The following is a 56,031-nucleotide window of genomic DNA, read 5'->3' on the forward strand; positions in this document are numbered from 1 at the left end:
CCTGAAAGATGATCAGGTTGATAGGTCAGAGGTGGAAGCATGGTGACATGTGGAGCTGACTGATACTAATAGATCGAGGACTTAACCAACGCTTTAAAAAAATGAAATACCTTCTTCTTATTATCTAGTTTTGAAGGAATGAATTCTTCAAAAATGAATATAGTCTGGCAATGATGGCGAAGAGGTCACACCCGTTCCCATTCCGAACACGGAAGTTAAGTTCTTCAGCGCCGATGGTAGTTGGGGGTTTCCCCCTGTGAGAGTAGGACGTTGCCAGGCTGTTCATTTAAATCTTTAATGGGTTTTAGGAAACATTATATTATTCCGCAGTAGCTCAGTGGTAGAGCATTCGGCTGTTAACCGAACGGTCGTAGGTTCGAGTCCTACCTGCGGAGCCATATGCTTCCATAGCTCAGTAGGTAGAGCACTTCCATGGTAAGGAAGAGGTCAGCGGTTCGAATCCGCTTGGGAGCTTCCCGATCTATCTATGAACAAAAAAACAGTTCGGCCCGTTGGTCAAGCGGTTAAGACACCGCCCTTTCACGGCGGTAACACGGGTTCGAATCCCGTACGGGTCACCATTTTAAATCATTAATCCGGAGGATTAGCTCAGCTGGGAGAGCATCTGCCTTACAAGCAGAGGGTCGGCGGTTCGATCCCGTCATCCTCCACCATTTTATTCTTTACTTGCCGGTGTAGCTCAACTGGTAGAGCAACTGACTTGTAATCAGTAGGTTGGGGGTTCAAGTCCTCTTGCCGGCACCATTTACAACCATATATTGCGGAGGGGTAGCGAAGTGGCTAAACGCGGCGGACTGTAAATCCGCTCCTTCGGGTTCGGCAGTTCGAATCTGCCCCCCTCCACCATTTTAATAAAATCCTGTGGATCAGTTATATATTCTCTGTATTGGGGAAATATATGATTACCACCTTTTTATTTTGTTGTACATTAATCATTGCAATTGCATATTATATATTGGGCTATAGCCAAGCGGTAAGGCAACGGATTTTGATTCCGTCATGCGAAGGTTCGATCCCTTCTAGCCCAGCCATTTGCGGAAGTAGTTCAGTGGTAGAATACAACCTTGCCAAGGTTGGGGTCGCGGGTTCGAATCCCGTCTTCCGCTTAATATATTTTAAATTCCTTAGGGGCCTTAGCTCAGCTGGGAGAGCGCCTGCCTTGCACGCAGGAGGTCAGCGGTTCGATCCCGCTAGGCTCCACCATCAACTACATACACCAAAACTTACGTCTTAAGCCAAAAATGGTTTAAGACTTTTTTTTGTTTAAGGCATAGTTGGGTAAACTAATCCCCAGAAAGATATTTTTTCACAAAAAACATATGTTATCGAAAACGTGCATCTTTATACATGGAAATGTCGAGTTGAACCAATTGGCATATACGATATAAAATGGTGGAAAGGGGGAATTGTATGTCTATTCAGAAAATTTCCGTCATCGGATTGCCTATGGACCTTGGTCAAGCAAGGCGAGGGGTGGATATGGGACCTAGTGCCATCCGCTGCGCAGAGATTGTCGAGCGTCTTGAAAAGTTGAATATAGAAGTAGAGGATTTAGGGGATATAATTGTAGGGCGTCCTGAAAATGCAGATGAGCCCGGGACAAATTTAAAAAACTTACAGCTTGTAGCAAAAGGTAACACCCAGTTAGCTACAAGAGTTGATGAAATAATAGAAGAAGGTTCCTTTCCGCTTGTATTGGGAGGAGACCATTCAATAGCGATAGGCACACTGGCAGGAGTCGCAAAGCACTATGAGAATCTAGGTGTGATTTGGTACGATGCACATGGCGATTTAAATACGGAAGATACTTCACCATCAGGAAATATACACGGGATGCCCTTGGCTGTCAGTATTGGGATTGGACATCCGGACCTGATCAATATACATGGTTTTGCTCCAAAAGTGAAACCGGAAAACATCGTAATCATCGGAGCGAGGTCATTGGATGAAGGGGAAAAGGAACTTATCCGTGAGAAAGGGATTAAAGTCTTCACGATGCATGAGATCGACCGGTTGGGAATGACACGGGTCATGGAAGAATGCATTGATTATTTAAGGGAAAGAACGGATGGCGTCCACCTTTCACTGGATTTGGATGGAGTGGACCCAGCAGATGCACCCGGAGTCGGGACACCGGTAATTGGTGGTATAAGTTATCGGGAAAGTCATTTGGCCATGGAAATGCTTGCGGAATCCAACTTGATTACATCCGCTGAATTCGTTGAAGTGAATCCCATTTTAGATGAGCGAAATAAAACGGCAATCGTTGCCGTGGCCTTAATGGGTTCGCTATTTGGAGAAAAATTATTATAACTAATAATTAAAAGAAACAGTAACCGGCTTGTAATGGGTTACTGTTTTTTATATGCTAGAAGACATAGGTTTATTTACCAGGGTGTATGTAACAGAAACATATCTATAGATAAATGGTTGCAATTTTCTATCCATATTCACTTGAGAGCACGTCTGTCCATGAGATCTTCATTTTTAGTTAAATGGATGTATTGAATGATTAAAGAATCCAGTTTGCTGCTAACTTCAATAACTTCATTATCCACCATCGAAGAACGGGAAGCCAAAAACATCATTTTCTGTCTGCATTGTTCAATATGGTCTAAAATTTGTTCAGTACTCATATAGAGAATCACTCCTTTGAATTTTACAATTTCTTACTATATAGCCCTGTTTTTTTTTTCTTAAACATAAAATGTAAAACTTTGTTAAAATTAATGTATTAAATTTTTGAAACCTTTCAGCTTACGATTCGTAGTAATCGTATAGCCGCATGAGCGGGGGTAATACCGGAAAATGGATGCACTCATTAAAGAGAGAATTAATCAAGTATTAAAAGGAGACCATAATGCCTTTGGGGAAATTGTCGAAATTTACAAGGACAAAGTTTTCCAAATATGTTTCAGAATGCTCGGAAACAGGCAAGAAGCAGAAGATTTGGCTCAAGAGGCCTTTGTAAGGGCCTACGTGAACATTCGAAGTTTCAATATAACAATGAAATTTTCTACATGGTTATATCGGATTGCGACCAATCTTTGTATTGACCGGCTTCGCAAGAAAAAACCGGACTACTATCTGGATGCAGAGGTGGCAGGAACAGAGGGATTGAATATGTATTCCCAAATTGCATCGGATATGGCGAAACCCGAGGAAGAGGTTGAATCATTAGAACTGCAGGAAACCATTCAAGTGGAAATAATGAAATTGCCCGAGAAATACCGATCGGTAATCGTATTGAAGTATATTGAAGAGTTATCTCTAAAGGAAATCAGTGAGATACTCGATTTGCCGGTCGGTACGGTTAAGACGAGGATACATCGCGGTCGCGAAGCCTTGCGTAAACAACTACGCCATTTATAAAAAGAAGGTGAGAAAAATGAACTGCCATGAGGAAATCATTGAATATATGCATGATTATTTAGATGAGGACATCAAACCGGAGCATAAAGAAGTTTTACGGGAGCACTTGCATGACTGTGCTGAATGCCGGGATTACTTTCATGAAATGAAAAAGGCGGTCGCTCTTGTACAAAGCACTTCCCATATAAAGGCCCCGGATGACTTTACAGCGAAGGTTATGGCTCAATTGCCAAAGGAAACGAAAACAACAGGTGCTAAACGTTGGTTCAAAAGCCATCCTTTCATGACAGCGGCAGCGATGTTCATCATATTGATGACAGGATCTGTTTTTTCCACTTATAATCAGGACGAACATTTTTCAGTATCAAAGCAGCCTAACTTAGTGGTCGAAGGTGAAACGGTTATTGTGCCTGAGGGTGAGACAATCAAGGGAAATGTGGTAGTTCAAAATGGTAATATTCAAATAGATGGTGAAGTAGAGGGAGATGTGACAGTCATAAATGGGCATAAGTATATGTCTAAAGCAGGTAATGTGACCGGAAGCATCCATGTTATTGACCAAGCTTTTGAGTGGATGTGGTATAAAGTGAAGGACACTGCAACCTCGTTGGTTCCTGCTAAAGAGGAGAAAAAGGAATAAGGAATAGAAGCTGGGCAGGGGCATCGTTTTTGATTTACGATGACTTCGCCCAGCTTTATTTTTTTAAGGAAGGGGAACCATTTTTAATGGTTCTTTTTTCCTGTGTAAATTTCTCACACTAGTTTTTAGATGAATCATTTAAAAAATGGTATACTATTAAGGTTATTGTAAATAAAGATTGTAATTGGTATTTGGAGTAATACTGACTGGAGGAAACAACATGTCTTTAACCAATTTGACTGTTTGGGACTATGTAGTAAATTTCATTGATATTCTCCTTGTATGGTTTGTGATATATAAATTGTTAACTATTATTCGAGGCACGAAGGCTATTCAGCTGCTAAAAGGAATTTTTGTAATTGTCATTGTAAAAAGCTTAAGCAACCTGTTTGGTTTCAATACACTCGGATGGTTAATGGCACAAGTCATGAATTGGGGAGTATTGGCAATTCTCGTCATTTTTCAACCTGAACTGAGAAGGGCACTTGAACAATTAGGACGCGGGAAGCTCTTTGCAAGGGGCACCGTTCCAGAAGAGAATCAGCAAGAGCGTTTAGTCGAGGAAATCCTAAAGGCGTCCACCTATATGGCAAAAAGGCGGATTGGTGCCTTGATTACGATAGAAAAAGGTACGGAGCTGGGGGATTATGTTGAAACGGGGATACCTCTGAAATCCTATATTTCTTCAGAACTGCTCATTAATATCTTCATCCCTAATACGCCGCTCCATGATGGCGCAGTTATTTTACAAAATAACCAGGTGGCAGCTGCAGCTTGCTATTTGCCATTATCAGAGAGTCCATTCATATCAAAGGAACTTGGCACACGGCATAGGGCAGCCATAGGCATGAGTGAAGTTACGGATAGTCTGACGATCGTCGTATCAGAAGAAACGGGAGGAATATCCGTCACTAAAAACGGGGAACTTTACCGGGATTTGAATCAAGAATCATTTAGGGCCATGCTTACAAGTGAACTGGTAGTGGAAAATATCAAATCAACTTCCTCAAGCATCTTTAACTGGAGGGGGAAAAAGAATGGATAAATTCACCAATAGCGCTTGGTTTATGAGAATCGTAGCTTTTGCCTTGGCAGCACTTTTGTTCATTTCCATTAACTTTGAGATGGAGTCGGATAAAAAATCCCTTGGTTTATCGACTGCCCCTGAAATCAGTACGGAGACCATCGAAAATGTACCGGTTGAAGTGTACTATGACCGCGAGAATCTAGTGGTGAGCGGGGTGCCTGAGACAGTTGATGTTACTCTAAAGGGAGCAAAAAGCCTATTGATTAATGCGAAAAACCAAAGGGATTTTAAAGTGTATGTAGACCTTTCTGATCCTGCAATCTCAATGGGGGACAGAACTGTCACATTTAAAATAAGTGAGTTGAATGAAAAGTTAGTGGCGACGATCGATCCGGAATATGCGGAAGTCAACGTTCAGGAACGGGTGACGAAGGAATTCTCCGTTGAAGCCGAGTATAACAGCTCTTTACTTGAAGAGGGGTATACAGCTGGTCAGCCAACAGTCAGCCCGAAAACTGTTAAAATAACGGGCGCTAAAGATGCAATTGAACAAATTTCCTATGTAAAGGCAAACCTTGAAATAAGTAAGGGACTTAACGAAACGGTGAACAGTAAGGCAACCGTTAAAGCCTTGGACAGGGATTTGAATAAGCTGGATGTGACGATCGAGCCATCTTCTGTTGCCGTTTCCTTAAAAGTGAGCATTCCTTCCAAGACGGTGTCGATAGCACCGAAGCAAACTGGCAAGGCAAAGGATGGCATCAGGATCACGAGTATAAGTGTCGATCCAAAAGAGGTCACCTTATTTGGTTCGGAAACGAGCCTGGAGAAAATAGATGAAATAAATCTTCCTGTAAATATCTCGAAAATTGATGGTGATACAGAACTGGAACTCGATCTTAATAAACCGGATAGTGTACAAAAAATGTCCTTGGGTAAGGCACAGGTCAAGATTCGTACAGAAAAAGTTGATGTAGATGAAGAGAATGCAGAGCCAGTCGTGAAAGAGGAAGAACCAGAAACCGAACAAAAACAAGAAGAACAAGTAGTCGAAGAAAAACCAGAACCAGAAGAAGAAGATGAAGCGGCTGCCATTGAGTCCAAAACTTTCAACGATATACAAATAGTTCCTGTGGGCATACGGGATGACCAAGATGCCGAATTGGAATCCGATGTAACCAGCATCACTTTGCTTGGTGAGGCGGATGATTTGAAGAAAATAACTAAAGACGACATTAATCTTACAGTAGATGTGAGTAATTTAGATGAAGGTACGCATGATGTGGATCTGGCGGTAACAGTGCCTGAGGGAGTGGAATGGGAACTGGATTCTAAAACGGTTTCGGTCACCATCACACAAAAAGACGAAGAGACATGACCTTCCTTTAACATCATCATTAAATTCAGTAACGATTCGAAGAAGGAGCGATAAAGATGGGTAAATATTTTGGAACAGACGGAGTAAGGGGTATAGCGAATAGCGAGTTAACACCGGAGTTGGCATTTAAACTAGGCCGTTTTGGTGGCTACGTCCTTACTAGAAATACAGAAAAACCCAAAGTGCTTATAGGGCGCGATACTCGTATTTCAGGTGAAATGCTGGAAGGTGCGCTTGTTGCAGGTCTTTTATCCATTGGGGCTGAAGTGATGCGCCTGGGTGTCATTTCGACTCCGGGAGTAGCCTATTTAACAAAGGCCTTAAGTGCTGAAGCAGGTGTCATGATTTCCGCTTCGCATAATCCGGTAGCGGATAATGGCATTAAATTCTTTGGACCGGATGGGTTTAAGTTATCCGATGATCAAGAAGCGGAAATTGAAGCACTATTAGATAAGGAAAAGGATGAGCTTCCACGCCCGGTTGGCGGAGATTTAGGCCATTTGAACGATTATTTCGAAGGAGGGCAAAAGTATCTCCAATATTTGAAACAATCAGTGGATGAAGATTTTACAGGCATTCATGTTGCTCTTGATTGTGCACATGGGGCTACATCTGCCTTGGCCATGCATTTGTTTGCAGATCTTGATGCAGACATCTCTACAATGGGGGCATCGCCCAATGGCTTGAACATTAATGATAAGGTAGGTTCCACCCACCCTGAGGCACTTGCTGAATTCTTAAAAGAAAAAGGTGCGGATGTTGGGCTTGCATTTGACGGCGACGGAGACCGCGTCATTGCAATAGATGAAAAAGGAAATATAGTGGACGGCGACCAAATCATGTATATCTGTGCGAAATACTTGAAAGATAATAACCGTTTGAAACAGGGAACAGTGGTTTCTACGATCATGAGTAACCTTGGTTTTTATAAAGGTCTTGAAGAGCATGGTATACAAAGCGCCCAGACGGCAGTGGGGGATCGTTATGTGGTCGAGGAGATGCGTAAAGGCGGCTATAACCTTGGCGGAGAGCAATCCGGACATATCATCTTCCTGGACTATAACACGACAGGAGATGGCTTATTGACGGGCTTGCAGCTTGTGAACATCATGAGCGACACCCAAAAAACCTTATCCGAGCTCGCTGGAGAGATGAAGAAATATCCACAAACGCTGATCAATGTCAGAGTTACCGATAAACACGCTGTAACAGATAATGAAAAGGTACAGGAAGTCATCAAGGCAGTCGAAGGGGAAATGAACGGAAACGGTCGCATTTTGGTGAGACCATCCGGTACTGAACCTCTAGTCCGTGTTATGGCTGAAGCACCGACAGCTGAGGAATGCACCAATTATGTAGATCGCATCGTCGCAGTTGTAAGAGCGGAAATGGGAATGAACGAATAACTAATCCTATGCATAAAAGGAACGAAATTTCCTTTTATGCATATTTTTATAAAGAAGTCTTTTTTGTTGGTAAAGGTAATTAAGAATTGACCTATGTCCCTTGTTTAAGGTATGATTATCCTGATTTACAACTCATTTTCTAAAAATGGTTGTTCTAAAAAGGAGGGTAGGCAAGGAGAGAATGGATTCACAAAAGCGCCTGAACTAAGTCTGGACGAGAAATGACTTAGTTGACGAGGAGGAGGTTTATCGAATGATCGGCGGATACCTCCCGGCTGAAGTGCACAGCCGCAGTAATTCCAATCTTAAAACAGTAGGGCAACTTACTGCACAAAGGGTCGGAAATGCACAATGGGAAAAAGTGCTTTAGGGCATTTCCTTTATAAAAATATATATCAGAGATGAGGGGGCAGGGATGCCCCCGTGCATTCCTGTTCCCTCGAATCGGTTGGAGGAACAGAAATTATGTGTGGAATTGTTGGATATATTGGACTTAACGATGCAAAGGAAATTTTATTAAAAGGTCTTGAAAAACTTGAATACCGCGGTTATGACTCTTCAGGGATTGCTGTGCGAAATGAAGCAGGAGTGACAATCTTTAAGGAAAAGGGAAGAATCGCGGACTTACGAGCAGCCGTGGATGAAAATACTATGGCGCATACCGGAATAGGACATACGCGCTGGGCTACACATGGTGTGCCAAGCCGTGAAAATGCCCATCCTCACCAAAGTAATTCAGGTCGATTGACATTAGTTCATAATGGGGTCATTGAAAACTATGCGATTCTAAAACGTGAATATTTGAAGGATGTTGCCTTTAAAAGTGAAACGGATACGGAAGTCATCGTTCAACTCATAGAGAAGTTCGTGAACGAGGGCATGGAAGTGGAAGAGGCGTTCCGTCAAACACTCACTCTATTAGAGGGTTCGTATGCCATTGCCCTATTGGATGCTGAAAATGAAGAAACCATCTTAGTCGCCAAAAATAAAAGCCCGCTGCTGATCGGTGTCGGAAAAGACTTTAACGTTGTCGCTTCGGATGCAATGGCGATGCTGCAAGTCACAGATCAATTCCTTGAACTGATGGATAAGGAAATGGTTATCGTGACAAATGAAGAGGTAACGATCAAGAACCTTTCCAACGAAGAAGTCATGCGTGCTCCTTACACGGCTGAACTGGATGCAAGTGATATTGAAAAAGGTACGTATCCTCACTATATGCTCAAGGAAGTCGACGAGCAGCCAGCCGTAATACGTAAAATCATTCAAGCATACCAAAATGAAGAAGGTAAACTTGCAATCGACTATAACATTACTGAAGCCGTAAGTGAGGCTGACCGTATTTATATCATCGCTTGCGGAACCAGCTATCATGCAGGGTTGATTGGTAAGCAATTCATCGAAAAAATGACTGAAATTCCGGTTGAGGTCCATGTGGCATCGGAATTCACTTACAATATGCCGTTATTATCGAAAAAACCGCTATTCATCTTCATTTCACAAAGTGGTGAAACTGCAGATAGCCGTGCCGTGTTAGTGTCCATCAAAGCGCTTGGTCATAAAGCCCTGACCATCACGAACGTACCTGGCTCTACATTGTCACGTGAGGCGGATTATACGCTCTTGCTGCATGCTGGTCCTGAAATTGCCGTAGCCTCTACAAAGGCCTACACAGCCCAAGTGGCAGTCTTATCCATCTTGGCGAATGTAACTGGCCAATTCCGTAACATGGAGTACGGTTTCGACCTTGTAAAAGAGCTTGGAATCGTTGCGACGGCTATGGAAGCCCTATGTGATTCGAAAGAAGAGATGGAAGACATCGCCCGTGAATATTTGTCCGTTACAAGAAACTGCTTCTTCATTGGCCGTTCCCTTGACTACTATGTTGTGCTTGAAGGGGCCCTTAAGCTGAAGGAGATTTCATACATCCAGGCGGAAGGCTTTGCTGGCGGAGAGCTTAAACATGGAACGATCGCCTTGATTGAAGAAGGAACGCCTGTTATAGCCCTTGCTACGCAAGCGGGTGTCAACCTAAGCATCCGTGGTAATGTTAAGGAAGTGGTTGCCCGTGGCGCCAACCCTTGCATCATTTCCATGAAGGGGCTTGAAGAAGAGGATGACCGTTTCGTCATCCCGGAAGTGAATGAACTATTAACACCCCTTATCTCTGTTATCCCGCTGCAGCTCATTGCTTACTACGCAGCCTTGCACCGCGAATGTGACGTGGATAAACCGCGTAATCTTGCGAAAAGTGTAACGGTTGAGTAAGTTGGAATGAATGCAATGTAGATTATAAAAAGTTGCGAAGCTTTACCCCTTTGGCTATGATTAGCCAAAGGGGTATTTTTTATGTTTAAAACAACGAGAACCTCTCAAGTTGACAAGTGGATTAAAGAAGGCCGAGGAATCGGTGTGCAGTGTAAATAAAGTCGTTTAATACATATTGATGATATACGGATGAGGGGAAAATGACATTATTCAAAAAAAAATTCAATTTTAGGAGCGAATGACATGGAAGTTTTTGCAGAATTTTTAGAGAAGATTGATAACCCGCAACATCGGGACCGAACGGAAGAAGTTTTGGCTTGGGTAATTAACAAATATCCAAAATTAATTCCGAAAATCGCGTGGAATCAGCCTATGTTTACCGATCATGGCACATATATCATTGGCTTTAGCGTAGCCAAACATCATTTGGCTGTTGCTCCTGAAATAGCAGGGATTAATCATTTCTCTGATGAAATCGTACAGGCTGGCTATGATCACACCAAGCAGTTGGTGCGTATCAAGTGGGATCGTCCGGTCGATTACTCATTACTTGAGAGAATGATCGAGTTTAATATTTTGGATAAGGCTGACTGTTCAACTTTTTGGCGGAAATAAAAAAATCGGATTATTTAGAGTGAAATTAATTTTAATCAAACTTTAGCTAAACCAACAAATAGATTTTAAAAACAGCTGCCATTGCAGCTGTTTTTATCGAATCACGAATCTCTTCATGAAATAGGAAGCAGGATGCTAAAAGTCTTTCCCTTTGCGAGTTCACGGATATATTTCCATCATGCATATCAATGATCTTTTTCACGATGGATAGACTAATTAAGCACGCCCATGCCAGGTCAGCTTTATAAAATCGCTCGAATATGTGAAATTGGTCTTTCTCGGAAATGCCAATTCCATTATTGGAAATCTTTATGGATGCTGGATCATCAATCTGATGTAACTGAATCGTGATTTTCCTCTGATGGCGGGTGAATGTAATACTATTGTGTATTAAAAGTTGTCCATACTGATATTAATGGAGTTAATTGCAATTGAAGGACATAGTCTTCCAAGGCAAGACAGTGTTTCAGTGTAGATTACGAGTTTCTTTCTCTGTACTCCTGATTATTCCGGTGCATGATTGTGCGGATTTCCTCTCTTTAATTATAAAAGCTTGAAAAAACCGATAGTTATGGTGATTTATTCAAGCGCATTTTCTCAATACAGTCTCTAAGTCTCTCAAAATCAATTCTTTTTGGAACGGAACTCCACACAAATACTTTTGCATCATATTTTTCAATAGACATATATAAGCGATCAGTGATTATTAAATCAGGATTTTCACCTTCGTTACAGAGTTGAATATGACTGGATATCCTTTTTATTTGATTAATGATATATTCGCTTGGATTTCCTTCCAGGATTGAAAAGATTTTAATCTTGATTGGCTTGTTGTCCACTTTAAAATTAATTGTGCGCTTCAGTAATCCATGATACCTACCCAATAATCTCTCCCGATGTTTCAATATTCTCGAAAGCGTCTTTTTCTTGGCAAGTTGATCATAGAAACGATTCATTAATTCCACTTGATTAGGGGAATCCTGTTCAAAAGCTATCTTATATGGATCCTCTTTAAATAGAAAGGTAGGCCCAGCAAAAATCTGAGTATAGTAATGAAGGTATAATAGATTGGCAAACAAGGCACCATATTCTTCCGCGTCAATTTCCATCGAAAAGAATTCCATGAAAGTTTCCAACCAGTGTATGGTCGTTTGTACAAAAAGATCTTGGTTATGATGCTGGGCAAAATTCATGATTAAACTGATTTGGGGATTTTTTTTATCATAAAATTCAAAACAACTAATTACAGTAAAGGAAAACATCATTTCTATAGTGATTTGCTCTTCCGTTAAAGTTGTTAACTCTTTAAATAGAGGTTCTGCCAATCTTGAAAATGATTTAAATAAATGATGATGTTTCGTGAATGATTCATAGGTGGGATCTTCTTCAATGATAAACCCCAACTTAGCTCTAGTAATGGATATGGCCAGCCAATACAACACATGCTCAGGGATGTTTTCCCTGTCTCCTTTTAGCATCCCAAGGATTTGCTCCCTGTTGACAGATGAGAATGGCCAAACCTCGCCCCAGCATGAATTCCAATAAAACAAGTAGAAGAAATATCGAAATTGCTTTTCCGTACCATTGAAAGTCGCCATATGCTGTGTTGTATACTGTAATTTGAACTGATCTAAAAGCGGTTTAATTTTATTGATTCGTCTGTACATGGATGCATAGCTTGTATAATTCTTTTTTGAGAAGGCATGTATGTCACCAAACTTGTTATAGAATATCTGATCACACGCCTTATACGTTAAAGAATGTTCTAAATACCGTCTCTCGACCGATTTGATTGAGAAATTATCCTCTGTCTTTAAATAAAAGTTTTTATGCTCACGTTCAATGATTTCTGCTTTTGGTCCAATTTCTTTCAAGTCATGTTTTAGTTCGTCAATAAATTTTAGGATTGTCCTATCTGATGCATTTAAGCTTTTTGCGATATCAGAAATGGAACAAAATTGATTTATTGAGTGCAAGTAGATTAAAATCCGTACTTTTTGATAAACTGAACGATCTAAAAAGTTATACATCCAATCACTTCCCCTCACTCTAAAACGTTATAAAAACTCCAATCGCCTTTATGATTCTTATTACCCACTCCTTTTATACTAGAAACATCATCTTCTACAATGGCAAAATAATATAAATTTATCAATGAAACTACCTTTCATTCTTTTCATTCTTTTCATTCTTTTCATTTATTGCCACAAAAATGGAAACACCCCACTTTTTAATGACATTAAAACCATATAAAAAGCAATGAACCGTTATCTAATTTATCGGTTTTTTTTAATGTTTTCGGAAAATATGAAATGAGATTATGGTACATGGTGTAACACTTGAACTTACATATTTAGGAAATCAAACCTTCAGATCAAAGATCATGTACTGCACAATCATGCTTTTTAATCGGTTCCATTGGCTAATAGAGAAATAAAGTGCCGTACCTGATTAATGGTATCGGGATAAAAATGGTGAGTATCGTAATGTGAAGGCTTAAAAAGTGAATATTGTGCTGTAGGAAGAATTGAGTATGAACTTGAAAGGTACTCCGCCCATGGTAAGCGGTATCTTTTTTACTTGCTTGATACAGTGTTCATATATTGTACTTAACAATAACCGAATTTGAAAAAATCCGATTATTCATTCGAATATTAACGATTGAATAGTTGGCATTTTTCGAAAAATGCTTAATTAAGGTACTAAATATGAACACTTCATTCTCTTGTATATCGCGATGAACTGTAATTATTATGGGTTGTAGAAACCCTGCGGCATCATGAAAAATTTCTATAGGATAAGAGGTGGAAAATAACGGGAAGCCAAACAAACGGATAGAAGGTGGAACAACAACGGAGGATCAATAATGGGAGTTTTCTACAGGATTAGAGGTGAAAAATAAAAAATAATGGGAAGCCAAACAAACGGACAGAAGGTAGAACAACGATGGGGATCAATAATGGGAGTAAAGGTCTTATTCTTAAACAGGGTCGATAGTGGATTTTAATAACCGGCAAATCTCAGGTTTTTCCGCGATAGTCTTTTAGGACCATCTTATTTTTCAATCTAAATGGCATCATTTTTATGGAAATGGAAGAAAGCCCACCAAATGATTGAAGGAGGGTGGAATGGTGAAAAAATCAATTATATATAAGTATATTAATAGTTTTACTTGGAACAAATTTTTCAAATGTACATGCCGAATCAAGCAGTTCATATGGTTCTGACTCAAATGTAGGGTTTTATGGAGAATATATTCATAAAAAAGATTCTGACAGTAATAAATCCTCCGAATCAGGTGTATCTGAAAATGGGGCATCAAATGATGCAGGGCTTGAAAAATTACCCCAAACGGGTGATCAATCGAGCACTCAAAATATGTTTTTGGGAGCTCTAGTAATTTTGTTAGCTTTCTTTCTCTTACAAAGAAAGTCATTAAGAGTCATAGACAAATAAAAGTCATGGAGGGAAATACATTGAAAAAACGGTTGAAAGTACTTACAGGCTCGGCTTTAGCAACATCACTAATTTTAGGCGGTTCAATTGCGGCATTTGCGGCAGATGGAGGGGAGTATAATTCCTCTAGTACAGTGAAGTTCAAACCGTATACAGGAATCACGAAGCCGGTTGACCCGAATGATCCAGATAAAGAGGTTAAACCTGAAAATCCGGATGGTACGGATCCAAATCCAGGAACGAATGGTCCATTAAGTATCGACTTCGCTTCAAGTTTAGACTTTGGCGAAAATGAAATTTCAAACGTGGATCAAGTATATTATGCAGCGCCCCAGAAAGTTAACGTCACAGATGATCTAGGTGCAGTCACTCAGGAAAATAGAGCCAATTATGTTCAGATTTCGGATAATCGCGGGAGCAATGCAGGCTGGACTTTAAAAGTGAAACAGGAAGGCCAATTTGAAAACGACGCTACACTGAACCCTGTTCTGACAGGAGCTGAAATAAAATTCACTGATGGTGTGCCAGTAACAAATATGGAAAATGTAACTGCGCCTACCGTTTCCGATATCAGCTTAGATCCCTCAGGAGCCGAATCATTAGTGATGACAGCGGCTGAGAATGCTGGTGCAGGAAAATGGCTTGATGTTTTTGGGACAGTGGGAAATGTGGACGGTGAGGCTAAAAATACTGCGATTACATTATCCGTACCTGGGAGCACTCCTAAGGATGCAGTCGAATACAGTACAAAACTAACATGGGTTTTAACGGATTCACCGGCAAATAACTAAACTAATAAAAGGGGGAGTTCACTATGAAAATTGCAAAATATCTTGTTGCTTCAACGTTATTGGTCACAGGTTTCGGAATCGCAGTACAAGGAGCCTCAGCAGAAGGCGGAGAATATGAATCTGGCGGTACCATTACATTTGCGCCATATACAGGTATCACACCTCCAGTTGACCCAGAAAATCCAGGTGAAGAGGCTAACCCGGAACCTACCCCAAATCCAGGGACAAGTGGTCCATTAAGCATTGATTTCGCTTCATCATTTGATTTTGGCATTCAGGAAATCACAACACAAGACATGGTTTATAATTCTGCTGCACAAAAAGTCAATATTACGGATGATCAAGGAGGGACCACGCAGGAGTTAAGGCCTAATTATGTACAAGTCAGTGATAATAGAGGTACTGAAACAGGCTGGACACTACAAGTACGACAAGATCCACAGTTCGAAACCACTGATAATGATGTATTGGATGGTGCAGCCATAAAAATCTTGAATAATGATGTAAACACATCTTCGACTTCTCCAGTACCAAGTACAGTCCCTGCTGAAATCGACTTAGTACCAGGGACACCGTCAATAGTGGTGGCAGCAAAAGATGCTGAAGGGGCCGGTACTTACGTTTCTCGTTTTGGTAAAGCAGATGATGGCAACATGGATAAAAGTGTTCAATTATCAGTTCCAGGCAGTACGACAAAATATGCAAAAGAGTATAATACGACACTTACCTGGATTCTGACTGACACACCGGCAAATTAAAGTGACCGTGGTGCATTCATAGAGAAGATGATACATCGTATGAATTAAATACGGTGTATCACTATTTTATGACTTGTAGGATATTTCACTAGATTAAACTGGAATATTATTGAGCGGAAGATCATGAACAACACTTTTTCAATGGGAATAGAGGTGGAAACATAGGTATGAGAAAAGGACGTCTAACATATAAACGGAGATCCAGAAGGGCTTTAAAGGATTATTCATATATAGGGGTATGGGGCATCATATTGGTTATTATGCTGCAGCAAATGAATATAAATGGTTTTTTCAATCTTGAATCCGCAGCCGCCGTAGCTACTGTAAGGCTATCATCGGAACAAAGTACTGTAAGTCTAGGTGACCAAATAAGGCTAGAAGTGAACTCGACCATAGAAGAAGCTGGAATTATTTCAGTAAAAGTTCCTGAAGGGTTGGCATATGACCAAGATGCTACAAGGCAATCATTACAAAAAAATGGTAGTCCACCCATGGTGGATTATGAATCTGCTAAAAAAGAAATCACTATAGCGTATAGTGAACAACAAATAGGTGAAAATGAAGTTCATTTATTCTTTCAGGCCAAAAATACCGGAAACTTTGTGGTAGTTGCGACATCTGATGGGAACCAATCAAATGAGATCAGCATAAATATAGAGGCCATGGAAAAGGATGTACCAGATATAGAGGGGGGAACGATAAAAGAAGATGAGGCAAAGGCTGATGATCAAGAAATAAAGGAAGAGCCTGAAGAATCCAGTCAATTTGTTGGAGAAAAAGAAGAACCTGGGGAATCGGTCCAAGTTGAGGAAGAAAAGGAAGAGCCTGAAGAATCCGGCCAAGTTGTGGGGGAAAACGAAAAAATGGATGGTGAAAATGTAGATGCCGATCAAGGGGATGCATCAATTGATCAGAGTGATCAAGAGAAGGAACAGGATAATGAAGCTATAGCCAAAGAGGAAGAAGATCTTCCAGAAGTGGATCCTTCCAATAGTGTTGAAGGCAATATTATGGCTGCTGCTTTATCCGCTGACGAAATAGACGTTGATAGTTGGAATACTTTTGTAGCTGCGGTGAAAAACACTTCCATATCTAAAATAAATTTAACTAAAGATATTGAAAATCCAAGTGCTCTTGGAGATACTCAAGGATTATCGACTTACCAGGTAACCAGAGACTTGGAGATTAACGGAAATGGACATAGGCTTTCCTTTAGAGACTCATCCATTTATTTAGGGAATCCAACCAATGGTATGGGTAACTTCCATATGCACGATATCGTATTGGCTCAATCCTATTTAAGTGGACATTCAGAAGATATAGTCGGCTCAAGGCTTTATGCCTCATACACAGGAAAATGGAAATACCGATTTGGAAATATTACTACAGAGCCCTCCGTACAAAGACTAGCTAGGGCTAAATATGCCGAAGTAACGGTTTATGGAGAAATGAATATTGATACACGCGCCGAAAATTTCTATCTGGGTAGCTTCAAAATGGAAAATGGCACGAAGTACATCGGGAATGTAAATTATTATGATTTTTCGACATTTTATTACGAGTCCGCTGCAAGATCAGGGGATACTGGGGAATCCAGGGAATTTACAATCGGTGATGATTGTATTGTTCAGCTAACTCAGTCTCAAAAATTAGGGAAAACCTATCCCGCAGTCTATCTGTATTACAAAGATATCACGGTAGGGGAAAACGCTAAGCTAGATATCAACATGCCCGGAAATGCTGTTAGATTCAATTATGGAGATGGTTCATTTACTGTAAAAGGCGGTGCTTACGTTAATTTAACAAGCAAGCAAACTTCTGGATCTGTAGTTGAATATTATTCAAGCAATAATTCTTTCCATGTTGCTCCAGATGCGGAATTGTATGTTATTGGGAATAGTTCAACGCCATTAATTAATTTAGGACCTCTTACCAGCCATAGGGGAAATAGCTTCACATTGGATAATCCGAAACAATATGATTTGCGGAATATAGGAAATAATACCGCGGTTGGTTTGGGGGCAAATACCTCTGCAACAGGATATGCGAATACTTTTGAAATCAATGAATCCGATATCGATTTATGGAAAACTGGCAGTAACGTTTTGGGGCCATCCGACTTTTCATATGCGGCAGTCGAAAACTTTACTGCTACCGGCCGTCATTCTAGTACTGCCGGACGTCAAACGGTAGTCTCCTCTGAACCGGCATTACAATCTGGGTTCAATACAACGTACTATAGGCGAATTGCGGGAATGAATACAAGACCTATATTAGAGTTTGAACCAGTGACAGATGCTGATTTAACCATTAAGGCAAGGGTGAAAATCGGGGAAACACCTGATAATGATGGCCTGGATGAGAACGGCGTCGTTCGTTATATGGATGTATATGCTTCCGAGAATCAGACCAGTGTTGATATCACTGATACACATGGTATAGTTCATCGGGATTTAAAAACGGATGCAAATGGCTATGTGCAGTATATGGATTCGATTTTTAATGTCGGCGGCCAAAAGATGTCTGGAGTATCAACAAGAGGGCCTTGGGTACAAGATGGCCAATCCGAAACGACGGTATTTGATGTAACCCCCCCAACACCGGCAGAGGTATCACTTCTAGAAATTGAAGAAGGAACATATCAGATAACTGGAACTGCTGATGAGGTGGGAGCAACTGTCCTTGTTGAAGTGGATGGGGCAGGTCCATTATTTACAGTGGCGGAATACTCAGGAAGTTTAACATTGCTTGCCCCTGACTCTTTATCATTTGGTAGTGATGTTCAAATATCTCCACAATCTAAACGCTATCAAATTGAATCGATGAATCAGAAACTTGGTGTACAGGATGATCGGAAACATAAATCCACTTGGAAGCTGAAAGCAGCCTTAGTGGATGAACTTTACAACTCTGCTTATGATAGTACATTAACTCTGGTTTATTCAAATAATGGTAGTGACACAGTTCTTTCAAATACAGGATCGCTAATTTATGAACATCTTAGTACCGATGATGAACCACTATATATAAATGACTTATGGTACGGAGACACAAAAAATGGTTTGTTTGTCGAGGCGAAGGCTGGAAAAGCTAGAGTCGGGGAATATGAGGCAAAGATTAAATGGTCATTGGAAGATACTCCAGCAAATGAATGAAAATGGATGAAGATAGTCAAAGAACCTTATCAAATTAACCTTAATAGAACTTGATATTTTAATAATACTGCTAACAGATGCCCCTGCAAATGGTGTTACAAGTTGGTGTTTGTATAATAAATGAAGATGATACATTGTAAAGTAAGCCGCGCATCAACTTGGAGGTGCTGTCATATGAAAAAGAAATCCATTTTCATTTTATTACTAGTAAGTTGCCTATCCATCATTTTCACTTTTTCTATCCTTAAGGCTTCGGCTGCGGAATTCAATTTTGCCGTGGAGACAGTCATTCCAAAAAATCAAGTGGATAAAAAAAAGACATATTTTGATTTGATGATGAAGCCAGGACAAAAACAAGTACTGGAAATCAACTTGCGTAATGATACAGAGAATGATGTTAAAATAAACCCGCTTATCCATAGTGCAACGACAAACCTTAATGGTGTAGTTGAATATGGAGAGAATGATATAGAATCGGATTCAACTTTGCTGTACAAGATGGAAGACATAGTGAAGACGGAAGAGGAAATTATCATTCCAGCTAAAGGAAACTACAAATTAAAAATGGATGTAGTGATGCCAAAAGAAGATTTTGATGGTGTATTAGCTGGTGGAATAATCCTTCAGGAGAAAACTGAAGGTACTGGTGATAAAGAGAATGAGAATAATAAAGGTTTGTCCATTGAAAACGAGTTTGCCTATGTCGTGGCCATTTTATTAAGGGAAAATGAAAATGAAATCAAACCGGAAATTCAATTGAATGATGTGTTCCCAGATCAAATAAATGCAAGAAACGTAATCAATGCTAATATCCAAAATATCATGCCCATGTATATGAATCAAATGACCGTGAAAGCGAAAGTGACCAAAAAGGGAGATAGCCAAGTCATGTACGAGTCTAATAAAGAGGGCATGCAGATGGCCCCAAACTCTAATTTTGATTATCCGATCTCACTGCAGAGTGAAAGGCTTCAGGCAGGTGAATATACATTGGAAATGACCGTTGCCTCCATGGGAGAAGAATGGCATTGGAAACGTAATTTTAAGATTGATGGGGGTCTAGCAAAGAAGCTTAATGATAGTGATGTGTCCATTCAAAAGGATTATACGTGGCTTTATGTAATAATAGGGGGCATCGTCATATTATTAGCCTTAATATTATGTGTTATTTTTATGCGAAGAAAGAAAAAAGAGAATGATGAGAATAAAGAACAAATAGCCAATGTAGAAGAATAGATCGAATGATGTTATATGATTCCATATTTGAGATGCTAAAAAAAAAGAAAGTTATAATATGTGATGTTTTAACAATCATTTCATTCTTTTTTCTTTTATTAATAGGATTTTTGTTGGTTCTTTCACCTTGGGTACAAGAAGCGATGATCAAAAAGGAAATCACAAAGTACAATATAGTTAGTTTTTCTGAAGAGGAAATCCAAGATAATATTAACAATAAAAAGCCTTTTCCTGAGAATGCGAGTATAGAAGCTCCTGATTTTCTAAAAATATTGGCGAATATTTCTTCAGTGAAACGAGAAGACGTGATAGGTGCAATAGTAATTGAGGGTGATACAGTATCTTTACCGATCTTACATGGTACGAATACACGAAATTTACTTGTAGGTGCCACGACAGTTAAAAACGGTCAAGTAATGGGTAAAGGAAATTATGTGCTGGCTGGGCATCATATGAGAGATGACCGCCTGTTGTTTGGGCCTTTATTAAAGATCGAAAAAGGCGCATATATCCATATATCGGATAAACGGAAAATATTCACCTATAAAGTGAAAGAAAAGAAGATTGTCCATGAGACGGACGTTAGTGTTCTTGCAGATACACGAAGTCCTGAACTTACTCTGATCACTTGTGATGTTACGGGGATCGATACGGACAAACGTGTCATCGTTAAAGCGGAATTAGTAGATACGAATGATAATTCCAATCAGGCTGAATTCGAGGGAAAGTATGGATACGGAATGGGTACAGAGCCGACTTTGCATTCAAATGTAACTTATTTCCTTTGGGTTTTATTAGTGGTAGGCTTACCGTGTGTTCTGATGTTCATCATGTTAATCAATAAGAGACGAAAAGATGAGGCGAGATAGTGATATCTCGCCTTTTTCCTTTGTTCACAAATAATCTTCAAGCTAGAGTGGATGGGTAAAAAGACATATTTAAATTTCACTTTTCACTATGAATATAATAATAAAAGCCTATATAAGCTAAATACTTACCGCTTTAAACCGATTAAATATGGAGATACAAAAAACAGTATAAGTTAGGTGGAAAAAATGATTATTTTGAATGAGTCCATTGTGTCGCCAATTCTTCTAAAGGTGTTGGAGGAACAGCAAATTCCAGTGCTGGAACAGGGGCAATGGGGAGACACATTAACATCAGAAAAGCTAAACATTCAAAAGGATACCGAATTTTTCAAGTCCATGGAAATGGACAAAAGAATTCTTACAAACTCTGAAAATGGCCTAACACTATTAGGGCATTTTCAACCGAATAGCAATGAATACATTTGGTCAAAGTTATTGAAGGATAAGAGTCAGGTGCGAAATTTGACGAAATCTTTATATCCTGATTTCTATTTCCAAGATATCGATTTATCCATGATAAGTGAGCTGGATATAAATCAAATACCGTTTCCGGTAGTTATCAAACCCAATATTGGCTATTCCAGTGTAGGTGTGCACAAAGTCAAGAATGAACAGGATTGGGATATAGCCGTGAACCAGCTTAAAGCGGATTTACTTCATTCGGATGGATTATATGATTCAGAAGTGGTCGGTTCCCAGACCGTTTTAATAGAAGAGTGGATTCAGGGTGAAGAGTATGCCATTGATGGTTATTACAATCAAGATGGTGAACCGGTCATTTTGAATGTCTTCAAACGATTATTCAAGGATGATTACGATACTTCCGATCGAATTTATTATACTGCGAAGTTGGCCATTGATGAAATCTATCATGATGCACTGAAGTTCATGAAGAATATACAAACGGTCCTTCCGCTTAGGAATTATCCTGTACACTTTGAAATCCGCAAAAAGGGAAACCGGGTGATACCCATCGAAATCAATCCCCTGCGTTTTGCTGGGGCGGGTACAACAGATCTAGGTTACCATGCCTATGGAATGAATATGTATGAACACTATTTTTCAGGAACGAAACCCGATTGGAATCGGATATTGGAAGAGATGGACGATCGAATATATAGCTTTTTCTTTGCAGAGGTTCCGCTTGAAATAAATCCGGAAGATGTTGCACGTATTGATCATGATGGACTTCGTCATGAATTCGAACATGTTTTGGAATATAGGCAGCTTCCTTTTCAAAATGACCGGAGCATGGCCATCATCTTTTATAGAAGTGAGGATTTGAATGAAAATCTCCAATTGCTTCATTTGGATTTAATACCATATTTGACTATAAAACACCTGGTTTTCAACTAAGGGGGGCATGGAAATGAGATTTTCAAAGCTGAATCCTAAAAAATCTCTATTGGCAAAACTATTCTTGTTTTATATTATTCCTTTCGTGATTTTCGCAGGGGCCATGGGCCTTTGCTTTTCCTATATTACTAATAAAATGATCAATGAGAATGTCCTTCCGCAATTCGATGATCGCCTTTCTGAAAATGCCCACAGTTTAGCAGCGAGCCTCAATCCCACTTTGATAAACAAGGCTTCCGAACGGGGCGAAGAGATTAAGCGGAAACTGGATGCCTTTGTTGAAGATAAAAAGGGAATTGAATATGTTTATGTTTTGAAGCGGGAGAATGATGCCGACATGATTGTAGCCTTGAGCGGCAGCGATGACTATATGGTGGAATCCCCCTTCACACCGGAACAGGCAAAATCGATAAATGGAAGCGAAGACGTCTTGAGTGAAATATATAAAGATAAGTGGGGAACACACAAGTCGTACTTTACGCCGATCGAAGGAACGGACGCGATTGTCGGAATCGATATGGATGCAAGCTTCATTGATGAATTGAAAAGCACAATGATATTCTATAATATCTTATTTCTTGCAAGTGCCGTTATATTGGGTGTGCTATGCGCCGTTGTCATCGGGAAAAAGATCTCGGGACCCGTCAATGAACTTGTTGGTTACACGAATGAAATGGCAAAAGGGGACTTAAGTAAATCGATTCCCATTGGCAGAGAGGATGAGATTGGCGATCTGTCAAATGGATTTGAAGATATGAGATTAAGTTTGTCCCATATTATCCAGAATGTCCGTGAACACGCCCAAACGATGAATCAAACGACAGTTTCCATTCAGCAATCCTTTGAAGAGATGGTGGAATCCTATGGCCAGATAGTGACGGGGACAACGGAAGAAGCAAAGGCTTCGGAAGAACGTGCCCATCATATTGACCGGATTTCCAATATGATCAGTGACTTAACGGATACGATCCGTTTAATGAACGAGCAAACGAATGAAATGAATGAATTTACGATGCATGCAAATACACTTGCTGAACAAGGGAGTAAACAAGTGCAAGATGTAACGAGCCAGATGGATAAAATCATGGAAAACGGCCAAGCGAATAAAGCCAATTTGGTGAGCCTGGAAGAGGATGTAGTGAAGATAAATGAAGTGATTGGCCTAATAAGGGTGATTGCTTCCCAAACGAACCTGCTGTCCCTGAATGCGTCCATAGAAGCGGCACGGGCGGGTGATGCTGGCAGAGGTTTTGCCGTAGTCGCTCAAGAGGTGCAAAAATTGGCTGTGCAAACCGATGAATCCATCGATATCATTTCAGAATCGATTATGCGGATTAATGAACAAACAGCCAAAGTCATCCAAAATAATGATGAGAGTTTTCTGGATATACTAAATGGTGTTTCCTTAGTGGAAAACAATGGCGAGATTTTCAATAAGATATTCGAATCCGTAGAGAAATTGCTGAAAGGCACAGAACAATTGGCCGCCCATTCGAAAAAAATCAATGAGTCTTCGGATGAAAGCCTGGCATCCATACAGGAAATTGCAGCGATTTCCGAAGAAGGAGTCGCAACAACGGAGCAAATCTCGGCAGCTGCCATTCAACAAAGTACCATAATGGCTGGATTGAAGGAACAAAATGAAGATTTAGCAAAAGAATCGGCGATTTTAGAAGAAATGGTAGAAAAGTTCATTACGGAAAAATAAATATTTGAAGTAAACATCTACAAAAACCTTTCTTAATTTTGTTTACGGGAGGTTTTTGTAGATAAAATGGGTTCTATCTGAGTTTTTAAACATAGCTGATTGGAACGGAAGGTACGAGACTCCTGCGGGAAAGCGGGTCCAAGGGAGACCCCACAGGCGCTAAGCGCGCCGAGGGCGGACCGCCCGCGGAAAGCGAGTGCCTGGAGAGGAAATCAACGTTCCGTTTTACAATCCTTCAAAAAAATGTAGACAATCATAAATAATATCGAGTTTATCTACAGTTTGAAACCTCTTTAAACGAGAGGTTTTTGTTTGGAGTAATGCATGTAAGAGTTCATGTGTAATAGATAGAGTCACTTTCGTTGCTGCTTATTTTTTAATCGAATTGAGAGAGTATTAAAAATTGCTGGAAAAAAGTTTCCCCAAACTATTTGCAATCGCTACCATTTAATGTTATGCTTAGTCTTAATTATTTTTGTTCGGTACTAAGGATACTAAAAGTACTACTTTTCGTTTTCGATGATGACTTAGAGCAAGGATAGTAATACATTGTGCTTAGATGCACTAGGAGGCAACAACAATGGAACAAGGTAAAGTAAAATGGTTTAACGCAGAAAAAGGTTTTGGATTCATCGAACGCGAAAACGGAGACGACGTATTCGTACATTTCTCAGCTATCCAAAGCGAAGGTTTCAAATCTTTAGACGAAGGCCAAGAAGTTACTTTTGAAGTAGAACAAGGTCAACGCGGACCTCAAGCTTCTAACGTTCAAAAAGCATAATTTCAATAACAAAAAAGACGGATCCTTTTTAAAGGGTCCGTCTTTTTTGTTTTGTGAAAATACATAACAAAAAACCCTGCTAAACGATAAGCAGGGTAAATGGTACAAGTAAAGTAAAACGCTTAAAAAGGTTTGACTAAGTATATCATAGTTTTTCTAAAAAATACTAAATTAAATATATTATACGTATCAAGGTAACGATAGGTAATTACTGAAATCATTGATTGAAGGGGCGTAAAGGAATTTATGTCCCTTCTTTTTTTCGCCTGAAGATCATGGAAGAGGGCAGCATGACCTTTTTGTTAGCAAAAAGGGAAACAAAAAAACGATGGCCCACATATAAAAACATATGGGCACTTTCATTAATTTCTTTGGGAAGTGGAAAAGATTCTTATACATTCAAATATGGATTTGAATATTCAGGGAATTATGTTATATTATAATCAAACGAAGATTTGAATGAGAGGTGTGAGAAGATGACGGAACTGAAAGATATATGTGATGTTCACCTGCATGATGAAGTGAAGGTCAATCGCATTCAAGAGGAAATGGGCCAGGTGGATATATCCAGCATGTCGAAGCTGTTTAAGGTTATAGGCGATGAAAATAGGGCGAAGATAGCTTATGCGCTCTGTACGGACGAGGAATTGTGTGTGTGCGATCTGGCCAATATCATTGGTGCTTCGATGGCGACGACGTCACATCATCTTCGTACCCTTTATAAACATGCAATCGTAAAATATCGAAAAGAAGGTAAGTTGGCTTTTTATTCTTTGGATGATCACCATATTAAGCAATTGATTCTCATTGCATTAGAACATCAGCAGGAGGTAAGGGCCGATGGCTGAGTCCCCAATGAAAACATATCGTATCCAGGGTCTATCCTGCACGAATTGTGCGGCTAAATTCGAGAACAATGTCCGTGAACTAGAGGGTGTGAAGGATGCCAAAATCAACTTTGGCGCCTCGAAGATATCGGTACAGGGCAGCGCGACCATTGAACAGATTGAAAAGGCGGGAGCTTTCGATAACCTGAAGATCCGCGGTGAACAGGAACAGGCAACTCAAAAGGAACCATTTTGGAAGCAAAGGGAAAATATTAAAGTGGTGTTTTCGGTTATCTTATTGCTGGTAAGCTGGATATTGGATAACCGATATGCTGATGGAAGCATCATGCCGGTAATCGGTTATGCGGCTGCAATCATAGTTGGAGGATATTCATTATTTGTCAGTGGTTTGAAAAACCTTGTAAGGCTTCGCTTTGATATGCACACCCTTATGACGGTTGCCATTTTCGGGGCGGCCGTGCTTGGTGAATGGGGCGAGGGCGCGACCGTCGTCATTCTATTTGCGATAAGTGAAGCATTGGAAAAATATTCGATGGATAAGGCACGTAATTCCATCGAATCATTAATGAACATCGCACCTAAAGAAGCTTTGATCCGCAGAGGGCATCATGAAATGATGGTTGCTGTTGATGAGATTGAAGTGGGCGACATCATGATCGTTAAACCTGGTCAAAAGCTTGCAATGGATGGCCGGATCATGAAGGGCGCCTCGACACTTAATCAAGCAGCCATTACTGGTGAATCCGAGCCGGTTTTTAAAACGGTTGAGGGTGAAGTATTTGCCGGAACCCTAAATGGTGAAGGGCTGCTCGAAGTGGAGGTCACGAAGCGGGTCGAGGATACGACGATTGCAAAAATCATCCACCTTGTTGAAGAAGCACAGGCCGAAAAGGCTCCTTCCCAAGCCTTCGTGGATAAATTCGCAAAATTTTATACGCCGGCCATCATGCTCATTGCCCTGGCCATTGCGGTATTACCCCCGATCGTGATGAATGGGGATTGGAGTGAATGGATTTATCGGGGATTGGCTGTACTGGTTGTCGGCTGTCCTTGTGCTTTGGTCATTTCTACGCCCATCGCCATCGTGACAGCAATCGGAAATGCTGCGAAACATGGTGTGCTGATTAAAGGCGGGGTCCATTTGGAGGAAGCGGGAGCCTTAAAGGCAATCGCGTTTGATAAAACGGGTACTTTAACAAAGGGCGTACCTGAGGTGACCGATTTCAAAATGTTATCTGATGTGTTGTATGAACAGGACGTGCTGGCTATCGCCGCTGCTTTAGAAAGCAGATCACAGCATCCCCTTGCCACGGCCATTCTTCAAAAGGCGGAAACCTACGATGTGGACTATCATTCTTTATTGGTAGAGGATTTTACTGCAATCACCGGTAAAGGGATAAAAGGGAAAATCAATCAAGAAATCTATTACATTGGTAAACCCCACCTTTTTGTGGAAGAGGCAGGTTTCGTTTTCTCTGATGATGTGCTTAAATTAATCAGCGGCTATCAAAATACAGGGAAAACGGTGATGGTGCTTGGCGATCAAGTGAAGCTCCTGGCACTCATCGCGGTGTCTGATGAAATAAGGGAAAGCAGTAAGGAAGCCATTCGGAAACTGCATGCTTTGGGCATTGAAAAAACGATCATGCTGACTGGCGATAATATCGGAACGGCAAAAGCGATTGGAGCGGCAGCTGGCGTTCATGAGATTGAGGCGGAGCTATTGCCGCAGGATAAATTGACCATCATCAAACGATGGAAACAAAAATACGATCGAGTGGCCATGGTAGGAGATGGTGTCAATGATGCTCCGGCCTTGGCAGCTTCCACGGTAGGAATCGCAATGGGCGGGGCTGGCACGGATACGGCCCTGGAAACAGCCGATATTGCCTTAATGGGTGATGACTTATCGAAGCTGCCTTATACAATCCGCTTAAGCCGCAAAACATTAAAAATCATTAAGCAGAACATCACGTTTTCATTGGTGATTAAAGTCCTGGCCTTATTATTGATAGCGCCGGGCTGGTTAACACTTTGGATGGCGATTTTTGCCGACATGGGTGCGACGCTATTAGTTACATTGAACAGTCTTAGGTTATTGAGAATAAAAGAATAGAATAATATGGGCTCCCTGGTGCATCTTAAGGTGCACCAGGGAGCTTTTATTTTGAGCTTTCCAATTGTTTCATGTGAAACTTTGAAAAAAGTAGTCGGTCGTCATATTTTTTTGTAGAAAGTAAAAGGAAGTCCAATAAAAACGCTTTGCTAAGGGCAGCAACCGTTATGCAAGCGATGCCTGGTATGCTACAATGTGGCTCGCTTTTAGGCAGCATGACAGTTTGTTTAAGTATAATATAGGGAGCAAGGTATGTACGGAAGGGATTTGAAATGATGGAATTACAGCAGAGGGCAATTTTGGTTGGAGTCAATCTCAACGGTTCAAAGGATTTTGAGTATTCGATGGAGGAATTGGCCAATTTAACGGAAGCATGTGAGGTAGAGGTTGCAGGGACCATCTCACAAAATTTGCATCGGGTGAACTCATCACATTTTATCGGTACCGGGAAGATCGAGGAAGTGAAAAATCTCGTTGAGCATAAAGAAGCTAATGTCGTCATTTTTAATGACCAGCTCTCCCCTTCGCAACTTCGTAATCTGGAGAGGGACATGGATTGCAAGGTGATTGACCGGACAATCTTGATTCTGGATATTTTTGCGCATCGGGCGAAAACGAAGGAAGCACAGCTTCAGGTAGAAGTGGCAAAGCTGCAGTATATGCTCCCGCGTCTCGTTGGTTTAAGGGAGTCACTAGGGCGTCAGAGCGGCGGGGTTGGTACAAACAAAGGAGCAGGTGAAAAGCAGTTAGAGCTTGACCGCAGGAGGATCGAGGAAAATATAAGTGTTTTGAATAAAGAACTGGAAGACCTTGTTGCACACAGGCAAACGCAGAGGAAACAGCGGAAAAAGAATGCCATCCCTGTCGTATCCTTAGTCGGTTATACCAATGCAGGTAAATCTTCGATCATGAATGCACTGATTGAGATGTTCCATCCAACTGCAGAGAAGCAGGTGTTGGAGAAGGATATGCTGTTCGCTACGCTTGAGACGTCCGTCCGAAACATTCCGCTGCCGGATAAAAAGGAATTCTTATTGACGGATACGGTGGGATTTGTGTCTAAATTGCCGCATCATCTAGTGAAGGCATTCCGATCCACATTGGAAGAAGTGGTAGAAGCGGATCTGTTGATCCATGTTGTCGATTTTTCCAATCCTAATCATGAGCAGCAAATAGAGATAACGGAAAAGACTTTAAACGATATAGGCATTAAAGGGATTCCGACGATCTTTGCGTATAATAAATCGGACCTTACCGATTTGGATATCCCTCAGGTGAATCGTGGCTCTGTATATATGTCAGCAAAAAACAAAGTTGGCATCGAGGAATTGATAAATCAAATTCGCAAGCATATTTTTGTCGACTATACTCACTGTGAAATGCTGATTCCATTTGATCAAGGGCAGCTGGTTTCTTATTTCAATGAAAATGGCCACATAACGGAAACAGAATATGAGGCAATCGGATATCGAATAAAGCTTGAGTGCAAGAAAACGGATTATGAGAAATATAAACGATACGTTATACATCCGGAATGAACCTGCCTGTTGATAAATTGTTAATGGGTTGTTGATAAGTGGAAAAGTCGATTCGTTAATGTGGATAACTTTTGGTGTAGTGCCTCTGTTCTGCAAAAACAAAGAGAATAACGCCATATAACATGTGAATAAGTTGTGGATAAAAGTGAAAAGACCCAGGAAACCAAGAATTTTCGTTTCTGGGCTTTTTTTATGTGGACAAAGTGTTGATAAGCAGGTAATCGGAACAAATCAGCCAAAAATATCAGTAAGTATGATGAAAAGTAAGTTTGGATGTAGAAAAATGACGAGGTTTATCACTTATTGTTAGGAAATATAACATGAATATTACATATTGCAAATTTAGTGCCTGGAAATACTTTACACTTTGTATAATGTAACTTGCTTTTCAACATTATAAAATAAAGAATACTCAATTCTCTGATTTATCATCAGAGTTTGAGTTTTTAAGATTAGTAGGGGGGGCTTTTTGTGTTAGAAGGAAACAGGGACCGGGGCGTGACCAGTGAGAGAATGAGAGAGAAAATAATAAACAAAATGAGAGATTTTTGGCTGGGAAATCGCCACGACTTGTTAGGTGATTAAATTGATGGAAACCATGTTGGCAATGCTTTCAATCGTTTAAATATGAGGACAGTAGAGAGAATGCACGCAATTCCTCCCTTTTTATTTTTCAAAAATAAATGTTTGGAAGGAGAAATAGTGGATGAGTATGACGAGCCCGATAAAAGGTGGTCTAGAGATTAACTTTCAGGAAGCGGAGAGGGGATTATCCCCAAGGGAAGCTTTGGAAGAATCGAATCGATGTTTATACTGCTATGATGCCCCATGTATCCAAGCCTGTCCGACCGGAATAGATATTCCCAGTTTTATCAAGAAGATAGCATCAGGTAATTTTAAAGGGTCGGCCAAGACAATCATGACGGCCAATCCTGTCGGTGCCAGCTGTGCGCGGGTATGTCCGACTGAAGAGTTATGTGAGGGGGCATGTGTCCTGAACCATTCTACAAAGCCGATCATGATCGGCAATCTCCAGCGTTATTCCACAGATTGGGCCATCCAAAATAAACAAGCCCTATTCAAGGCCGGGAAGAAGAATGGCAAAAAAGTTGCCATTGTAGGAAGCGGTCCGGCGGGTTTGTCTGCAGCAAGGGAGCTAGCCTTGCTTGGCTACAGTGTAACCATTTTCGAAGCTGAAAAGAATCCAGGCGGATTAAATACTTACGGAATTGTATCGTTCCGTTTACCTCAGAGCATTTCTTATTGGGAAGTCGAACAAGTAAAGAGTTTGGATGTTGATATTAAAACGAATACACGGGTCGGGGTGGATGTTTCCGCAAATCAGCTGACTGCCGACCATGATGCGGTCATTTTAGCGATAGGCATGTCCGATGTTCCTAAGCTTGGGATTGAAGGGGAGGATTTAGCTGAAGTTTATGATGCAATCGATTTCGTAAAGGCAACGAAAACAGGGACAATCACTGATAAATTCATTGGGAAGAAGATGGCGGTGATTGGGGCTGGAAACACGGCGATCGATGCCGCGACCTGTTCTATTCGCCTGGGTGCCGAACAGGTGAGCATTATTTATCGTCGTACCCAAAAGGAAATGACTGCCTATGATTTTGAATATGAGTTTGCCAAACAAGAAGGTGTCGGTTTTCACTGGTTGACTGCCCCCTCCAGGATCCTATCGGATGAAAGCGGTCAGGTAACGGGTATCGAGTGCGTAAAAATGGTGCTTAGCGAGGCAGGTGAAGATGGCCGGCGCCGTCCAGTCCAAATTACCGGATCAGAGTTCGTCATTCCGGTCGATGGCGTCATTCGTGCCATAGGCCAATCAAGGTATGTAGGATTGATTGAACAGTTCGGCATTCAACATGATGATGGCGTCGTAACATTGGAGGGTGATTCCTACAGGACATCGAATGAAAAGATCTTTGCGTGCGGTGACGTGATCTTCGGAAAAGGCCAAGGTGAGGCAATGGTTGTTTCAGCTGCCCAGCAAGGGAAAAAGACAGCCTATGAAATTGACTCGATTTTGATGGGCGAAGCGGTGGATATTGCTTAAATAACTATGAAAAATAGGAGGCTTATCATGGCTGATTTATCAATTGATCTTGCAGGTATTAAATCTCCCAATCCTTTTTGGCTTGCTTCAGCACCACCTACTAATTCGGGTTATCAAGTTCAGCGTGCATTTGAAGCAGGCTGGGGAGGAGCTGTTTGGAAGACATTGGGTGACCCCATCCTGAATGTCTCATCACGTTTTGCAGCGGTCAGTTTTAATGGACAAAGAGTTGCCGGGTTCAACAATATAGAATTGATAACGGACCGTCCGCTGGAAGTGAATCTGAAGGAAATATATGAAACGAAGAAGAGGTTCCCTGATCATGCAATCATTGCATCGGTGATGGTGGAGCCACAACAGGAAAAGTGGCATGAGATCATCAAGCGCATAGAAGATGTAGGGGTCGATGGTTACGAGTTGAACTTTGGCTGCCCGCACGGTATGGCAGAGCGTGGGATGGGAGCTGCTTCGGGACAGGTTCCAGAACTGGTTGAAAAGCAAACATACTGGGCGAAGGAAGCTGCATCCAAACCAGTCATCGTCAAGCTTACACCCAATATAACCGACATTACGGTTACGGCTGAAGCGGCGGTGCGCGGCGGTGCGGATGCAATAAGCATGATCAATACGATCAACAGCCTGGCAGGAGTGGATATCCATTCATGGAATACGATTCCCCATGTAGGCGGCAAGGGTGCTCACGGAGGGTATTGCGGTCCCGCTGTGAAGCCGATTGCTTTGAATATGGTGGCAGAGTGTGCAAGGAATAAAATGATCAATGTTCCCATTTCGGGAATTGGCGGCATTTCAAATTGGCAGGATACGGTGGAATTTTTGCTGATGGGTTCGACTGGAGTGCAAATTTGCACGGCTGCCATGCATCACGGTTTTAGAATAGTTGAAGACTTGATCGATGGACTGTCCAATTATCTTGATGAAAAAGGGATATCCTCCGTGATGGATATTGTCGGTAAGTCCGTACCGCGCTATTCCGACTGGGGGAACTTAGATCTTAATTATAAGGTCGTTGCGCGCATTAATAATGATGTGTGCATTAACTGCAATAAATGCCATATAGCGTGTGAAGATACATCTCATCAATGTATAGATATGTTAAAGGACACGTCAGGCAGCTCATTCTTGAGAGTGCGCGAAGAAGATTGCGTAGGCTGTAATCTTTGCTCGATCGTCTGTCCGGCAGATGGGGCGATCGATATGATCGAATTGACAAATGAATTACCGCCAATGACGTGGAATGAACGCCAATCGTTCCTTGGGGGCATAAGCAGTGAAAGTGTTGATTTCGTAAAATGATGGAGGGGTCGAATATGAAGAAAATCATTAAAAATGGAACGATTGCAACGGCTGCAGATACGTATCAAGCGGATATATTGATTGAAAATGAGAAGATTGCAATGATTGGCAAGGACCTGTCGGCTGAGGGGGCTGAAATCATTGATGCAAAAGGCGCATATATTTTTCCGGGGGGCATTGATCCGCATACCCATCTCGATATGCCGTTTGGCGGGACAACGACAAAGGATGATTATGAAACAGGTACAATCGCTGCTGCATATGGAGGCACGACAACGATTATCGATTTTTGCCTGACCGAAAAAGGGGTGCCTTTAAAGAAAGCAATTGAAACATGGCATGAAAAGGCCAATGAAAAAGCGGCCATAGATTATGGTTTTCATTTAATGATCAGTGAGATTAATGATGAAGTATTGGCTGAGTTGCCAAGTATCATCGATAATGAAGGGATTTCGTCCTTTAAAGTGTTCATGGCTTACAAGAATGTTTTTCAAGCGGATGATGCCACGCTATACCGCACTTTGTTGCATGCAAAGGAACTTGGCGCACTTGTCATGGTTCATGCTGAGAATGGTGATGTCATCGATTATCTTACGAAGCAGGCGCTTGCCGAAGGGAACACCGATCCAATTTACCATGCATTAACAAGGCCTCCGGAGCTTGAAGGGGAAGCAACTGGACGTGCAGCTAAACTGACGGAAATGGCAAATGGCCAGCTCTATGTCGTTCATGTCACCTGTGAAGATGCGGTTGAAAAGATCACTGAGGCAAGGAATAAAGGGGTGGATATTTGGGGTGAGACTTGTCCGCAATATTTGGTTCTTGACCAGTCTTATCTTGAAAAGCCCCATTTTGAAGGATCTAAGTATGTATGGTCCCCGCCGTTAAGGGAGAAGAAAAACCAGGAAGTGCTATGGAATGCTTTGAAAATGGGGCAGCTGCAAACGATTGGCTCCGATCAATGCTCTTTTGATTTTAAGGGACAGAAGGAACTTGGACGTGAAGATTTCACGAAAATACCGAACGGCGGCCCAACGATCGAGGACCGCATGAGTATCCTCTTTTCTGAAGGGGTCATGAAAGAGCGCATTACTTTGAATCAATTCGTCGACATGACCTCTACGCGTGCTGCCAAACTATTTGGGTTATTCCCTAAGAAAGGGACGATTGCCGTAGGCTCGGATGCTGATATTGTCATTTTTGACCCGAAAGTTGAAAGGGCCATTTCTGCAGATACTCATCACATGGCGGTGGATTATAATGCGTTTGAGGGTATGGAAATTACGGGTGAGCCGGTTTCCGTTTTATCGAGAGGTCAATTCGTCATTAAAGACAAACAATTTGTAGGCGAAGCTGGAAAAGGACAATTCTTGAAACGGGCAAAATATAATTCGGCGCTGAAGCCGGATACCGGGAAAAAGCTTACAGTTTAACTTCGGTAAGGAATCTTGCAAATTAAATTAGGGGGATTTTTATGAATGAGAAGAAAGATTATTTAAAGTCTCCCGATTTGCTGCCTATACCTCATAGTGAGAAAAACATAAGTGCAGCCGGATTTGGTTTCATTTGGGTGGGCATGGCTGTAGTATTGGCTGCCTTCGCGATCGGTGGGAACGGTGTTCAAAGTTTATCCTTAGGCTGGGTCGTTCTTGCAACGGTCATTGCCTGTGTGGTTCTCGGCTTTTTGATGACAATGACAGGGGATATTGGTGTTGAACATGGAATATCATTTCCAGTCTATATGAGGGCGCCGTTCGGTACGATTGGCACCCACATCCCTTCGGTTGTACGCGGTTTTGTAGCGTCATGCTGGTTCGGCCTCAATACTTACTTTGGAGCCACTGCAATGAACGCTATCTTTACAACTCTTTTTGACTTTGATAATTGGTTTATCTGCTTCCTCATTTTTGCCGTTTTACAATTAGTCAACACGGCAATGGGAATAAAGTCGATTGAACGATTCGCCGACTTGGCGGCGCCCGTCATCATTCTAATTTCTGGATGGATGTATTTCACCCTATCCGATCAGGCTGTGGCCCAAGGAAGGGAGGTATGGTCCTGGATTGAAAGTCCGGTCACTGGCGGGGCCGCCGCAACGGCTTTCATGGTCGTCATTATGGCAAATATGGGATTTTGGGGCACATTGACTGCAGATATGCCGACGCTTTCCCGCTATATAAAGGCACCAAAAAATGAAAAAAATTGGTTCAAGCGCAATAAGGGGCAAATAATTGGGAATATTATCACCTATCCCATCACCCAGACGTTCATGGTGATTATAGGAGCGGTTTCTTATATGGCTGTTTCCAATTATGACCCTGTAGTTGCCATACAGGGATCAGCAAATGGAATTGCTCTCGGCGTCCTTTTGATCATGATCGTATTTGCTCAATGGTCGACGAATACTACGGCCAATGTCATTCCCGCAGCTACCATTTTCTCCAATGTCATGGGTCCTAAAATGCCATTTTGGGCGGGAGTCGTTGTAGCGGGGGTTATTGGGATAGTAGTTCAGCCATGGAGCCTGTTCGGCATCATCATAGAAGTTTTATTAATAATAGGTGGAATCCTGGCATCCATTGTCGGCATCCTGGTAGCGGATTACTATTTCCTTCGTAAACGGAGAGTGAATGTAGAAGAACTCTATGAAAGTGAAGGCCAGTATAAGTACTTGAATGGAGTGAATTGGGCAGGAATCATTTCTTGGGTGATTGGAGGAATCGGTGCCACGATTTTTTCAAATTATTCGTTTATTATCGGTTTCCTTCTCGGCGGTGCTAGTTATTTTATATTAGCTAAGTATTGGTGGTTCAAGCGATATGAACAAGCTGAAATCATCGATCCGAGCGATGAGAAATATTTAGGCATTTCAGTTGGAAGGGATTGGATAATTGGGGAAGGTCCAGAACTTGAGGAAGAGTTGGTTTTTACGGCTTCGACCGGCAAGGAGAACGTTTGAAAAAGGGGGAATGGAAATGTCCGAATATCAAGAGTATCGCTTAGAAAGGGAACAAATCGATTTTTTGCTTGAAAGAGGATATCGAATCACCCGGGTTTCCGAAAGTTTAAGTGGAGCCTTTCTCGATTTTGAACTGATTGAAGGAACGAAGCAGGAATGGAAGCAATTGAACATCAAAACCCCGGAAGGAAGGAAATACTTCTCTACATTGCTTTTCAAAAAAAAATTGAATTGAAATAGTTGCGAACCGGGCCTATTCCTCACGAATGGGTCCTTTTTGTTCGAGTTTTTTGTAGAATTTTGACGTTAGATTTTCTGACAAGTGGCTGGAGATTTAAGGGTTGTCCGTTTATAATAGATTTTAAAGCAGTTTTATAAAAGGATGTGGCTGGATGAATACATCGATTACAATCGAGGAAATTCTAACACGCAAGCATTTTAATCTGACGGATATAATTGCAGGCAGCAGTGGGATAAAGCGTCAAGTGAAGTGGGTCCACTGCATGGAAGTCACCCAAATCAGCCATTTGTTAAATGGAAACGAACTGATACTGACTACCGGTTTAGGGTGGAAAGACTGCGATGACACATTTCTATCCTGCTTAAGACAATTAATAGAATGCGATGCAGCTGGACTCTGTATAGAGATTGGCGCCAACACCATGGCAGTGCCGCAATGTGCCATCGATCTCGCTAATGAACGGCAATTCCCTATCATCCTATTTCATGAAGAAGTCCCTTTCGTGGAAATCACGCAGGATATACATTCCCTTATCATCAATAAACAATATCAGATGATCTCCAACTTAGAAAACTACTCACAGCAGTTAAATAAAAATCTCCTCGAAATTGACCATTATGAACCAATCCTAAAATTTCTCCACAGCTATTTAAATGTACAGGTTATTCTTATCTTTAATGAAAATGATATAGCCAGCATTCCAAAAATAAAGAAAAAAACAACCTATCAAATGGTAGCGGACATATATGAAGAGAAGCGGAAATTGGATAAAACCGTTCTTGGACAGCCGATTCAAGTGCTTGGTGAAAATTATGCTGAACTGCTCATTTGCAGCAACGGCAGGGAGTTGACTGATTTTGATTCATTGATCTTGGATCGAACGGCTACCGCATTGGCACAGCATCTATTAAGGGAGTTATATATAGAAGAGAAGAAAATGTCGGAAGAAAGTATATGGCTTACAAATTGGATTGAAGGTGAATATAGTGACGAAGCAATCCGGGAAAGGCTTTCCTATATTGATCCGAAAATGCAGTTGGATGGCGGAATTGTTTGCATTTGCAAACAACACCCAAAGTATAATAAAAATTCTGCAAAATTAGATGGAACCTATTTTAAGATAATGTTTAGAACTGTTTTTGAACAGTACGGCTTTCAGATATTTTCCATGGAAATACATCAGCATCTTGTTTTTATTTTAGGTGATAACCGTTCATCCGAAGATTGGAAATCAAGGGTTACAAGCGCGGTGGATCGAATCATGAAAATGGATGTAAGCGGGCGTAATCGTATGGGGCTGCTTTCCATTGGTTTTGGTAAGCATGTTCAAAGGTTAAGTGAGATTTATAAAAGTTATGAAACGGCCCGTGAGACGTTGCTGCTTCAGGATACATTACCAGAGGATAACAGGAGCTTCTTTTATCAGGACTTACATATGCATCGCATGATTTCACTCATAAATAAACATGGCAATCTGGAGGAAACGGTATATGAATATTTAGGTCCTGTCATTGAATACGACAAGCAAAACAATGGAGAGCTAATGCCTACCCTGAAGACATACCTTGCCTGTAACGGTTCCAAACAGGAGACATCAAAACAATTATTCATTGTCCGGCAAACGTTATATCATAGGCTTGAAAAATTGGAGAAACTGCTAGGTTCTGATTTTATGCGTTCCGATAAGCGTCTGGGCCTTGAATTCATGATTTTTGCATTGGACTTCTTACAATACAGCAGCAGGAAGATCAGCGGGAAGTATGTAGATAAATATATTGGGAGATGAAAAGATAGTAAGACTGAAGGGTGTCCAGGGGACATCCTTTTTTGAATGCAAGGAAAGGGAGGCAGATAACAAGGTTAATGCTGACATCAAAATGGCCTATATAGCTCCTTGATGTCAGCATCTTTTATTAATATTCATCTTTTTTGGAAAGGCAGCGGTCACATTCCAAGAGGTAGGATTCAGCTTGTTCAATGATATGGGTCCCGCATTCCGTACATTGTTTAGGCGGCAGTGTCCTGAAGAATTCCAATGGGTTTTTGGTTTGCATGATGATTCCTCCTTATGATTTGGTTTAATCAGTCTTCGTGTTTGGAAAGGCAGCGGTCACATTCCAGGAGATAGGATTCAGCTTGTTCAATGATATGGGTTCCGCATTCCGTACATTGTTTAGGCGGCAGTGTCCTGAAGAATTCCAGTGGATTTTTGGTTTGCATGATGATTCCTCCTTATGATTTGGTTTTAATCAGTCTTCGCGTTTGGAAAGGCAGTGGTCACATTCCATCAAGTAAGATTCAGCTTGTTCAGTGATATGGGTTCCGCACTCCGTACATTGTTTAGGCGGCAGTGTCCTGAAGAATTCTAGTGGATTTATAGTTTGCATGATGGTTCCTCCTTTTTGATTTTGGTTTAATCAGTCTTCGCGTCTGGAAAGGCAGCGGTCACATTCCATTAAGTAGGATTCAGCATGCTCGATAATATGGTCACCGCACTCAGGGCAATGTTTAGCAGGGATATTGTTAAAAAACTCAATGGATTTTTTCATTTGCATGATGATTTCCTCCTTTTAATGTTAGATATATTTTCCGGTCGCTTTATTCTTCACGTTTGGAAAGGCAGCGATCGCATTCCATTAGATAGGAATTTGAATGGTCCACCTGTGTTTCACCACATTCCGGGCAATGTTTAAATGAATCGATTATGAGTAAATCTGATTGATTTGCTTGCATGTCTCGCTCCCCCTCTTTATAGTACAGTTTTTGTTGTTTGCTTGTTGTTATAATACAGTATATACCCGAATCTGGAAAATGTATAGGTATTTTACAGAAAATTTGAAATTTTTTTCACCCACAGTGTGAAAACCCTATTGGAAAGGGATTTATCATCTATATATTTTTTTATTTTTCTCCACGGCAAGTAGGAAATGAAAGAAATAATGCTTTTTATAAAACGAAAAAACAATCAGGGAGTGAAACGGACAAACAATTTTCAATGTGTTGAGTGGGGCATTAATATAACAGATGGGAAACAGGAAGTTGAGTGATCATTGAATGCCTGTTTCACAGTCGATGTAATATAAAAGAGCTTGTTCTAAAGTGTCAGCCAAATCCAAACGGCAGCGATTATATGTAAGTTCCTGTCAGTATGGTTTTAATACTTCAGTAAAGAGGTAACTTGCTAGTAGAAGTACAATAATGGGAGGTAGCATATGTCGAAAGCGATGATTATCGTCAATCCATCTTCAGGCAAGGAAAAGGCAGGGAAGATTTTGCCGAAAGCGGAAAAGGCACTAGGGGAACTTTTTGATGAGGTATGCGTTCGTAAAACGGAAGGAGAGGGGGATGCGACGGGTTTTGCAAAGGAGGCCTGTGCAGATAGATTCGATGCTGTCATTTCCATGGGTGGTGATGGAACGGTGAACGAGATAGTGAATGGCTTGGGCGAGCAGCAGCATCGGCCTATCTTCGGGATCATTCCACTAGGAACCATCAATGATTTCGCCAGGTCTTTGGGAATACCACTGAATCCCAATGCAGCCATCGAGATATTGAAGGATATGCATATTAAGGAATCGGACATAGGGAAGATCAATGACCGTTACTTCATGAATGTGTTGGCGGTAGGGGCAATCGCGGAGGCCACCTATAATGTTACCGTTGAACAAAAAACCCGTCTTGGGTCTTTCGCCTATTTCATTGAAGGAGCAAAAGCGATCATTAAAAAGACTCCGTTTCCTTTAACGGTTGAACATGATCACGGGAAGTGGATGGGGGAGGCTCATTTACTAATTGCAACCATGACTAACTCTGTCGGCGGTTTTGAACAACTTGCACCAGAGGCGGAAGTGAATGATGGAAAGCTGCACACATTCATCATTAAGGATTTATCTCTTCCTCTCATCGTCAAGATCATTCCCAGTTTGATCAGGGGGGAGATCATGGGGAATGACGAAGTTGAATATATTAAAACATCCAAGCTCCATTTAACCACGTCAGAGGAACTTGCAGTCAATATCGATGGAGATGAAGGCATTCTTCTTCCTTTCCAGGCAAATGTACTGCATAAACATCTTCGTCTATTCGTCCCGGGAACTAAATGAGTCGCTTAGTCCCCATTTCATTCATCATGTGGAAAAGCTGATCATGGTTTAGCCAATCAGCTTTTTTCTTTGCGGGTGTTCATCGTACACAACGTAAGCTCCTTCGCTTTTGATAAAAGGTATCATTATTCAGAGGGATTCCAGGTTAGAATAGTTAATGCATGATTGACTGGGTATAAATATGTTACGCTTATAGTTATGATTATAGATGAGAGAGGAAGTTAGATGTTTGTATGGAGTTTTTTCTTGTTATATTAGCGCTTCTTATATTGATTGGAGTGTCTAATGTAATTAACCATTTTATACCCTTTATACCTGTACCATTAATACAAATAGCACTCGGTGTCATATTGGCACTTTTACCCCTGGGTATGCATGTTGAGATGGAGACGGAATTATTTTTGCTATTATTCATCGCACCCCTATTGTTCAATGATGGCAAAAATGTACCCCGAACAGCACTGTGGAAGTTGAGAGCACCCATTCTGATGCTTGCACTGGGCCTCGTATTCATAACGGTTTGGGCAGGCGGATATTTAATTAATTGGATGATCCCTTCGATACCATTGCCGGCAGCGTTCGCTTTGGCGGCCATTTTGTCACCTACGGATGTAGTGGCAGTAAGCGCTTTGGCGAGTCGGGTCAAATTGCCGAAGAGCATCATGCACCTTCTCGAAGGCGAAGGGCTGATGAATGATGCCTCAGGTTTAGTTGCCTTTAAGTTTGCCGTTGCAGCTACAGTCACAGGTGTTTTCTCCTTAGTCGACGCAACCTTCAGTTTCATATGGATTGCAATTGGTGGGTTTGTAGGTGGAGCGGTACTAGCTTTCATCATTATCAGGCTTCGCGTATTTCTTCGCCGTTTAGGGATGGAAGATGTCACGATGCATATGCTTATCCAAATCCTGACTCCTTTTATTATTTTCCTCGCTGTGGAACATTTCCATCTTTCTGGGATTTTGGCAGTCGTGGCTGGGGGAATTGTCCATGCCATTGAACGAGATCGGGAAATTTCACCAACAGTGGAACTTCAAGTCGTTTCAAAGAGTACCTGGTCCGTCATTTTATATGTATTGAATGGTCTTGTATTCGTTTTGCTTGGCTTGCAAATCCCAAGCGTTGCGAAAACGATCTTTCAAGATCCAGCCTTCAATAATGGACAAGTAATCCTTTATATCGTGATCATTACACTTTTCCTTTTCGCTTTACGATTCATTTGGCTTACGGCTGCATGGTCGATTGGCTGGATGACGAAAAAAGCGGGAGCCCAAAAACCGGACTTCAAAGCGGCCGGGATCATTACCATTTCCGGTGTTCGCGGAGCTGTAACGTTAGCGGGTTCGTTCTCGATTCCATATGTGTTGGCAGATGGAAGTCCTTTTCCTGAGCGTTCGTTAATCATTTTCATTGCAGCAGGTGTCATATTGCTGACACTGATTGTTGCGAGTGTATTTCTGCCAATCGTGGCACGATCGGAAGAAGAGGAAGTGGTGGATAAGCAGGCTGACAAAACGAAAGCTGCTGCCATCCAATCACATCAAGCCGCTATTCGGGTGATTGAGTCCCAAATGACAGATGAAAACCGGGAAGCGGCTTTGTCGATCATTTCCAGGTATTGTACCAAGATCAATGAACTGTCCTATGTAGAACAGGAGAAAGAACCGGCTGCATTAAGGGAAGAAGAGAAGGATCTTCGCTTCAAGGCCCTTGAAGCAGAGCAAAGATTCCTGGATAAACTCATTAAGGATGAAAAAGTGGACCGGGAGACGGCGTATATATGCAAGGAATATATCCAGCGTATGGAAGGTGCCGTAACAAATCGACTGAAGTTCCGTTTTTTTAGGTCAGTAACGCTGTTCAGGAGAAGTATGCTGAGGGTTTTAAAATTATTTTTCCCTAATAAAAGTGAAATAAGAAAAATCAATCTTAAGAGATTGGAAAAGGTCAGGGATCTTAAAATCAGGATGTATAAAGCCGCCATCCAAGAGATACAGGCCGGAATTACAGCCGATAATCATAAGACATCCTCGATGATCATAGACGAGTATAAAGTGTTAATTTTAAAATGCAAGCGTGAGAACAGAGGCCGTACCCCGAGTAAAATGGCCGAGTATGAAAGAGAGCTGTTCTATAAAGCGATCCAGGCAGAACGGGACGAAGTGCAGGATATGTTTGAAAAACGACAAATCTCCCGTGATGTTGCCAACATACTCCGCCAGCAAATAAATTTACGAGAAGCACTGACTATCAATGAAAATACACATTGATTATACAGAAGGAGCACTGTCGATATATTCGACAGTGCTCCTTCCGGTTTGGGAAGGGAATATCTGACGGGGCATCGAATCATTATTGTATCCAATAATTGATGAAAGAGAGTGTGCTTAATGGAAAAGGAAATCGAGACCATAACTTTAATGCCTTATTTACCGGAACACCTTAACCAGCTTTCCCAGTTTTATTTACCGAATACGCAAACCCCTTTTTCAGCTCTGCCGGATGAGTCACTGAAATATTGCCGGGAAGATTGCGACAGGCACCCTGTCGTAATATTGGCTAAGGGTATCCCAGTTGGCTTTTTCGTTTTACACATTGGCGAAAACATCACCCCTTTCACCAGCGATAAAAAAGCGATATTACTCAGGGGATTCCTTGTTGATCAAAAACATCAGGGAAAAGGGATTGGAAAGAAAGCCTTGCAAAGCCTTCCGGAATTCGCAAAAGGGATTTTTCCAAACAAGGATTCGATCATTCTGGCAGTGGACGTCATGAACGTGAACGCAAAAACGCTTTATGCGAAATCGGGGTTTCAGGATACAGGCATTCAGAAGGAAGGCAGAAGCGGGTTGATGGAGATAATGGAATATAGATTGGATATGGTGAACAAGGATATCGAATAAGGGAGGAATAACAAATAAAATTGGCTTTTCCAAAAGGGGAGGTCTTTTTTGTCCAATTTGTTACAGGTTTCGTTATGTATCCGATGATTTTAGAAGGGCTGCTTTTAATAATGCTGCTGCCTTATGGTACACTTTACTTATTGCAAAATCTTAATCGAGGTGTAGTCCTAATGAAAACAGTCGTAGTCGTAGGTGGAGGCATTACCGGTTTATCAACCATGTATTATTTACAAAAGGCAGTTAAAGCGAGGAGTCTCTCCGTACGATTAATATTAATAGAAGGAAATGAGGAACTAGGCGGTAAAATAAGGACTGTGCACGATGGTCCTTTTAAAATTGAAGCGGGTGCCGATTCGATCGTTGCCCGGAAACAGAATATACAGCCATTTCTTAAAGAATTGAACCTGGAGGATCAAGTCGTCTATAATGCGACGGGAAAATCATTCATCCATACTGATGGGATGCTGAAGGGAATCCCCGAAGATGCCCTATTCGGAATACCAATGAGCCTGGAGTCACTGGCCAAAAGTGATCTGGTTTCCGCCCAAGGGAAAGTCGACGCCTTAAAGGATTTCTACACAAAAAATGAGACATTTACGAAGAATGACTCCATCGGTTTATTTCTTGAAAGTTTCTTAGGCAAGGAATTGGTGCAAAAGCAGATATCGCCAGTCCTATCAGGTGTTTACTCAGGAAAATTAAATGAATTGACCATTGCCAAAACACTGCCGGAGCTGCTGGATTATAAAAATGAATATGGCAGTATAATACGAGGCCTATCGGAAAATAAGCAGAAATACAAAAGCAAGGGAAATAAGAAGTTCCTTTCGTTTAAAAATGGCTTATCAACACTGGTGGAAAGAATAGAGGAAAGCCTCGATATGGTCGAGATATTAAAAGGGGTCAGTGTAGATGAAATCGGAAGAAATGATGAGGCGTACATCGTTTCATTGGCAAACGGTGAAACGCTGGAAACGGACTTTATCGTATTGAGTACACCGCATACAATTGCCCAGAAATTATTGGGGGATCGGGAGTTGGATGAGGATTTCGACGGCTTGATCAATAGTTCGATGATTAGCGTTTATCTTGGATTCGATATCCCGGACAGCATGCTTCCTAAAGACGGGACAGGTTTCATTGCAGGCGATAATAGTGATTTGATCTGTAATGCATGCACCTGGACAAGCCGGAAATGGGAGCATACTTCTGAAAACAGTCAGCTTTTGGTAAGGCTTTTTTATAAAAGCTCCAGTCCGGACTATGAACGATTACAGTCCCTTACAAACAAGGAATTGATCTCTGTGGCTTTACAAGACATTAAGAACAGTCTAAGCATTTCTGGGAATCCAATTACGAGTGAAGTGACGAAATGGCATGAAAATATGCCGAACTACCATATTAAACATCCTCAAATCGTTCAATCACTGGAGGCGAAAATCTCCGAGAATTATCCGAATGTTTTACTTGCAGGCTGTTCATACAATGGAGTCGGAATCCCTGATTGTATTGCTGATGGGGAAAAGAAAGCGCAAGAGATATGTCTGAAGTTGTAAAAGGGGGACTGCCAAGTGGCGGTCTCAGACTGGAGACAAACTCGAAGGGAAATTGAGTGTTTGTAAATTGGAACGTCGATTTACACTCCAGGCACTCGCTTTCCGCGGGTGGTCCGCCCTCTGCACGCTTTTTTCCCGCAGGAGTCTCGTACCTTACGCTCTACTTTGTTTTACCTTTTAGAAGAACCCTTTTGCCCAGTATTAAAATAAAGGTGATAACTTCCTTGAAATCGACTGGAAATGATTACGTTAGATCAATTGATGCCATAGTAACGATTTTGTAGTCGCCACGATCCGTAACACCAATTATGATAATAATATCTTAGAGTCTCTTTGAAAAAGTGATTAGAAGAGGCCATCACATATTTGCGGTCCTTTTTTAGTACAATGTAGATCATCAAAAAGGTTTGACACGTCACATTAGAATCCGTGGAAGAATCATGAGAGGTTACCTATTCTCTATACCTGCTTCATTTTCCGATAGAATCAGAAAGGACAGCCAGACGGCAGTCCTTTTTTTAATGAATGCCGGAAATTCCGTTTGAAGTTTCCGGCATTTCCTGTATAATGATATTCGTAAAATTAAACTGAAAGTTTACTTATATAAAACTTTATCTACTGTGTGTTTACTATAAGTAAACCGATTGAGGGTTATGGAATGCAAATTGGAAAAAAAATAAAGAACCTTCGCTTGAAAAAAGGATTGACCCAGGAAGAATTGGGCGAAAGAACGGATTTAAGCAAAGGATATATTTCACAGTTGGAAAGGGATCTTAGTTCCCCTTCGATTGAAACTCTTTTCAATATTTTAGAAGTACTCGGCTGCAAGCCGAAACAGTTCTTCGATGATGAGGATCAAGTCCAAAAAGTAGTATATGAAGAAGAAGCACAAACATTTTTCATCGATGAAGAACGGGGATACCAAATTCAGTGGCTCGTGCCTGAATCGAATGAAAAGGAAATGGAACCTATTCGCCTGACTCTCCAGGAAAAAGGGGAGTTCAAACAATTTGAACCATCCTTGTCGGAAACATTCGGTTATGTATTAAGCGGAAGAGTCATTGTAAAGCTGGGTACACATACGTATTTCGTCAAGGCAGGGGAATCGATTTATTTTCATGCTTCAGATGAACATCAAATCATCAATGATTTTGAAGGTCCGTCCGAGTTATTACTCGTGGTGACGGAATCATACTTATAGAATTAAAAAAAATGCAATCGTTGAAGATTGATGAGTAAGGGAATGGAGAGAGGGAAGAAGCTATGGCAAATGGGAATATAATACGCTTCGATCAGGTTACGAAGCAATTTGATGATGAAACGGTGGTTCTCGATAATGTTAGTTTTGAAATCGAGAGAGGGAAGTTCTATACGCTATTGGGTCCTTCCGGGTGTGGGAAGACCACGATCCTTCGTTTGATTGCCGGATTTACGGAAGCTTCCAAAGGTGATATTTACTTTGAAGGGAAGAAGATCAATGATGTGCCAGCCAATAAAAGGCAAGTGAATACGGTATTTCAAGATTATGCACTGTTTCCGCATTTAAATGTGTTTGAAAATGTAGCATTTGGTCTTCGGATCAAAAAAATGAAGAATTCGGAAGTGGAAATCAAGGTGAAGGAAGCCCTCAGCTTTGTTAATTTGGAGGGGTATGAAAAACGGGAGATCAGGGAAATGTCCGGCGGTCAGCGGCAACGGGTAGCGATTGCGAGGGCTATTGTTAATGAACCTGAAGTCATCCTCCTGGATGAACCGCTATCTGCCCTTGATCTGAAATTGCGTACAGAAATGCAATATGAATTGCGGGAGCTGCAACAGAGGCTGGGAATCACGTTTATCTTCGTCACTCATGACCAAGAGGAAGCATTAGCGATGTCAGATGAGATTTTTGTCCTTAACAAAGGGAAAATCCAGCAAAGCGGGACCCCTACGGATATTTATGATGAACCGCTGAATCGATTCGTTGCCGATTTCATCGGTGAGTCCAATATTGTAAAAGGAAAAATGATTGAAGATTACCTCGTGGAATTCGTCGGCAGACAGTTCGAGTGTGTTGACCAAGGATTGAACAGTAATGAAGCTGTCGATATTGTCATCCGCCCGGAAGATTTAGAGATTACTTCCGTCGATCGCGGAAAACTGCAAGTTCGGGTGGACTCCCAGCTATTTCGCGGTGTTCATTATGAAATCAGCTGTTATGACCATGATGGAAATGAATGGCTTGTCCAATCAACGAAAAAAGTGGCAGTCGGAGATGAAATAGGTCTTTATTTCGAACCGGAATCGATCCATGTCATGCGATTGGGTGAAACTGAAGAAGAATTCGATAAGCGTCTGGAAGCGTATCATGATGGGGAAAGTCATGAAGAATAAAATATCCCGTAATATTTACTTCATACCCTATGTCTTATGGATTGCTTTATTCGTGATCGCACCCATTTTGTTAATCCTTTACTATTCCTTCTTTGACATTGAAGGCAATTTATCATTGATTAACTATCAAAAGTTCTTTACGCCAGTATATTTAAAAATGACATTAAGCTCATTTTGGTATGCTTTCCTGATTACGGGGATATCCCTTTTAGTCGCTTACCCGACAGCTTATTTGTTAACGAAAACCAAGCATAAGCAGTTGTGGCTTTTGCTGATTATCGTGCCTTCCTGGATCAATTTACTTTTGAAGGCTTATGCCTTCATTGGAATTTTTGGCACGTATGGTGTGGCGAATGGTTTTCTGGAGGCAGTAGGAATCGGAAAGCAGCAGATTCTCTTTACGGATTTCAGCTTCATATTCGTCTCGGTTTATATTTTCATACCGTTTATGATTTTACCGATATTCAATGCGCTTGATGAAATGAATCCAACCCTTTTGGATGCGGCCAATGACTTGGGCGCGTCCCGATGGATGACATTTCGCCGTGTCATTTTTCCGTTGACATTAGATGGGGTAAAGACGGGATGCCAAGTAGTCTTCATCCCGGCACTTTCGTTGTTCATGCTTACAAGATTGATTGCAGGTAACCGAGTCATTACGCTTGGTACGGCTATCGAGCAGCACTTCCTTGTAACACAGGATTGGGGAATGGGTTCCACGATCGCGGTATTTTTGATTATTATAATGTTCCTGATTATGTTTGTAACGGGTAACCGAAAGCAGGGTGTGTAAATTGGGCAATAAATTATCACCAATATCAAAAGCGTTTCTCGTTTTGATTTTTCTCATTCTCTATGCACCGATTTTCTTTTTAGTCTTTTACTCTTTTAACAGCGGTGGAACGATGTATGACTTTAAAGGGTTCACGATGGAGTGGTACAAGGAGCTGTTCCAAGATACGAGGCTGTTGATCATTGTATTGAATACACTTGTGATAGCTTTATTATCTGCACTGATCGCAACGATCATCGGGGTGATAGGGGCAATTGGAATTCGCTCCTTTACGAGCAGTAAAGCTAAGAATACGTTATTGTCATTGAATAATGTATTGATTGTCAGTCCCGATGTGATCATCGGTGCTTCCTTCCTGATTTTATTCACAATGGCCGGGATCAAGCTTGGATTCTACTCGGTACTGTTGTCACATATCGCCTTCAGTATCCCGATCGTTGTGCTGCTGGTCCTTCCGAAACTTCAGGAAATGAGCCCTACTTTAATTGATGCGGCCCGGGATTTAGGGGCAAGCCGGTGGGATGTATTGACGAAGGTCATCCTTCCATACATCTTGCCAGGTATCTTTGCTGGTTTTTTTATGGCATTGACTTATTCACTTGATGATTTTGCGGTAACGTTCTTTGTGACCGGTAATGGTTTCTCCACTCTTTCCGTGGAAATCTATTCATTGGCCCGCCGTGGAATTTCATTGAATATCAATGCACTATCGACACTGCTGTTCGTCGTGACACTGCTGTTGGTTGTCGTCTATTACTTTATAACTCAACGTGTTAGGCAAACGGGAATGGGGGGGAAACGATGAAAAGGCTTCTCCAAATGTTTTTGCTCATTTCCCTCGTATCCGCTTTGCTGCTATATGCGATTTCAAGATTGAATTCAGCGCAGGGATTTACGAGCAGCAATACGCTTACCATCTATAATTGGGGCGATTACATCGATACGGATCTAATTGAACGTTTTGAAGAAGAAACAGGTATAAAGGTCATTTATGAGACGTTCGATTCGAATGAGGCCATGATGACTAAAATTGAACAGGGCGGTACCACTTATGATATTGCCATTCCGTCTGAGTATATGATCGATAAGATGAGGCAAGAAGACTTGCTGGTTCCCTTGGATCATTCCAAGCTTCCGAATTTGAAAAATATCGATGAGCGATTCATCGATCTGCCATTCGATCCGGAGAATAAATATTCCGTCCCGTACTTCTGGGGAACAGTTGGAATTGTTTACAATTCCAAGATGCTCGGTGGCAAAGAAATAACGGCCTGGGCGGATTTATGGGATAAAGATTTAAAAAATGAAATCCTTTTGACGGATGGTGCTAGAGAAGTGATGGGCATGGGTCTGAACTCTTTGAATTATTCATTGAATGATACAGATGAAGAACACCTTCAAGAGGCAAAAACCAAACTTGATGCCCTCACCCCGAATATTAAAGCGATAGTGGGAGATGAAAGCCGCATGCTATTGGAAGCCCAGGAGGCGGCGATTGGCCTTGTTTGGTCGGGAGTTGCTTCTGAAATCATGGCTGAAAATGAAGATCTCGAATACGTTGTTCCAAAAGAGGGGTCCAATTTATGGTTTGATAATATGGTCATCCCGAAAACAACGAAAAATGTCGATGCGGCCCACCAGTTCATCAACTTCATGCTGGACCCGAAAGTTGCAGCTCAAAATGCTGAATATGTAAGTTACTCGACACCTAATAAAGAAGCACTTAAATATATGCCTGAAGAAGTGGTGAAAGATGAACGGTTCTATCCATCACCTGAACTGACGAAGAAACTGGAAGTGTACGAAAACCTTGGGAAGAAAAACTTGGCCCGTTACAATGAACTCTTCCTTGAATTCAAGATGCATCGTAAATAACAAAATAAATAAAGCATGGTGTAGGAATTCCCTCCGTACACCATGCTTTTTCGTTTGCTCGAAACTCACGAGTAAAGGCCGAATTACACTCTGTTACCTATATATCAAAAGTTGATATAACGGTATAATACCGTTTTTTGTAATGATCAACCAAAATTTTAATGTAAAATCTGTAGCAGAATGAAATACTCTAAAATATCTGTTGGGATATAAGTATGTTAGTATAATGATTGAGTTAGTGCATACTGAAGGTTGAGTTAAAATCTTAAGGATTAATTAATATTTCCAAGCTATCATAATAGAAAACTTAAGGGAGATTATTCATGAAACTATTAAAAAGCACGAAGGCATATATTTGGGCAGGGAGCATTTTAATCATTGCCGGGATCATGGCATTTGCGATGATTTCGTCCATGGATAAGACAATTGCGAGTATCGATGGCGAGAAAATCAATGAGGATGAGCTGTATGACGCGCTTGTTGCGGGATACGGAGCAGATACTTTAGACCTGTTAATTACGAATAAATTGGTGGAAATGGAAGCTGAAAAAGCAGGAATCAAAATTAAGGATGAAGAAATCCAGAAAGAAATCGATGTTATGGTTGAGTCCTATGGTGATGAAAAGTCGTTAAAAGAACAATTGGAAGCAAGCGGTTCTTCAATGGATGCCTTAAAAAAGGACATCGTGGTTTACCTGCAAACGAAAAAACTGGTCGAACCGAGAATTACCGTGACGGACGATGAAATCAGTACGTATTTTGAAGATAATAAAGATACATTTGCTCAAGCGGAACAAGTGGAAGCTAGTCATATTTTAGTCGAAGACGAAAAAACGGCTAAAAAGGTTGCGAAAGAACTTGCAGCAGGCGGTGATTTCGCTAAGTTGGCAGCTGAATATTCCACTGATACTGAAACGGCGGATAACGGTGGAAACCTAGGGTATTTTGGGAAAGGCGATATGGTGGAAGAGTTTGAAGATGTTGCCTTTAATCTTGATAAAAATAAAGTCAGTGATCCAGTCAAAACCGAATATGGGTACCATATCATAAAAGTAACCGGTAAGAAGGAAGCAAAAAAAGCTAATTTAGAAGACAGTAAAGAAGTAATTAAAGAAACGCTTCTTTCTGAAAGATTACAAGAGGAATATCCAGTTTGGTTAGCCGAAGTGAAAAAAGACCATGAGATAACGAATAAATTGGAAGACTCTAACTAAGGTATCAAGTGAAGGATATACCGAAACAAAGAAGCTGAGGCAAAATGCCTCAGCTTTTATTATGGCTTGTACGATTTGGATGTTGATTTCCGCTTCAGGCACTCGCTTTCCGCGGGCGGTCGTGGAGCCTCCTCGGCTTGCGCCTGCGGGGTCTCCCCTAGACGCGCTTTTCCCGCAGGAGTCTCGTACCTTTCACTCCAATCAACTCTGTTTTTAAATTTAGATAAAACCATCCCTATTTAGTTGAAGGTGTTGTTTTGGTTGTTCGGGAACTTCATTTGATGAAACGCACATTTTCCGGGCGCCATTTTCTCTACAAAAAAAGCTGAGGCATAATGCCTCAGCTTTTTTATATATTAGAAGTTGGATGAGATGGACTTTTGATTGGATAATCCTGATTTTTTAACGATTTCATCACTCTCTTTTTCACCTTTAACATTATCGGATTTCAATGATTGTGCTGGCGTTTCCTTCAGCTGTTTACCGGCAACGACCACTTTTGAACTGATGTCTTTTAATTCACTTGTTGCGTCCTTCGCTGTACCAAGGGCATCAGTGGAGATATCCTTTACTTCGGATACTTTACCCACCACGTCTTCATTGACGGTTTCATATAGTGTTTCAACGTCATTGATTGCCTCTTTAATCGTCTCCGTTGCCCCTTTGACTCCTGATACCATCTGTTCCTTCATTTCGCCGGGATTTTCCTTGACCTGTTCAATCATATTCATGGAGTTGTCTTTTAAAAGGATGGCAGATCGCTTTACTTTATTTCTCGTGTTGGAGTCGAGCAAGGTCAATGCACCGCCGACAAGCCCTCCGATTAAAATCCCTTTTAAAAGTTTGCTATTCGTTTGAGTTTCGATAGTTGTTTGAGTCATTTATATTTCCTCCTTTAGAATAGTAGATTGTTTGCTTACTTTGGGTTTTCCCTTATTTACCATAAGTTAAACTGGAAATAATAAACTATCATGGGATTGACATGATAAATAAAACAATAGTACTCTACATATAGTTAAATGACTGAACTACTTTTTGGGAGGTGCAACGATGTCTAATGAAAAAGTTTCTGGATTGATTGATCGATATATGAAGGTTTCTTTCTATGTAAATAAGATGGGGGAGCTTTTAATAAAAGATCAGATTTGTGATGTGCTGACGAACGAACAATACTATACTTTACGGTTCATTCAACAACAGCGGTTGTGTACATCGACGGAAATCAGTGATGCCTTTTATATTAATAAGAGTGCCGTCACGTCCAACATCAACAGGCTGGAAGGCAAAGGATTGATAGAACGGGAACAGGACCAGGTTGACCGAAGGGTCTTTCATTTGAAGCTTTCCAAAGAGGGGGAAGCGTTGTTACAGGAAACGGAAAATAAGATTCATAAATTGGTTGAGAGCATCATGACGAAATTTGATTATGAAGAGATTGTTAAATTCCTTGATACATATGAGAAGCTTTCACAAATTTTCATTCAAATGAAGAATGAGGAATGGGAGGAATATAAATGAGGGGGATCATAAAGGGAAGATGGCTGGTCATTCTCGCTTGGGTTGCCATTACGGCAGGTTTATTGTTTGCGGCACCGGATATGGCGGAGCTTGTCCGGAATAAGGGCCAGCTGGATGTACCGGCAGAGTATTCCTCTGGGATGGCCAATGAGCTAATGAAAGAGATTCAGGATAAGGATGAGTCACAAGTGGCTCTCGTATTTCATGGTGATAAAAAGCTGTCTTCCCCGGAATTGAAAGAGATTGAGATAGCGATCCAAAAGCTTGAAAAGAATAAAGCAGAGCTTGGCATCAAAGAGGTCATGACCCATTTTAAAGAGCCCTCACTAAAAGGTCAGTTGGTCTCGGAGAACGAAACAACGGTTTTGACATCCATCACGATGGTCAAGGGGGACCGGGAAGCTAAGGAAGTGATCGATGCCCTTTATAAAGAGCTGGAGCAAGTGGATGTCGAGCATTACTACACAAGCAGCTGGATGATCGATGAAGATCTTAATGCCAATTCCCAAGAAGGGCTGAAGAAAACTGAAGGCATCACGGTTGTCTTCATTCTGGCTGTATTGCTGATAGTCTTCCGTTCAGTGGTGGCACCGATCATTCCGTTGGTAACGGTAGGTTTCACTTATTTATGCTCACAATCCATCGTCTCATTCCTGGTGGATAAATGGGACTTTCCGATTTCGTCTTACACCCAAATATTCCTGGTAGGTATTTTATTTGGAATCGGGACTGATTATTGCATCCTGCTGCTTAGTCGTTTCAAGGAAGAGCTATCGTCACAGGAGTCTTTGCATGAAGCGATCGTTGAGACGTACCGAACCTCCGGTAAGACTGTTTTCTTCAGCGGGCTGACCGTAATGATTGGTTTTGCGGCAATTGGCTTTTCCACTTTTAAGCTCTATCAATCTGCGGCGGCCGTTGCCATAGGGGTTTTCATTTTAATGATCGCCCTTTATACGATCGTTCCATTTTTCATGGCGGTTCTTGGCAAAAAGCTATTCTGGCCGGCAAAAGGGAAACTTGAGCATAGTGAAAGTAAACTATGGGGAATTCTCGGTAACTTCTCCTTGAACCGTCCATTGTTGGCGCTGATGATTGTTGCAATCGTCTGTGTTCCCTTTCTGTTTATATATGATGGGAAGATTTCATATAACTCCCTTGAAGAAGCGGGTGATGATGTTCCTTCCATCATGGCATTTAATATCATTTCCGATGAATTCGGACCGGGACAATCGATGCCAACACAGATTGTCATAAAGAATGACGAACGCATGGATTCGGAAGAGTACGTCGCACTTGCTGAAAAAATCAGCCAGGAAGTAGTAAAGGTGGATGAAGTCGATGTAGTTCGATCCATGACCCGCCCGACAGGTGAACCGATTAAGGATTTATTTGTAGCGAACCAGGCCGAAACCTTGGAAAAGGGAATCGGGGAAGGAAATGAAGGCATTAAACAAATAAGCGATGGATTGAAAACGGCAGGCAGTGAGCTTTCCGATTCAGGACCGCGATTGAAGCAAGCGACGGACGGAATAGGGGGGCTCATATCCGGGACCAATGAATTAAAGAGCGGCGTAGGTCAGGTGGAGAAGGCATTAACAAGCATTGAAGCAGGCATCCGCGATGGGTCTTCAGGGACCGGGGACATAAAAAACGGATTGAATGAGGTCAAGGCAAACTTGGATAAGCTCGCCACCGGAAGCGGACAGCTTCTCGAAGGCTATAAACAATCAGCTAATGGGTTAAGTGAGCTCACAGGTCGATATAAAGAAATTCAAACTAACCTTACGGGTGTATCACAAAGCCTTGCCGGTTTAAATCCTTCCTTTGAGCAAATGGAATCCACTCATCCAGAATTACAGGCTGATCAGTCCTATCAAACGATCAAGCAAACAGTGCAAGGGGCACAGGGTGGCTTGGAGCCCATGGCAGCAGGCCTTTCAGAGCTCAATAGGAATCTTGGTTCAGTGTCGGGCGGTTTGAATACGGCGAATGAAAATATGGAAGAAATCGTAAAGGGTCAAAATTCTCTTGGGGAGGGCCTGAACCAATTGGTTTCAGGCGTTGACACTTTACAAAAGGGTCTAAGCACCATGGCTAATGGTCAGGGGGAAGTCATAAATAATCTGTCAGGATTTAAAGGAGGCCTTACTAGCTTAAGTAATGGGCAGCAAGAACTCCTAAATGGTTTTTCAAGCCTCGGAGGGCAGCTTACTGATTTGACTGATGGCTTAAATGAAAGTGCTGATGGTCTGAATGAAGTCCATGATGGACTATCGTCCGCACAGGGTTATTTATCAGGGCTGGCAAAAACGGATAAAACGGTAACAGGCATGTACATTCCCAAAGAAGTAGTGGAAAGCGAAGAATTCGGGGAAGCTTTGAACGCGTATTTATCTGAAGATGGTAAAATCATGACCATGGATGTGGTATTCAAGGCGAATCCTTATTCCAATGAAGCAATCGAGCAAATCGATTCGATTGAGGAAACCGTTGAAAGAGTAACGAAAGATACAAAGCTTGAAAACGCGCAGGTGGCGATAGGGGGAATCACAAGTACACATCATGACTTGGGCATGATGTCTGGGGAGGATTTCTCAAGGACGGTCGTTTTGATGCTGTCGGGTATTGCAATCATTCTCTTTTTCATGCTGCGATCCTTGATCATGCCTGTCTATTTGATTGTGTCGCTCGTTTTGACTTATTATACAGCGGCAGCCATTACAGAATTGATTTTTGTTAATATTCTCGGGTATGCCGGCATCGGCTGGGCAGTTCCTTTCTTTGCCTTCGTCATCTTGATTGCTCTGGGCATTGACTATAGCATTTTCTTGATGGATCGCTTTAACGAGTGGAAAGATAAGCCGGTCAAGGAAGCGATGTTACTGTCCATGAGAAAAATGGGAACGGTGATCATCTCGGCGGCTGTCATTCTGGGCGGAACCTTTGCTGCCATGATGCCAGCAGGAGTTTTATCGCTCTTGGAAATAGCCACTTTAATATTGGTGGGGCTTGCTTTATATGCGTTTGTCATCTTGCCATTGTTTATTCCGGTGATGGTTGCAACGTTTGGAAACGCGAATTGGTGGCCGTTTTTAAAAAATAAGGAATAAAAGGGACTATAAAATAAAGAAGGCCTCCATTCGGAATGCTCTTATTCCGAAACCCTTTTTGAATGATTATAAGATGGGAAATGGATTTAAAAGCTTATCAGGTGGGGGAAGAAATAACAATCATAAGTTCCTTCATACACATAATCAGGCGTACTGGTTTTGTAAGCTGCATCTGCAACAGCTTCAAGATTAACAACTTTCTCAATCGGTGTTACTATCGTCTACAACACAAATCTGTTACGGTCTGCTGGTGCATGAAACGAATGTGTGGAATCAACAAATACATGCTATGCGTTAAATGAAACTTTTACTTAAGATGGGATGGAAAAGCTTTTCAATAAAGGTTGCAGAAAGACTGTTGGCACATGGAGTTCTGCCTAATTACTAAAACTCTGTTGATTGGAAAGGAAGGTACAGGACTCTTGCGGAAAAGAGAGTCCAAGGGAGACATACCGGGCGCTAAAGGCGCCGAGGATGCTCACGGACCGCCCGCGGAAAGCGAGTGCCTGCAGTGGAATTCAACGGTCAACTTCCAAACTCTCAAAAAAACTGTAGACCAACTCGATGGAGTTGATCTGACCCAATAAAGTTAGACATATAATTTAAGCAGCTTCTAAGACCTGAGTTCGGTATTCTATCGGACTCAGGTCTTTTAATTTTAC

47 protein-coding genes, 9 tRNA genes and 2 rRNA genes are annotated in these 56,031 nt (G+C 41.4%); 49 read left to right on the forward strand and 9 right to left on the reverse strand.

Translation table 11 applies throughout. The annotated features are described in order from the left end of the window. From ACZ9AO_RS23985 to rocF, 12 genes are all read left to right on the forward strand, one after another. A 23S ribosomal RNA gene (locus tag ACZ9AO_RS23985) occupies positions 1-89 on the forward strand; the annotation flags it as partial. Positions 90-163: 74 nt separating this feature from the next. Further along, a 5S ribosomal RNA gene (gene rrf / locus ACZ9AO_RS23990) occupies positions 164-279 on the forward strand. 44 nt (positions 280-323) lie between these two features. Continuing rightward, positions 324-398, forward strand: a tRNA-Asn gene (locus ACZ9AO_RS23995). Positions 399-401: 3 nt separating this feature from the next. Further along, positions 402-474, forward strand: a tRNA-Thr gene (locus ACZ9AO_RS24000). Between the two features lie 32 nt (positions 475-506). Next, positions 507-581: transfer RNA gene (locus ACZ9AO_RS24005), tRNA-Glu, on the forward strand. A gap of 17 nt (positions 582-598) precedes the next feature. Beyond that, a tRNA-Val gene (locus ACZ9AO_RS24010) sits at positions 599-674 on the forward strand. Between the two features lie 15 nt (positions 675-689). Then, a tRNA-Thr gene (locus tag ACZ9AO_RS24015) sits at positions 690-765 on the forward strand. An 18-nt stretch (positions 766-783) separates the two neighbouring features. Further along, positions 784-867 (forward strand) — tRNA-Tyr (locus ACZ9AO_RS24020). Positions 868-977: 110 nt separating this feature from the next. Then, a tRNA-Gln gene (locus ACZ9AO_RS24025) sits at positions 978-1,052 on the forward strand. Between the two features lie 3 nt (positions 1,053-1,055). After that, a tRNA-Gly gene (locus ACZ9AO_RS24030) sits at positions 1,056-1,127 on the forward strand. Positions 1,128-1,148: 21 nt separating this feature from the next. Continuing rightward, positions 1,149-1,224: transfer RNA gene (locus tag ACZ9AO_RS24035), tRNA-Ala, on the forward strand. Positions 1,225-1,431: 207 nt separating this feature from the next. Beyond that, positions 1,432-2,334 carry an arginase gene (gene rocF, locus ACZ9AO_RS24040; protein WP_057276360.1) on the forward strand — a complete coding sequence of 301 codons (903 nt, stop codon included), beginning with the start codon at positions 1,432-1,434 and terminating at the stop codon, positions 2,332-2,334. A gap of 137 nt (positions 2,335-2,471) precedes the next feature. Here rocF and ACZ9AO_RS24045 read toward each other — a convergent pair whose 3' ends face one another. Beyond that, positions 2,472-2,657, reverse strand: coding sequence for an aspartyl-phosphate phosphatase Spo0E family protein (locus ACZ9AO_RS24045; RefSeq protein ID WP_048685725.1), 186 nt, complete (start codon positions 2,655-2,657; stop codon positions 2,472-2,474). A gap of 172 nt (positions 2,658-2,829) precedes the next feature. Between ACZ9AO_RS24045 and sigW the strand changes: the two genes are divergently transcribed. The 7 genes from sigW to ACZ9AO_RS24080 all read left to right on the forward strand — a co-directional run bounded on the left by sigW (position 2,830) and on the right by ACZ9AO_RS24080 (position 10,727). Further along, positions 2,830-3,393, forward strand: a complete 564-nt coding sequence (gene sigW, locus ACZ9AO_RS24050) for an RNA polymerase sigma factor SigW (protein ID WP_048685727.1) — start codon at positions 2,830-2,832, stop codon at positions 3,391-3,393. 16 nt (positions 3,394-3,409) lie between these two features. Further along, positions 3,410-4,033 (forward strand): anti-sigma factor family protein, encoded by a 624-nt coding sequence (locus ACZ9AO_RS24055; RefSeq protein WP_048685729.1) that lies wholly within the window; start codon positions 3,410-3,412, stop codon positions 4,031-4,033. 220 nt (positions 4,034-4,253) lie between these two features. Further along, on the forward strand, positions 4,254-5,078 hold the full coding sequence (gene cdaA, locus ACZ9AO_RS24060; protein WP_034304935.1) for a diadenylate cyclase CdaA: 825 nt from the start codon (positions 4,254-4,256) through the stop codon (positions 5,076-5,078). After that, positions 5,071-6,438 carry a CdaR family protein gene (locus ACZ9AO_RS24065; RefSeq protein ID WP_476110839.1) on the forward strand — a complete coding sequence of 456 codons (1,368 nt, stop codon included), beginning with the start codon at positions 5,071-5,073 and terminating at the stop codon, positions 6,436-6,438. Before cdaA ends, ACZ9AO_RS24065 begins: the two co-directional genes overlap by 8 nt. A 56-nt stretch (positions 6,439-6,494) precedes the next feature. Then, complete coding sequence (gene glmM / locus ACZ9AO_RS24070; RefSeq protein ID WP_034304929.1) at positions 6,495-7,844, forward strand: phosphoglucosamine mutase; 1,350 nt, start codon at positions 6,495-6,497, stop codon at positions 7,842-7,844. A 465-nt stretch (positions 7,845-8,309) separates the two neighbouring features. After that, complete coding sequence (gene glmS, locus ACZ9AO_RS24075) at positions 8,310-10,112, forward strand: glutamine--fructose-6-phosphate transaminase (isomerizing) (RefSeq protein ID WP_476110841.1); 1,803 nt, start codon at positions 8,310-8,312, stop codon at positions 10,110-10,112. A gap of 243 nt (positions 10,113-10,355) precedes the next feature. After that, the gene (locus tag ACZ9AO_RS24080) at positions 10,356-10,727 is read left to right on the forward strand and encodes an iron chaperone (RefSeq protein ID WP_476110843.1); all 372 of its coding nucleotides are present in this window, start codon (positions 10,356-10,358) and stop codon (positions 10,725-10,727) included. Positions 10,728-10,773: 46 nt separating this feature from the next. Here the strand turns inward: ACZ9AO_RS24080 and ACZ9AO_RS24085 are convergent, their stop codons facing one another. Both ACZ9AO_RS24085 and ACZ9AO_RS24090 read right to left on the reverse strand, forming a co-directional pair. Further along, a complete protein-coding gene (locus ACZ9AO_RS24085; protein ID WP_476110874.1) occupies positions 10,774-11,118 on the reverse strand; it encodes an ATP-binding protein in 345 nt (114 codons plus the stop codon). A 178-nt stretch (positions 11,119-11,296) separates the two neighbouring features. Then, the gene (locus tag ACZ9AO_RS24090; RefSeq protein WP_476110845.1) at positions 11,297-12,757 is read right to left on the reverse strand and encodes a helix-turn-helix domain-containing protein; all 1,461 of its coding nucleotides are present in this window, start codon (positions 12,755-12,757) and stop codon (positions 11,297-11,299) included. Positions 12,758-13,982: 1,225 nt separating this feature from the next. Here ACZ9AO_RS24090 and ACZ9AO_RS24095 point away from each other — a divergent pair. The 18 genes from ACZ9AO_RS24095 (at position 13,983) to ACZ9AO_RS24180 (ending at position 37,710) form a co-directional block, all read left to right on the forward strand. After that, complete coding sequence (locus tag ACZ9AO_RS24095; protein WP_476110876.1) at positions 13,983-14,183, forward strand: LPXTG cell wall anchor domain-containing protein; 201 nt, start codon at positions 13,983-13,985, stop codon at positions 14,181-14,183. Positions 14,184-14,203: 20 nt separating this feature from the next. Beyond that, complete coding sequence (locus ACZ9AO_RS24100) at positions 14,204-14,974, forward strand: WxL domain-containing protein (RefSeq protein WP_476110846.1); 771 nt, start codon at positions 14,204-14,206, stop codon at positions 14,972-14,974. A 23-nt stretch (positions 14,975-14,997) separates the two neighbouring features. Next, a complete protein-coding gene (locus ACZ9AO_RS24105) occupies positions 14,998-15,732 on the forward strand; it encodes a WxL domain-containing protein (RefSeq protein WP_476110848.1) in 735 nt (244 codons plus the stop codon). 167 nt (positions 15,733-15,899) lie between these two features. Beyond that, entirely contained in the window at positions 15,900-18,887 is a 2,988-nt protein-coding gene (locus ACZ9AO_RS24110; RefSeq protein WP_476110850.1) for a pectate lyase-like adhesive domain-containing protein, read from the forward strand. 174 nt (positions 18,888-19,061) lie between these two features. After that, positions 19,062-20,123 (forward strand): WxLIP family cell surface protein, encoded by a 1,062-nt coding sequence (locus ACZ9AO_RS24115; RefSeq protein ID WP_476110852.1) that lies wholly within the window; start codon positions 19,062-19,064, stop codon positions 20,121-20,123. A 5-nt stretch (positions 20,124-20,128) separates the two neighbouring features. Next, a complete protein-coding gene (locus ACZ9AO_RS24120) occupies positions 20,129-20,992 on the forward strand; it encodes a class A sortase (RefSeq protein WP_476110854.1) in 864 nt (287 codons plus the stop codon). Positions 20,993-21,178: 186 nt separating this feature from the next. Continuing rightward, complete coding sequence (locus tag ACZ9AO_RS24125) at positions 21,179-22,348, forward strand: ATP-grasp domain-containing protein (RefSeq protein ID WP_476110856.1); 1,170 nt, start codon at positions 21,179-21,181, stop codon at positions 22,346-22,348. 13 nt (positions 22,349-22,361) lie between these two features. Continuing rightward, on the forward strand, positions 22,362-24,056 hold the full coding sequence (locus ACZ9AO_RS24130) for a methyl-accepting chemotaxis protein (RefSeq protein ID WP_476110858.1): 1,695 nt from the start codon (positions 22,362-22,364) through the stop codon (positions 24,054-24,056). A 580-nt stretch (positions 24,057-24,636) separates the two neighbouring features. After that, positions 24,637-24,837 carry a cold-shock protein gene (locus ACZ9AO_RS24135; RefSeq protein ID WP_034304915.1) on the forward strand — a complete coding sequence of 67 codons (201 nt, stop codon included), beginning with the start codon at positions 24,637-24,639 and terminating at the stop codon, positions 24,835-24,837. A 476-nt stretch (positions 24,838-25,313) separates the two neighbouring features. Continuing rightward, positions 25,314-25,685, forward strand: coding sequence for an ArsR/SmtB family transcription factor (locus tag ACZ9AO_RS24140; protein ID WP_048685756.1), 372 nt, complete (start codon positions 25,314-25,316; stop codon positions 25,683-25,685). Further along, on the forward strand, positions 25,678-27,801 hold the full coding sequence (locus tag ACZ9AO_RS24145; RefSeq protein ID WP_476110860.1) for a heavy metal translocating P-type ATPase: 2,124 nt from the start codon (positions 25,678-25,680) through the stop codon (positions 27,799-27,801). The genes ACZ9AO_RS24140 and ACZ9AO_RS24145 overlap by 8 nt, the downstream gene beginning before the upstream one ends. 272 nt (positions 27,802-28,073) lie before the next feature. Continuing rightward, entirely contained in the window at positions 28,074-29,339 is a 1,266-nt protein-coding gene (hflX, locus tag ACZ9AO_RS24150; protein WP_476110862.1) for a GTPase HflX, read from the forward strand. A 712-nt stretch (positions 29,340-30,051) separates the two neighbouring features. Beyond that, on the forward strand, positions 30,052-31,410 hold the full coding sequence (locus ACZ9AO_RS24155) for an NAD(P)-dependent oxidoreductase (RefSeq protein ID WP_476110878.1): 1,359 nt from the start codon (positions 30,052-30,054) through the stop codon (positions 31,408-31,410). A gap of 27 nt (positions 31,411-31,437) precedes the next feature. Beyond that, positions 31,438-32,724 (forward strand): NAD-dependent dihydropyrimidine dehydrogenase subunit PreA, encoded by a 1,287-nt coding sequence (gene preA / locus ACZ9AO_RS24160; RefSeq protein ID WP_034304903.1) that lies wholly within the window; start codon positions 31,438-31,440, stop codon positions 32,722-32,724. A 14-nt stretch (positions 32,725-32,738) separates the two neighbouring features. After that, positions 32,739-34,157, forward strand: a complete 1,419-nt coding sequence (gene hydA, locus ACZ9AO_RS24165) for a dihydropyrimidinase (protein ID WP_318293062.1) — start codon at positions 32,739-32,741, stop codon at positions 34,155-34,157. A 41-nt stretch (positions 34,158-34,198) separates the two neighbouring features. Next, entirely contained in the window at positions 34,199-35,683 is a 1,485-nt protein-coding gene (locus ACZ9AO_RS24170; protein WP_251543043.1) for an NCS1 family transporter, read from the forward strand. A gap of 16 nt (positions 35,684-35,699) precedes the next feature. Next, positions 35,700-35,918, forward strand: a complete 219-nt coding sequence (locus tag ACZ9AO_RS24175) for a hypothetical protein (RefSeq protein ID WP_034304894.1) — start codon at positions 35,700-35,702, stop codon at positions 35,916-35,918. A gap of 157 nt (positions 35,919-36,075) precedes the next feature. Continuing rightward, positions 36,076-37,710, forward strand: coding sequence for a PucR family transcriptional regulator (locus tag ACZ9AO_RS24180; RefSeq protein WP_251543045.1), 1,635 nt, complete (start codon positions 36,076-36,078; stop codon positions 37,708-37,710). Positions 37,711-37,837: 127 nt separating this feature from the next. On the opposite strand, the gene yhfH (ACZ9AO_RS24185) is transcribed toward ACZ9AO_RS24180, so the two are convergent. The 5 genes from yhfH (ACZ9AO_RS24185) to ACZ9AO_RS24205 are packed head-to-tail and all read right to left on the reverse strand — an operon-like array spanning position 37,838 to position 38,657. Beyond that, positions 37,838-37,978 (reverse strand): protein YhfH, encoded by a 141-nt coding sequence (yhfH, locus tag ACZ9AO_RS24185; protein WP_072274044.1) that lies wholly within the window; start codon positions 37,976-37,978, stop codon positions 37,838-37,840. Positions 37,979-38,006: 28 nt separating this feature from the next. Next, entirely contained in the window at positions 38,007-38,144 is a 138-nt protein-coding gene (gene yhfH, locus ACZ9AO_RS24190; protein ID WP_072274043.1) for a protein YhfH, read from the reverse strand. 29 nt (positions 38,145-38,173) lie between these two features. Then, positions 38,174-38,311: a protein YhfH gene (gene yhfH, locus ACZ9AO_RS24195; protein WP_082196596.1), complete on the reverse strand. Its 138-nt coding sequence runs from the start codon at positions 38,309-38,311 to the stop codon at positions 38,174-38,176. 30 nt (positions 38,312-38,341) lie between these two features. Continuing rightward, the gene (gene yhfH, locus ACZ9AO_RS24200; RefSeq protein ID WP_082162914.1) at positions 38,342-38,479 is read right to left on the reverse strand and encodes a protein YhfH; all 138 of its coding nucleotides are present in this window, start codon (positions 38,477-38,479) and stop codon (positions 38,342-38,344) included. A 43-nt stretch (positions 38,480-38,522) separates the two neighbouring features. Beyond that, positions 38,523-38,657, reverse strand: a complete 135-nt coding sequence (locus ACZ9AO_RS24205; protein WP_260088880.1) for a hypothetical protein — start codon at positions 38,655-38,657, stop codon at positions 38,523-38,525. A 479-nt stretch (positions 38,658-39,136) separates the two neighbouring features. On the opposite strand from ACZ9AO_RS24205, the gene ACZ9AO_RS24210 reads away from it, so the two are divergent. The 10 genes from ACZ9AO_RS24210 to ACZ9AO_RS24255 all read left to right on the forward strand — a co-directional run bounded on the left by ACZ9AO_RS24210 (position 39,137) and on the right by ACZ9AO_RS24255 (position 50,738). Beyond that, positions 39,137-40,027, forward strand: coding sequence for a diacylglycerol/lipid kinase family protein (locus ACZ9AO_RS24210; RefSeq protein WP_476110865.1), 891 nt, complete (start codon positions 39,137-39,139; stop codon positions 40,025-40,027). Between the two features lie 233 nt (positions 40,028-40,260). Further along, entirely contained in the window at positions 40,261-42,294 is a 2,034-nt protein-coding gene (locus ACZ9AO_RS24215) for a Na+/H+ antiporter (protein WP_323599464.1), read from the forward strand. A gap of 120 nt (positions 42,295-42,414) precedes the next feature. After that, the gene (locus tag ACZ9AO_RS24220) at positions 42,415-42,927 is read left to right on the forward strand and encodes a GNAT family N-acetyltransferase (RefSeq protein ID WP_251543052.1); all 513 of its coding nucleotides are present in this window, start codon (positions 42,415-42,417) and stop codon (positions 42,925-42,927) included. Between the two features lie 170 nt (positions 42,928-43,097). Next, positions 43,098-44,483 carry a protoporphyrinogen oxidase gene (locus tag ACZ9AO_RS24225; protein WP_251543053.1) on the forward strand — a complete coding sequence of 462 codons (1,386 nt, stop codon included), beginning with the start codon at positions 43,098-43,100 and terminating at the stop codon, positions 44,481-44,483. A 658-nt stretch (positions 44,484-45,141) separates the two neighbouring features. Further along, positions 45,142-45,684, forward strand: a complete 543-nt coding sequence (locus ACZ9AO_RS24230; protein ID WP_034304877.1) for a helix-turn-helix domain-containing protein — start codon at positions 45,142-45,144, stop codon at positions 45,682-45,684. A 62-nt stretch (positions 45,685-45,746) separates the two neighbouring features. Further along, positions 45,747-46,856 (forward strand): ABC transporter ATP-binding protein, encoded by a 1,110-nt coding sequence (locus ACZ9AO_RS24235; RefSeq protein ID WP_034304875.1) that lies wholly within the window; start codon positions 45,747-45,749, stop codon positions 46,854-46,856. Then, positions 46,846-47,649 carry an ABC transporter permease gene (locus ACZ9AO_RS24240; RefSeq protein ID WP_034305104.1) on the forward strand — a complete coding sequence of 268 codons (804 nt, stop codon included), beginning with the start codon at positions 46,846-46,848 and terminating at the stop codon, positions 47,647-47,649. Before ACZ9AO_RS24235 ends, ACZ9AO_RS24240 begins: the two co-directional genes overlap by 11 nt. Position 47,650: 1 nt before the next feature. Then, entirely contained in the window at positions 47,651-48,454 is an 804-nt protein-coding gene (locus tag ACZ9AO_RS24245; protein WP_476110868.1) for an ABC transporter permease, read from the forward strand. Beyond that, positions 48,451-49,524, forward strand: a complete 1,074-nt coding sequence (locus tag ACZ9AO_RS24250; RefSeq protein WP_057276338.1) for an ABC transporter substrate-binding protein — start codon at positions 48,451-48,453, stop codon at positions 49,522-49,524. The genes ACZ9AO_RS24245 and ACZ9AO_RS24250 overlap by 4 nt, the downstream gene beginning before the upstream one ends. 323 nt (positions 49,525-49,847) lie before the next feature. Further along, a complete protein-coding gene (locus ACZ9AO_RS24255) occupies positions 49,848-50,738 on the forward strand; it encodes a peptidylprolyl isomerase (RefSeq protein WP_476110870.1) in 891 nt (296 codons plus the stop codon). Between the two features lie 356 nt (positions 50,739-51,094). Here the strand turns inward: ACZ9AO_RS24255 and ACZ9AO_RS24260 are convergent, their stop codons facing one another. Next, positions 51,095-51,619 (reverse strand): hypothetical protein, encoded by a 525-nt coding sequence (locus tag ACZ9AO_RS24260; RefSeq protein WP_063595481.1) that lies wholly within the window; start codon positions 51,617-51,619, stop codon positions 51,095-51,097. A gap of 169 nt (positions 51,620-51,788) precedes the next feature. Here ACZ9AO_RS24260 and ACZ9AO_RS24265 point away from each other — a divergent pair, with 169 nt between their 5' ends. Together ACZ9AO_RS24265 and ACZ9AO_RS24270 are read left to right on the forward strand one after the other, a co-directional pair. Continuing rightward, positions 51,789-52,256 (forward strand): MarR family winged helix-turn-helix transcriptional regulator, encoded by a 468-nt coding sequence (locus ACZ9AO_RS24265; protein ID WP_048688729.1) that lies wholly within the window; start codon positions 51,789-51,791, stop codon positions 52,254-52,256. Beyond that, positions 52,253-55,369: an MMPL family transporter gene (locus tag ACZ9AO_RS24270; RefSeq protein WP_476110872.1), complete on the forward strand. Its 3,117-nt coding sequence runs from the start codon at positions 52,253-52,255 to the stop codon at positions 55,367-55,369. The genes ACZ9AO_RS24265 and ACZ9AO_RS24270 overlap by 4 nt, the downstream gene beginning before the upstream one ends. Positions 55,370-56,031: the final 662 nt, after the last annotated feature.

The sequence above is a fragment of the Peribacillus sp. TE19612 genome (assembly GCF_056279465.1).

What these genes read in the sequence shown, in the direction of transcription:
- rocF (WP_057276360.1), top strand. Translation starts at nt 1,432, where the DNA reads ATGTCTATTCAGAAAATTTCCGTCATCGGATTGCCTATGGACCTTGGT.
- ACZ9AO_RS24045 (WP_048685725.1), bottom strand. Translation starts at nt 2,657, where the DNA reads ATGAGTACTGAACAAATTTTAGACCATATTGAACAATGCAGACAGAAA.
- sigW (WP_048685727.1), top strand. Translation starts at nt 2,830, where the DNA reads ATGGATGCACTCATTAAAGAGAGAATTAATCAAGTATTAAAAGGAGAC.
- ACZ9AO_RS24055 (WP_048685729.1), top strand. Translation starts at nt 3,410, where the DNA reads ATGAACTGCCATGAGGAAATCATTGAATATATGCATGATTATTTAGAT.
- cdaA (WP_034304935.1), top strand. Translation starts at nt 4,254, where the DNA reads ATGTCTTTAACCAATTTGACTGTTTGGGACTATGTAGTAAATTTCATT.
- ACZ9AO_RS24065 (WP_476110839.1), top strand. Translation starts at nt 5,071, where the DNA reads ATGGATAAATTCACCAATAGCGCTTGGTTTATGAGAATCGTAGCTTTT.
- glmM (WP_034304929.1), top strand. Translation starts at nt 6,495, where the DNA reads ATGGGTAAATATTTTGGAACAGACGGAGTAAGGGGTATAGCGAATAGC.
- glmS (WP_476110841.1), top strand. Translation starts at nt 8,310, where the DNA reads ATGTGTGGAATTGTTGGATATATTGGACTTAACGATGCAAAGGAAATT.
- ACZ9AO_RS24080 (WP_476110843.1), top strand. Translation starts at nt 10,356, where the DNA reads ATGGAAGTTTTTGCAGAATTTTTAGAGAAGATTGATAACCCGCAACAT.
- ACZ9AO_RS24090 (WP_476110845.1), bottom strand. Translation starts at nt 12,757, where the DNA reads ATGTATAACTTTTTAGATCGTTCAGTTTATCAAAAAGTACGGATTTTA.
- ACZ9AO_RS24105 (WP_476110848.1), top strand. Translation starts at nt 14,998, where the DNA reads ATGAAAATTGCAAAATATCTTGTTGCTTCAACGTTATTGGTCACAGGT.
- ACZ9AO_RS24110 (WP_476110850.1), top strand. Translation starts at nt 15,900, where the DNA reads ATGAGAAAAGGACGTCTAACATATAAACGGAGATCCAGAAGGGCTTTA.
- ACZ9AO_RS24115 (WP_476110852.1), top strand. Translation starts at nt 19,062, where the DNA reads ATGAAAAAGAAATCCATTTTCATTTTATTACTAGTAAGTTGCCTATCC.
- ACZ9AO_RS24120 (WP_476110854.1), top strand. Translation starts at nt 20,129, where the DNA reads ATGATGTTATATGATTCCATATTTGAGATGCTAAAAAAAAAGAAAGTT.
- ACZ9AO_RS24125 (WP_476110856.1), top strand. Translation starts at nt 21,179, where the DNA reads ATGATTATTTTGAATGAGTCCATTGTGTCGCCAATTCTTCTAAAGGTG.
- ACZ9AO_RS24130 (WP_476110858.1), top strand. Translation starts at nt 22,362, where the DNA reads ATGAGATTTTCAAAGCTGAATCCTAAAAAATCTCTATTGGCAAAACTA.
- ACZ9AO_RS24135 (WP_034304915.1), top strand. Translation starts at nt 24,637, where the DNA reads ATGGAACAAGGTAAAGTAAAATGGTTTAACGCAGAAAAAGGTTTTGGA.
- ACZ9AO_RS24140 (WP_048685756.1), top strand. Translation starts at nt 25,314, where the DNA reads ATGACGGAACTGAAAGATATATGTGATGTTCACCTGCATGATGAAGTG.
- ACZ9AO_RS24145 (WP_476110860.1), top strand. Translation starts at nt 25,678, where the DNA reads ATGGCTGAGTCCCCAATGAAAACATATCGTATCCAGGGTCTATCCTGC.
- hflX (WP_476110862.1), top strand. Translation starts at nt 28,074, where the DNA reads ATGATGGAATTACAGCAGAGGGCAATTTTGGTTGGAGTCAATCTCAAC.
- ACZ9AO_RS24155 (WP_476110878.1), top strand. Translation starts at nt 30,052, where the DNA reads ATGACGAGCCCGATAAAAGGTGGTCTAGAGATTAACTTTCAGGAAGCG.
- preA (WP_034304903.1), top strand. Translation starts at nt 31,438, where the DNA reads ATGGCTGATTTATCAATTGATCTTGCAGGTATTAAATCTCCCAATCCT.
- hydA (WP_318293062.1), top strand. Translation starts at nt 32,739, where the DNA reads ATGAAGAAAATCATTAAAAATGGAACGATTGCAACGGCTGCAGATACG.
- ACZ9AO_RS24170 (WP_251543043.1), top strand. Translation starts at nt 34,199, where the DNA reads ATGAATGAGAAGAAAGATTATTTAAAGTCTCCCGATTTGCTGCCTATA.
- ACZ9AO_RS24175 (WP_034304894.1), top strand. Translation starts at nt 35,700, where the DNA reads ATGTCCGAATATCAAGAGTATCGCTTAGAAAGGGAACAAATCGATTTT.
- ACZ9AO_RS24180 (WP_251543045.1), top strand. Translation starts at nt 36,076, where the DNA reads ATGAATACATCGATTACAATCGAGGAAATTCTAACACGCAAGCATTTT.
- yhfH (WP_072274044.1), bottom strand. Translation starts at nt 37,978, where the DNA reads ATGCAAACCAAAAACCCATTGGAATTCTTCAGGACACTGCCGCCTAAA.
- yhfH (WP_072274043.1), bottom strand. Translation starts at nt 38,144, where the DNA reads ATGCAAACCAAAAATCCACTGGAATTCTTCAGGACACTGCCGCCTAAA.
- yhfH (WP_082196596.1), bottom strand. Translation starts at nt 38,311, where the DNA reads ATGCAAACTATAAATCCACTAGAATTCTTCAGGACACTGCCGCCTAAA.
- yhfH (WP_082162914.1), bottom strand. Translation starts at nt 38,479, where the DNA reads ATGCAAATGAAAAAATCCATTGAGTTTTTTAACAATATCCCTGCTAAA.
- ACZ9AO_RS24205 (WP_260088880.1), bottom strand. Translation starts at nt 38,657, where the DNA reads ATGCAAGCAAATCAATCAGATTTACTCATAATCGATTCATTTAAACAT.
- ACZ9AO_RS24210 (WP_476110865.1), top strand. Translation starts at nt 39,137, where the DNA reads ATGTCGAAAGCGATGATTATCGTCAATCCATCTTCAGGCAAGGAAAAG.
- ACZ9AO_RS24215 (WP_323599464.1), top strand. Translation starts at nt 40,261, where the DNA reads ATGGAGTTTTTTCTTGTTATATTAGCGCTTCTTATATTGATTGGAGTG.
- ACZ9AO_RS24220 (WP_251543052.1), top strand. Translation starts at nt 42,415, where the DNA reads ATGGAAAAGGAAATCGAGACCATAACTTTAATGCCTTATTTACCGGAA.
- ACZ9AO_RS24225 (WP_251543053.1), top strand. Translation starts at nt 43,098, where the DNA reads ATGAAAACAGTCGTAGTCGTAGGTGGAGGCATTACCGGTTTATCAACC.
- ACZ9AO_RS24230 (WP_034304877.1), top strand. Translation starts at nt 45,142, where the DNA reads ATGCAAATTGGAAAAAAAATAAAGAACCTTCGCTTGAAAAAAGGATTG.
- ACZ9AO_RS24235 (WP_034304875.1), top strand. Translation starts at nt 45,747, where the DNA reads ATGGCAAATGGGAATATAATACGCTTCGATCAGGTTACGAAGCAATTT.
- ACZ9AO_RS24240 (WP_034305104.1), top strand. Translation starts at nt 46,846, where the DNA reads ATGAAGAATAAAATATCCCGTAATATTTACTTCATACCCTATGTCTTA.
- ACZ9AO_RS24250 (WP_057276338.1), top strand. Translation starts at nt 48,451, where the DNA reads ATGAAAAGGCTTCTCCAAATGTTTTTGCTCATTTCCCTCGTATCCGCT.
- ACZ9AO_RS24255 (WP_476110870.1), top strand. Translation starts at nt 49,848, where the DNA reads ATGAAACTATTAAAAAGCACGAAGGCATATATTTGGGCAGGGAGCATT.
- ACZ9AO_RS24260 (WP_063595481.1), bottom strand. Translation starts at nt 51,619, where the DNA reads ATGACTCAAACAACTATCGAAACTCAAACGAATAGCAAACTTTTAAAA.
- ACZ9AO_RS24265 (WP_048688729.1), top strand. Translation starts at nt 51,789, where the DNA reads ATGTCTAATGAAAAAGTTTCTGGATTGATTGATCGATATATGAAGGTT.
- ACZ9AO_RS24270 (WP_476110872.1), top strand. Translation starts at nt 52,253, where the DNA reads ATGAGGGGGATCATAAAGGGAAGATGGCTGGTCATTCTCGCTTGGGTT.